The organism is Campylobacter sp. IFREMER_LSEM_CL908 (assembly GCF_025771545.1).
In the GTDB taxonomy this organism is placed as follows: Bacteria; Campylobacterota; Campylobacteria; order Campylobacterales; family Campylobacteraceae; genus Campylobacter_D; species Campylobacter_D lari_D.
In genome coordinates, this window is record NZ_JAKMQK010000013.1 from 1 (window position 1) to 56394 (window position 56394).

At 30.7% G+C, this 56394-nt stretch carries 65 protein-coding genes, 2 tRNA genes and 1 pseudogene (1 of these 68 only partly in view); 47 read left to right on the forward strand and 21 right to left on the reverse strand.

Annotated features, from left to right (window positions below; translation table 11 throughout):
* The 12 genes from rpsE to map all read left to right on the forward strand — a co-directional run.
* Positions 1-318: 30S ribosomal protein S5 (gene rpsE, locus L8U04_RS06260; RefSeq protein ID WP_263668235.1), on the forward strand; the 318-nt coding region annotated here is incomplete at its 5' end.
* A 3-nt stretch (positions 319-321) separates the two neighbouring features.
* Positions 322-714: a 50S ribosomal protein L15 gene (gene rplO, locus L8U04_RS06265; RefSeq protein WP_039617163.1), complete on the forward strand. Its 393-nt coding sequence runs from the start codon at positions 322-324 to the stop codon at positions 712-714.
* Positions 714-1976 (forward strand): preprotein translocase subunit SecY, encoded by a 1263-nt coding sequence (gene secY, locus L8U04_RS06270; RefSeq protein WP_263709644.1) that lies wholly within the window; start codon positions 714-716, stop codon positions 1974-1976. The genes rplO and secY overlap by 1 nt, the downstream gene beginning before the upstream one ends.
* A gap of 41 nt (positions 1977-2017) precedes the next feature.
* Positions 2018-2758, forward strand: coding sequence for a glutamate racemase (murI, locus tag L8U04_RS06275; RefSeq protein WP_263673281.1), 741 nt, complete (start codon positions 2018-2020; stop codon positions 2756-2758).
* 114 nt (positions 2759-2872) lie between these two features.
* Positions 2873-3904: a type II asparaginase gene (locus L8U04_RS06280; RefSeq protein WP_257928322.1), complete on the forward strand. Its 1032-nt coding sequence runs from the start codon at positions 2873-2875 to the stop codon at positions 3902-3904.
* 85 nt (positions 3905-3989) lie between these two features.
* Positions 3990-4637, forward strand: coding sequence for a ferritin family protein (locus L8U04_RS06285; protein ID WP_220567003.1), 648 nt, complete (start codon positions 3990-3992; stop codon positions 4635-4637).
* Between the two features lie 54 nt (positions 4638-4691).
* Positions 4692-5165, forward strand: coding sequence for a DNA-deoxyinosine glycosylase (locus tag L8U04_RS06290; protein WP_263661430.1), 474 nt, complete (start codon positions 4692-4694; stop codon positions 5163-5165).
* Positions 5165-5716: a ribonuclease HII gene (locus L8U04_RS06295; RefSeq protein ID WP_263660379.1), complete on the forward strand. Its 552-nt coding sequence runs from the start codon at positions 5165-5167 to the stop codon at positions 5714-5716. The genes L8U04_RS06290 and L8U04_RS06295 overlap by 1 nt, the downstream gene beginning before the upstream one ends.
* A gap of 160 nt (positions 5717-5876) precedes the next feature.
* Positions 5877-6905: a tRNA-dihydrouridine synthase gene (locus L8U04_RS06300; RefSeq protein ID WP_220567006.1), complete on the forward strand. Its 1029-nt coding sequence runs from the start codon at positions 5877-5879 to the stop codon at positions 6903-6905.
* 98 nt (positions 6906-7003) lie between these two features.
* Positions 7004-8287, forward strand: coding sequence for an aromatic amino acid transport family protein (locus tag L8U04_RS06305; RefSeq protein WP_133319191.1), 1284 nt, complete (start codon positions 7004-7006; stop codon positions 8285-8287).
* 11 nt (positions 8288-8298) lie between these two features.
* Positions 8299-9666: an L-serine ammonia-lyase gene (locus L8U04_RS06310; RefSeq protein ID WP_220567007.1), complete on the forward strand. Its 1368-nt coding sequence runs from the start codon at positions 8299-8301 to the stop codon at positions 9664-9666.
* A gap of 89 nt (positions 9667-9755) precedes the next feature.
* On the forward strand, positions 9756-10511 hold the full coding sequence (gene map / locus L8U04_RS06315) for a type I methionyl aminopeptidase (protein ID WP_263709645.1): 756 nt from the start codon (positions 9756-9758) through the stop codon (positions 10509-10511).
* Between the two features lie 16 nt (positions 10512-10527).
* Here map and L8U04_RS08370 read toward each other — a convergent pair whose 3' ends face one another.
* The 4 genes and pseudogenes from L8U04_RS08370 to L8U04_RS06330 form a co-directional block, all read right to left on the reverse strand.
* Positions 10528-11175 (reverse strand): methyl-accepting chemotaxis protein, encoded by a 648-nt coding sequence (locus tag L8U04_RS08370; RefSeq protein ID WP_393921357.1) that lies wholly within the window; start codon positions 11173-11175, stop codon positions 10528-10530.
* Between the two features lie 480 nt (positions 11176-11655).
* A pseudogene (locus L8U04_RS08375) lies at positions 11656-12330 on the reverse strand (DAHL domain-containing protein); the annotation flags it as partial.
* Entirely contained in the window at positions 12314-13237 is a 924-nt protein-coding gene (locus tag L8U04_RS06325) for a cytochrome-c peroxidase (RefSeq protein WP_263659248.1), read from the reverse strand. The gene L8U04_RS06325 and the pseudogene L8U04_RS08375, both read right to left, overlap by 17 nt.
* 54 nt (positions 13238-13291) lie before the next feature.
* Complete coding sequence (locus tag L8U04_RS06330) at positions 13292-14581, reverse strand: MFS transporter (RefSeq protein WP_133319144.1); 1290 nt, start codon at positions 14579-14581, stop codon at positions 13292-13294.
* 135 nt (positions 14582-14716) lie between these two features.
* On the opposite strand from L8U04_RS06330, the gene infA reads away from it, so the two are divergent.
* From infA to flgE, 17 genes are all read left to right on the forward strand, one after another.
* Entirely contained in the window at positions 14717-14935 is a 219-nt protein-coding gene (gene infA / locus L8U04_RS06335) for a translation initiation factor IF-1 (protein ID WP_012660842.1), read from the forward strand.
* A 173-nt stretch (positions 14936-15108) separates the two neighbouring features.
* Positions 15109-15222 (forward strand): 50S ribosomal protein L36, encoded by a 114-nt coding sequence (gene rpmJ / locus L8U04_RS06340; protein WP_002781429.1) that lies wholly within the window; start codon positions 15109-15111, stop codon positions 15220-15222.
* Positions 15223-15225: 3 nt separating this feature from the next.
* The gene (rpsM, locus tag L8U04_RS06345; protein ID WP_012660843.1) at positions 15226-15591 is read left to right on the forward strand and encodes a 30S ribosomal protein S13; all 366 of its coding nucleotides are present in this window, start codon (positions 15226-15228) and stop codon (positions 15589-15591) included.
* A gap of 9 nt (positions 15592-15600) precedes the next feature.
* Positions 15601-15993 (forward strand): 30S ribosomal protein S11, encoded by a 393-nt coding sequence (gene rpsK / locus L8U04_RS06350; protein ID WP_133319145.1) that lies wholly within the window; start codon positions 15601-15603, stop codon positions 15991-15993.
* 30 nt (positions 15994-16023) lie between these two features.
* Positions 16024-16650: a 30S ribosomal protein S4 gene (gene rpsD / locus L8U04_RS06355; RefSeq protein ID WP_263659172.1), complete on the forward strand. Its 627-nt coding sequence runs from the start codon at positions 16024-16026 to the stop codon at positions 16648-16650.
* Between the two features lie 14 nt (positions 16651-16664).
* Positions 16665-17678, forward strand: a complete 1014-nt coding sequence (locus L8U04_RS06360; RefSeq protein WP_039627711.1) for a DNA-directed RNA polymerase subunit alpha — start codon at positions 16665-16667, stop codon at positions 17676-17678.
* A gap of 3 nt (positions 17679-17681) precedes the next feature.
* Positions 17682-18035: a 50S ribosomal protein L17 gene (gene rplQ / locus L8U04_RS06365; protein WP_012660847.1), complete on the forward strand. Its 354-nt coding sequence runs from the start codon at positions 17682-17684 to the stop codon at positions 18033-18035.
* A gap of 116 nt (positions 18036-18151) precedes the next feature.
* Positions 18152-19051: an ATP phosphoribosyltransferase gene (gene hisG, locus L8U04_RS06370; protein WP_133319147.1), complete on the forward strand. Its 900-nt coding sequence runs from the start codon at positions 18152-18154 to the stop codon at positions 19049-19051.
* A gap of 9 nt (positions 19052-19060) precedes the next feature.
* Positions 19061-20341 carry a histidinol dehydrogenase gene (gene hisD / locus L8U04_RS06375; RefSeq protein ID WP_263709647.1) on the forward strand — a complete coding sequence of 427 codons (1281 nt, stop codon included), beginning with the start codon at positions 19061-19063 and terminating at the stop codon, positions 20339-20341.
* Positions 20338-21405, forward strand: coding sequence for a bifunctional histidinol-phosphatase/imidazoleglycerol-phosphate dehydratase HisB (hisB, locus tag L8U04_RS06380; protein WP_133319149.1), 1068 nt, complete (start codon positions 20338-20340; stop codon positions 21403-21405). The genes hisD and hisB overlap by 4 nt, the downstream gene beginning before the upstream one ends.
* Before the next feature lie 66 nt (positions 21406-21471).
* Complete coding sequence (locus tag L8U04_RS06385) at positions 21472-22170, forward strand: hypothetical protein (RefSeq protein WP_263709648.1); 699 nt, start codon at positions 21472-21474, stop codon at positions 22168-22170.
* Between the two features lie 21 nt (positions 22171-22191).
* Positions 22192-22773 carry an imidazole glycerol phosphate synthase subunit HisH gene (hisH, locus tag L8U04_RS06390; RefSeq protein ID WP_263709649.1) on the forward strand — a complete coding sequence of 194 codons (582 nt, stop codon included), beginning with the start codon at positions 22192-22194 and terminating at the stop codon, positions 22771-22773.
* Between the two features lie 6 nt (positions 22774-22779).
* On the forward strand, positions 22780-23514 hold the full coding sequence (hisA, locus tag L8U04_RS06395) for a 1-(5-phosphoribosyl)-5-[(5-phosphoribosylamino)methylideneamino]imidazole-4-carboxamide isomerase (RefSeq protein ID WP_263709650.1): 735 nt from the start codon (positions 22780-22782) through the stop codon (positions 23512-23514).
* Positions 23496-24263, forward strand: coding sequence for an imidazole glycerol phosphate synthase subunit HisF (hisF, locus tag L8U04_RS06400; RefSeq protein ID WP_263709651.1), 768 nt, complete (start codon positions 23496-23498; stop codon positions 24261-24263). The genes hisA and hisF overlap by 19 nt, the downstream gene beginning before the upstream one ends.
* Positions 24264-24274: 11 nt before the next feature.
* Complete coding sequence (gene hisIE / locus L8U04_RS06405) at positions 24275-24901, forward strand: bifunctional phosphoribosyl-AMP cyclohydrolase/phosphoribosyl-ATP diphosphatase HisIE (RefSeq protein WP_133319155.1); 627 nt, start codon at positions 24275-24277, stop codon at positions 24899-24901.
* Positions 24902-25236: 335 nt separating this feature from the next.
* A complete protein-coding gene (locus L8U04_RS06410) occupies positions 25237-25842 on the forward strand; it encodes an NYN domain-containing protein (protein ID WP_318529584.1) in 606 nt (201 codons plus the stop codon).
* Positions 25843-25977: 135 nt separating this feature from the next.
* A complete protein-coding gene (gene flgE / locus L8U04_RS06415) occupies positions 25978-28440 on the forward strand; it encodes a flagellar hook protein FlgE (RefSeq protein ID WP_263709652.1) in 2463 nt (820 codons plus the stop codon).
* 167 nt (positions 28441-28607) lie between these two features.
* Here flgE and L8U04_RS06420 read toward each other — a convergent pair whose 3' ends face one another.
* Entirely contained in the window at positions 28608-29189 is a 582-nt protein-coding gene (locus L8U04_RS06420) for a zeta toxin family protein (protein ID WP_263665357.1), read from the reverse strand.
* 133 nt (positions 29190-29322) lie between these two features.
* Positions 29323-30564: a multidrug effflux MFS transporter gene (locus tag L8U04_RS06425; protein WP_220567024.1), complete on the reverse strand. Its 1242-nt coding sequence runs from the start codon at positions 30562-30564 to the stop codon at positions 29323-29325.
* A gap of 122 nt (positions 30565-30686) precedes the next feature.
* Between L8U04_RS06425 and L8U04_RS06430 the strand changes: the two genes are divergently transcribed.
* The 12 genes from L8U04_RS06430 to L8U04_RS06485 are packed head-to-tail and all read left to right on the forward strand — an operon-like array spanning position 30687 to position 40688.
* A complete protein-coding gene (locus tag L8U04_RS06430) occupies positions 30687-30956 on the forward strand; it encodes an iron-sulfur cluster biogenesis protein NfuA (protein WP_039619526.1) in 270 nt (89 codons plus the stop codon).
* Positions 30943-31482 carry a histidine kinase gene (locus tag L8U04_RS06435; protein ID WP_133319159.1) on the forward strand — a complete coding sequence of 180 codons (540 nt, stop codon included), beginning with the start codon at positions 30943-30945 and terminating at the stop codon, positions 31480-31482. Before L8U04_RS06430 ends, L8U04_RS06435 begins: the two co-directional genes overlap by 14 nt.
* Positions 31466-32749, forward strand: a complete 1284-nt coding sequence (locus L8U04_RS06440) for a UDP-N-acetylmuramoyl-L-alanyl-D-glutamate--2,6-diaminopimelate ligase (protein WP_133319160.1) — start codon at positions 31466-31468, stop codon at positions 32747-32749. Before L8U04_RS06435 ends, L8U04_RS06440 begins: the two co-directional genes overlap by 17 nt.
* Complete coding sequence (locus tag L8U04_RS06445) at positions 32750-33055, forward strand: YbaB/EbfC family nucleoid-associated protein (RefSeq protein WP_039667857.1); 306 nt, start codon at positions 32750-32752, stop codon at positions 33053-33055.
* Positions 33052-34131 (forward strand): PDZ domain-containing protein, encoded by a 1080-nt coding sequence (locus L8U04_RS06450; RefSeq protein ID WP_263662673.1) that lies wholly within the window; start codon positions 33052-33054, stop codon positions 34129-34131. The genes L8U04_RS06445 and L8U04_RS06450 overlap by 4 nt, the downstream gene beginning before the upstream one ends.
* Positions 34131-34976: a polyprenyl synthetase family protein gene (locus tag L8U04_RS06455; RefSeq protein ID WP_263709671.1), complete on the forward strand. Its 846-nt coding sequence runs from the start codon at positions 34131-34133 to the stop codon at positions 34974-34976. Before L8U04_RS06450 ends, L8U04_RS06455 begins: the two co-directional genes overlap by 1 nt.
* Before the next feature lie 3 nt (positions 34977-34979).
* A complete protein-coding gene (gene tkt / locus L8U04_RS06460) occupies positions 34980-36884 on the forward strand; it encodes a transketolase (protein WP_263709654.1) in 1905 nt (634 codons plus the stop codon).
* Between the two features lies 1 nt (position 36885).
* Positions 36886-37986, forward strand: a complete 1101-nt coding sequence (locus L8U04_RS06465; protein WP_393921358.1) for an MlaE family lipid ABC transporter permease subunit — start codon at positions 36886-36888, stop codon at positions 37984-37986.
* The gene (locus L8U04_RS06470) at positions 37983-38705 is read left to right on the forward strand and encodes an ABC transporter ATP-binding protein (RefSeq protein ID WP_263661850.1); all 723 of its coding nucleotides are present in this window, start codon (positions 37983-37985) and stop codon (positions 38703-38705) included. Before L8U04_RS06465 ends, L8U04_RS06470 begins: the two co-directional genes overlap by 4 nt.
* Entirely contained in the window at positions 38705-39532 is an 828-nt protein-coding gene (locus L8U04_RS06475) for an MlaD family protein (RefSeq protein WP_263688201.1), read from the forward strand. Before L8U04_RS06470 ends, L8U04_RS06475 begins: the two co-directional genes overlap by 1 nt.
* 1 nt (position 39533) lies before the next feature.
* Positions 39534-40124 (forward strand): hypothetical protein, encoded by a 591-nt coding sequence (locus L8U04_RS06480; protein WP_263709657.1) that lies wholly within the window; start codon positions 39534-39536, stop codon positions 40122-40124.
* A 42-nt stretch (positions 40125-40166) separates the two neighbouring features.
* Positions 40167-40688 carry a flagellar FLiS export co-chaperone gene (locus L8U04_RS06485; protein WP_133319168.1) on the forward strand — a complete coding sequence of 174 codons (522 nt, stop codon included), beginning with the start codon at positions 40167-40169 and terminating at the stop codon, positions 40686-40688.
* A 28-nt stretch (positions 40689-40716) separates the two neighbouring features.
* On the opposite strand, the gene L8U04_RS06490 is transcribed toward L8U04_RS06485, so the two are convergent.
* Complete coding sequence (locus L8U04_RS06490; RefSeq protein ID WP_263671443.1) at positions 40717-41256, reverse strand: superoxide dismutase family protein; 540 nt, start codon at positions 41254-41256, stop codon at positions 40717-40719.
* A 109-nt stretch (positions 41257-41365) separates the two neighbouring features.
* Between L8U04_RS06490 and L8U04_RS06495 the strand changes: the two genes are divergently transcribed.
* Positions 41366-42247: a helix-turn-helix domain-containing protein gene (locus L8U04_RS06495; RefSeq protein ID WP_133319170.1), complete on the forward strand. Its 882-nt coding sequence runs from the start codon at positions 41366-41368 to the stop codon at positions 42245-42247.
* A 66-nt stretch (positions 42248-42313) separates the two neighbouring features.
* Positions 42314-43150, forward strand: a complete 837-nt coding sequence (locus L8U04_RS06500; protein WP_263709660.1) for an ATP-binding protein — start codon at positions 42314-42316, stop codon at positions 43148-43150.
* Positions 43151-43170: 20 nt separating this feature from the next.
* On the opposite strand, the gene L8U04_RS06505 is transcribed toward L8U04_RS06500, so the two are convergent.
* The 6 genes from L8U04_RS06505 to L8U04_RS06530 form a co-directional block, all read right to left on the reverse strand.
* Positions 43171-43425: a zf-TFIIB domain-containing protein gene (locus tag L8U04_RS06505; RefSeq protein ID WP_133319172.1), complete on the reverse strand. Its 255-nt coding sequence runs from the start codon at positions 43423-43425 to the stop codon at positions 43171-43173.
* Positions 43426-43474: 49 nt separating this feature from the next.
* The gene (gene ung, locus L8U04_RS06510) at positions 43475-44164 is read right to left on the reverse strand and encodes a uracil-DNA glycosylase (RefSeq protein WP_263662667.1); all 690 of its coding nucleotides are present in this window, start codon (positions 44162-44164) and stop codon (positions 43475-43477) included.
* Positions 44165-44172: 8 nt separating this feature from the next.
* Complete coding sequence (locus L8U04_RS06515; RefSeq protein ID WP_263664483.1) at positions 44173-45480, reverse strand: sensor histidine kinase; 1308 nt, start codon at positions 45478-45480, stop codon at positions 44173-44175.
* The gene (locus L8U04_RS06520; protein ID WP_263661454.1) at positions 45470-46156 is read right to left on the reverse strand and encodes a response regulator transcription factor; all 687 of its coding nucleotides are present in this window, start codon (positions 46154-46156) and stop codon (positions 45470-45472) included. The genes L8U04_RS06515 and L8U04_RS06520 overlap by 11 nt, the downstream gene beginning before the upstream one ends.
* Position 46157: 1 nt before the next feature.
* On the reverse strand, positions 46158-46583 hold the full coding sequence (locus L8U04_RS06525) for a DUF1104 domain-containing protein (RefSeq protein WP_258108242.1): 426 nt from the start codon (positions 46581-46583) through the stop codon (positions 46158-46160).
* Between the two features lie 62 nt (positions 46584-46645).
* Complete coding sequence (locus tag L8U04_RS06530) at positions 46646-47398, reverse strand: SIMPL domain-containing protein (protein WP_263681029.1); 753 nt, start codon at positions 47396-47398, stop codon at positions 46646-46648.
* 89 nt (positions 47399-47487) lie between these two features.
* Here L8U04_RS06530 and mutY point away from each other — a divergent pair, with 89 nt between their 5' ends.
* Both mutY and L8U04_RS06540 read left to right on the forward strand, forming a co-directional pair.
* Positions 47488-48516, forward strand: a complete 1029-nt coding sequence (gene mutY / locus L8U04_RS06535; protein WP_263661846.1) for an A/G-specific adenine glycosylase — start codon at positions 47488-47490, stop codon at positions 48514-48516.
* A complete protein-coding gene (locus L8U04_RS06540) occupies positions 48506-49357 on the forward strand; it encodes a radical SAM/SPASM domain-containing protein (protein WP_263709661.1) in 852 nt (283 codons plus the stop codon). The genes mutY and L8U04_RS06540 overlap by 11 nt, the downstream gene beginning before the upstream one ends.
* On the opposite strand, the gene L8U04_RS06545 is transcribed toward L8U04_RS06540, so the two are convergent.
* Genes L8U04_RS06545 through L8U04_RS06560 form a run of 4 tightly spaced genes read right to left on the reverse strand, consistent with a single transcriptional unit; the run spans position 49347 to position 52871 of the window.
* Complete coding sequence (locus L8U04_RS06545; RefSeq protein WP_263709662.1) at positions 49347-50024, reverse strand: class I SAM-dependent methyltransferase; 678 nt, start codon at positions 50022-50024, stop codon at positions 49347-49349. The two genes, L8U04_RS06540 and L8U04_RS06545, sit on opposite strands and share 11 nt — an antisense overlap.
* A 1-nt stretch (position 50025) precedes the next feature.
* Positions 50026-50901, reverse strand: a complete 876-nt coding sequence (locus L8U04_RS06550; RefSeq protein WP_263709664.1) for a CsgG/HfaB family protein — start codon at positions 50899-50901, stop codon at positions 50026-50028.
* Positions 50895-51515 (reverse strand): penicillin-binding protein activator LpoB, encoded by a 621-nt coding sequence (lpoB, locus tag L8U04_RS06555; RefSeq protein WP_133319180.1) that lies wholly within the window; start codon positions 51513-51515, stop codon positions 50895-50897. The genes L8U04_RS06550 and lpoB overlap by 7 nt, the downstream gene beginning before the upstream one ends.
* Positions 51516-51524: 9 nt before the next feature.
* A complete protein-coding gene (locus L8U04_RS06560) occupies positions 51525-52871 on the reverse strand; it encodes a hypothetical protein (RefSeq protein ID WP_263659144.1) in 1347 nt (448 codons plus the stop codon).
* Positions 52872-52924: 53 nt separating this feature from the next.
* Here L8U04_RS06560 and L8U04_RS06565 point away from each other — a divergent pair.
* Positions 52925-53012 (forward strand) — tRNA-Ser (locus L8U04_RS06565).
* On the opposite strand, the gene L8U04_RS06570 is transcribed toward L8U04_RS06565, so the two are convergent.
* A complete protein-coding gene (locus L8U04_RS06570; protein ID WP_263709666.1) occupies positions 53013-53663 on the reverse strand; it encodes a putative metalloprotease CJM1_0395 family protein in 651 nt (216 codons plus the stop codon).
* 126 nt (positions 53664-53789) lie between these two features.
* Here L8U04_RS06570 and L8U04_RS06575 point away from each other — a divergent pair.
* Positions 53790-53866 (forward strand) — tRNA-Met (locus tag L8U04_RS06575).
* Positions 53867-54102: 236 nt separating this feature from the next.
* Here the strand turns inward: L8U04_RS06575 and L8U04_RS06580 are convergent.
* The 3 genes from L8U04_RS06580 to L8U04_RS06590 all read right to left on the reverse strand — a co-directional run.
* A complete protein-coding gene (locus L8U04_RS06580; RefSeq protein WP_133319183.1) occupies positions 54103-54744 on the reverse strand; it encodes a potassium channel family protein in 642 nt (213 codons plus the stop codon).
* Entirely contained in the window at positions 54741-56084 is a 1344-nt protein-coding gene (locus L8U04_RS06585; protein ID WP_133319184.1) for a TrkH family potassium uptake protein, read from the reverse strand. The genes L8U04_RS06580 and L8U04_RS06585 overlap by 4 nt, the downstream gene beginning before the upstream one ends.
* Before the next feature lie 93 nt (positions 56085-56177).
* Positions 56178-56394, reverse strand: the end of a protein-coding gene (locus tag L8U04_RS06590) for an anaerobic C4-dicarboxylate transporter (protein ID WP_133319185.1). The gene runs 1118 nt beyond the window's last position; the window shows 217 of its 1335 coding nt (coding positions 1119-1335); its start codon lies beyond the right edge, outside the window; its stop codon occupies positions 56178-56180.

Here is a 56394-nt window from a genome sequence, read left to right on the forward strand (position 1 = left end):
TTAGTTGGTGTGGGCTATGGAAAAGCTAAAGAAGTTCCAGATGCTATCAGAAAAGCAGTTGATGATGCTTTTAAAAACATTGTTGAAGTTAAAACAAAAGGTTCAACTATCCCTCATGATGTAGAAGTAAAATACAACGCAAGTAGAATTTTACTTAAACCAGCAAGTGAAGGTACAGGGGTTATTGCAGGTGGTTCAACACGTCCTATCGTGGAACTTGCAGGTATTAAAGACATTTTAACTAAGTCTTTAGGTTCAAATAATTCAGCAAATGTTGTGCGTGCTACTATCAAAGCACTTACAATGCTTAAAGGATAATCAATGAATTTAACAAAAGCACCAGGTTCAACACATAAAACCAAAAGAATAGGCCGTGGTCAAGGTAGTGGTATGGGTAAAACTTCTACTAAAGGTGGAAAAGGCCAAACTGCTAGAAAAGGTTATAACGAAAAAAGAGGTTTTGAAGGGGGTCAACAACCACTTCAAAGACGCTTACCAAAAGTAGGCTTTACTTCTAAATTTGAAAAACCTTATGTGATTAATGTTGAAAAAATCACAGCAATCAAAGAGCTTAGCGAAATTACATTTGAAACAATCAATAGCATTCATAAGCTTTCAAAAAATGTAAATAAAGTTAAGCTTATTGGAGCAAGTGCTAAAGATCTTGCTAGTAAAATTAAAGACGAGAAGATCACTTTTAGCGGACAAAAATAATGAATAAAGCATTGACAAATAAAATTCTCATAACATTAGCTTTTTTATTTGCTTATAGAATATTAGCTTATGTTCCAGTTCCGGGGGTTAATGTCAGTGTTATTAAGGAATTTTTTGATTCTAATGCATCTAATGCATTAGGCTTGTTTAATATGTTTAGTGGGGGTGCTGCTGAAAGACTTAGCATCATCTCTCTAGGCATTATGCCTTATATTACTGCTTCGATTATTATGGAACTTTTAGCGGCAACTTTTCCTAACATAGGAAAGATGAAAAAAGAACGCGATGGTATGCAAAAATATATGCAAATTATCCGTTATACTACTATAGCTATCACTTTGATACAAAGTATAGGCGTTTCTATAGGCTTGCAAAGTCTTCATGGAAAAGCAGGTCAGTCAGCTATTATGATTGATATGAATACTTTTATTGCACTTTCTGCTATTTCTATGCTTGCAGGTACCATGCTTTTAATGTGGATAGGTGAGCAAATCACTCAACGCGGTATAGGAAATGGTATTTCTTTGATCATCTTTGGCGGTATTGTTTCTACAATTCCAGGTGCAATTAGCGGAACAGTAAATTTGGTAAATACAGGTGAGATGAATTTCTTGACTATCATTGCTATTTTAGTTGTAATTTTACTTACTATTTGGGCTATTATAGTAGTAGAGCTTGGAGAAAGAAGAATTCCTATTTCTTACTCAAGAAAAGTAATCATGCAAAATCAAAACAAACGCATTATGAATTACATACCTATTAAAATAAATTTAAGTGGAGTAATTCCTCCTATTTTTGCAAGTGCGATTTTGATGTTTCCAAGCACTATTTTGCAAACAAGTACGAATGAGTATGTGTTAAAAATTTATGACTTTTTAAATCCAAATGGATTTTTCTTTCATTTTTTAACATTCTTACTTGTTATTTTCTTTGCGTATTTTTATGCATCAATTGTATTTAATGCAAAAGATATAGCTGAAAATCTTAAAAGACAAGGCGGTTTCATACCAGGTATTAGACCAGGTGAAGGAACTGCAAATTATCTTAATGAAGTAGCATCAAGACTTACCTTGTCAGGTTCTATTTATTTAGGGCTTGTAGCTACATTACCATGGCTTATTGTGAAGTTGTTTGGTGTGCCTTTTTATTTTGGTGGAACTTCTGTTTTGATCGTAGTTCAAGTAGCGCTTGATACAATGAGAAAAATCGAAGCTCAAATTTATATGAATAAATACCAAACCTTAAGTGCAGTAGGCTTATAAGAAAGTAGATTTTCTACTTTCTTCTCTTTTTAAGGATTTTGATGAGACTAGGCGTTTTTGATAGCGGTGTAGGTGGGCTTAGTGTTTTAAAATCTTTACTTCAAGCAAAACTTTTTAAAGAATATATTTACTATGGGGATACCGCAAGGGTACCTTATGGGGTTAAAGATAAAGAAACTATCATTAAATTTTCCCTAGAAGCTTTAGAGTTTTTCAAAGAAAAAAAAGTCGATATGCTTATTATTGCGTGTAATACAGTTAGCGCGCATGCTTTAGAATTTCTAAAAGTAAATGCACCATTTCCGGTTCTTGGAGTTATAGAAGCAGGGGTTTTAGCAGTTAAAAACTCTTTAGAAGATAAAAACTCCAATATATTAGTCATTGCAACACAAGCTACCGTGGATTCTCACGCTTATAAGCAAGCTTTAATCAAAGAAGGTTTTTTAAAAGTGGAAGAAAAAGCAACTGGGCTTTTTGTACCTATGGTTGAAGAAGGGATTTTTCAAGGAGATTTTTTAAAAGCTGCTTTTGAGTATTATTTTAATAAGCTTAAATTTCATCCTAATGCTCTAATCTTAGCATGTACGCATTTTCCTTTAATCGCCCATTCTTTGGAAGAGTATTTTGGTAAAAATACAAAACTTATTCATTCAGGCGAGGCTATAGCTTTGCAATTGCAACAAGAATTTAACTTAACATCAATCCAAGAAGAAGCTAACATTCAATTTTATGCTTCAAGCGATGTGGAAAAACTAAAAAAAATTGCAAATTTATGGCTTTAATTAATGAATATTTACTAAAGTATTTTTTATATTAATAATTTATTTTTATTTAAACATAGTTGCATTATAATTTTTATCATTTCTAATGAAAGGACTAACATGAAAAAAATGTTAATGTGCGCAGCTATGGCACTAAGTTTAGGAGCAGGAATTTTGGAAGCAAAACCAAAAGTTGCAATTTTAGCTACAGGTGGAACTATTGCAGGCTCGATTGATAGTTCGGTAGCTACAACAGGTTATACAGCAGGTGTTTTAGGGGTTGATGCTTTGATTAAAGCAGTGCCTCAAATTCAAGATTTAGCAGTAATTAGCGGGGATCAAATTGCAAATATTGATAGTAAAGATATGACAAATGAAATTTGGCTAAAACTTGCTAAAGAAGTCAATAGGCTTTTAAAATCTGATGTAGATGGAGTTGTGATTACTCATGGTACTGATACCATGGAAGAAACTGCATATTTCCTAAATTTAACCGTAAAAAGCGATAAACCTGTTGTTTTAGTTGGTGCAATGCGCCCATCAACTGCAATTAGTGCAGATGGTCCTAAAAATCTTTACAATGCTGTAGCGTTAGCAGCAGATCCACAAGCAAAAAATAAAGGTGTAATGGTGGCTATGAATGATAGAATTCAAAGCGCTAGAGGCGTTATGAAAACTCATAGTTTAAATGTAAATGCATTTAGTTCACCGGATATGGGTGATATGGGTTATATAGTAGATGGAAAAGCATTCTTCTACAATACTAATACAAAATTACACACTAAAAAATCTCCATTTGATGTTAGCAAGCTAAAAGAATTACCAAAAGTAGATATTCTTTATAGTTATGCAAATGATGGTAGCGGTGTTGCAGCAAAAGCTTTGTTTGAAAATGGAACTAAAGGTATAGTTGTAGCTGGAACAGGTGCTGGCAGTATTCATGATTATCAAAAAGATGTATTAAAAGAATTGCTTAAAAAAGGTCTTAATGTAGCGGTAAGTTCACGCGTAGTAGCTGGTAGAGTTGCAGTAAGTGATGCTGATGCAAAACTTGGTTTTATTGATACAGGTGATATGAGTCCTCAAAAAGCTAGAGTATTATTAATGCTTGCTTTAACTAAAACAAGTGATCCTAAGAAAATTCAAGAATATTTCTTAAAATACTAAAATCTTTTAGCACCCAAATGCTACAATAACATTTGGGTGAGTTTTTCAATCAAAATCTTACTTAAATTAATCACAAGGATATTAAATGAGACAATATGAAAGCTATAAATGCCAAAAATGCGGCAATGAAGTAGAAGTGCAAAATGTAGGTGGTGGAAAGCTTAGTTGCTGTGGTCAAGAAATGGAGTGCATTACTAAAGATTTAACAGCCATAAATTTGATGAAAGCTTTCGCAGGTGAATCTATGGCAAGAAACAAATATGATTTATTTGCAGATATTGCTCAAGAAGAAGGTTGGCATGCTATTGCAAAGCATTTTAGAGAAGCTGCAGAAAATGAAAAATGGCATGCAAGAGCTGAGTTTAAAGCTTATCATGAATTAGTAGATGGTAAAGCTTTAGAAGAAACTGCTAAAAATTTAATCTGTGCAGCAGAGGGTGAAAATTACGAGCATACTACCATGTATCCAAATTTTGCACAAATTGCAGAAGATGAAGGCAAGAAAAACATAGCAAGATTATTTACTGCTATTGGTAAAGTAGAAATTGAGCATGAAAGAGAATATTTAGCACTTAAAAAAATGCTTGAAGAAGAAGATTTCTTTAATTCAGAGGTAGAAGAATTATGGGTTTGTGAAGTTTGTGGGCATATACACCGTGGTAAAAAAGCACCAAATGCCTGTCCTTTGTGTAAAGCTCCAAAAGAATACTTCAAACGAGAATTTTTAGGATAATTTTAAAAATCTTGATAAAAATGATAAAATATTTTATTTTTATCAAGGCCTAATATGCAAATTCTAACTCATCCTTTTGAACCTTTTTTTGATGAAAACTCAAAAGTTTTGATACTAGGTTCTTTTCCATCTATTAAATCAAGAGAAGAAAATTTTTATTATCAACATAGTAAAAATCGTTTTTGGCGTATTTTTGAAATATTATTTGAGTGTGAGTTAAAAACAGTGCAAGAGCAAAAGGCTTTTTTAAAAGCAAATCATATAGCACTTTGGGATGTTATAGCAAGTTGTAAGATAAAAAATTCAGATGATAAAACTATTTCTTATGCCAAAGCAAATGATATAAGTATTATTTTAGATAAGGCAAATATAGAAAAAATTTGTGTATTAGGTAAAGTTGCAAGTAAATATTTTGCTAAATTTTATCCTGAGCAAGAATTTTTTGAACTTCCTTCAAGCTCACCTGCCAATATAAATTATTCTTTAGAAAATTTAGTAGAAAAATATACTATTATAAAGGAAAAATAATGGCTTTAGTTGGAGTAGATGAGGCTGGGCGTGGAGCTTTAGCTGGAGATATGCACTTGGCAGCTTGCAAGCTTTTAAAAAATATTGATGGTTTAGCTGATTCTAAAAAATTAAGTGCAAAAAAAAGAGAAGAATTATATGAGCAAATTCTTTCTAATTCAAATTTTTTAATCCTTGCTTTTTCACCTTTGCAAATTGATATTTTAGGACTTAGTCAGTGTTTAAATTTGGGCTTAAAGATAATAAAAAAACATTTTAACCAAGATGAGATTTTATATGATGGAAATTTAAATTATGGTGTTTTGGGTATTAATACTATGATTAAAGCTGATATGAAAGTGCAAGAAGTTTCAGCCGCTAGTATATTAGCTAAGGTAAGTCGTGATCAAAAAATGTGTTATTTTTCTAAATTATATAATAATTATGATTTTGATAAACACAAAGGTTATGGTACAAAAGCTCATATAGAAAAGATTAAAGTATTTGGTTATTCACCTTTGCATCGCAAAAGCTTTATGTTAAAGTGTTTTGAGAAAAGCTTATTTGATTAGATTGTGTTTTGTAGTTTTAATAATGAAAAAATATAATTAAAAACTATTTTTTTAATAATAATCTATTAAAAATTATAATATTGGTCTAAAATACTCTATGTTTTAAGAAAAATTAATTTTTTTCTATTATAGTAATATAAAAAATATTTTAAGGGGTATTATGTCTTTACTTTTGAGTGAGCTAAAGATTGGAAATTTTTATGTAAAAAATCGCATCGTAATGCCTCCTATGGATATGTATGAAACACAAGTTTTAGATGGTAAGATTAATCAATTTCACTTGATACATTATGGAGCTAGAGCTTTGGGTGGTGTTGGGCTTATCATAGTTCAAGCTTGTGCGATTAATGAAAATGCAAAAATTGCTGATAATGATATAGGCCTTTGGGGAGATTTTCAAATTCGAGGACATAAGGAGCTTGTCGATCTTTGTCATCATTTTGGTGCTAAAGTTGCTATCCAACTAAATCATAGTGGTCGTAAAAATTCATGCAAACAAGCTATATCAAAAGCCCCAAGTAATATCGCTTTTAGTGAAAAATTTTCTAAACTTCATGTTTTAAGTAAAGATGAAATTTTACAAATAGAGCAAGAATTTATCCAAAGTGCTAAAAGAGCTAAAGAAGCAGGCTATGATGCGATAGAACTTCATAGTGCTCATGGGTATTTGCTTAGTTCATTTTTATCTCCTTTATCAAATCAAAGAGATGATGAATATGGTGGTAGTTTTGAAAATAGAGCGCGTCTTTTGTGTGATATCATTAAGCGTATAAAAAAAGAAGTTGATATTACTTTATTTGTAAGAATTTCAGCTACAGAGTGGCAAGAGGGTGGTTGGAATTTGGAAGATAGTAAAAAACTTGCCTTGATTTTAGAAAATTTAGGCGTTGATATGTTAGATATTTCAGCAGGTGGAAATATCAACAAACCTTCTTTAGTGCCAAATATAGCACCACTTTACCAAGCTCCTTATGCTAAGGCTTTAAAAGAAGTTGTTAAAATTCCTATATCTTGCGTGGGTCTTATAAATAGTGCTAGCGAAGGTGAGGCTTTGCTTTTGGGTGAGGTGTGTGATTTAGTTTGTTATGGTAGAAAATTATTAAGAAATCCAAATTTTGCAAATGAAGCCGCAGTTGCTTTAAATGAAAGGGAAAAAATCACGCCAAACTACTCAAGAGCATATTTGTAAAATAATACAAAAAGTTTTTAGGTAAAAGCTTTTTTTATTATTTTTTACAAGGAGAAAATGTGGATAATCTTAAGTGGAATTCTTTTGATACGCGTTGGATGCTTTCTCTTTTTGGGACTGCAGTTGGTGCGGGGATTTTATTTTTACCTATTAAAGCAGGTGTTGGTGGTTTTTGGCCAGTTGTTGTAATGGCTTTGATTATTTTTCCAATGGTGTATTTAAGCCATAGAGCCTTAAGTCGTTTTGTATGTCAAGCAAATGGTAATGATAAAGATATTACTCATGCGGCTGAAGAGTATTTTGGTAGAAAAGTAAGTATTTTTATTTCTGTGCTTTATTTCTTTGCAATTTTCCCAATTTGTTTAGCATATTGTGTAGGTATAACTAATACTTTTGAGAGTTTTATTTATAATCAATTCTTACCACTTTTAGATCCAAATGGTTCTTTCGCAAACGCAATTAGTGCTATGTATCAAACAAGTGTAAATGAGCAAGGAAAAACTATAGCTAATTTACTTCCTTTTTATAGAGCGCTTTTTGCTTTTGTTTTAGTAAGTATTTTTATGCTTATTATGCTTTTTAGTGAAGAATTAATTACCAAAGTATGTGAGTGGCTTGTATATCCTTTATGTGCTATTTTATTTTTATTTTCTTTATATCTTATCCCGCAATGGTCGTTTGAAAGTTTTAGTGCTATTCCTGGAACAAAAGAATTTATTACTATAGTATGGCTAACTTTACCGGTTTTAGTGTTTTCATTTAATCACTCACCAGCGATTTCTACTTTTTCTTTAAGTGTAAAAAGACAATATCCTGAAAATTCAGTACAAAAAGCAAATCAAGTGTTATTTAGAACTTCTGTAATGTTACTTGCTTTTGTAATGTTTTTTGTGGTATCTTGTGTGCTTTCTTTAACTCCTGCAGAACTTGCTGAAGCTAGAGCACAAAACATACCTGTACTTTCTTATTTTGCTAATAAACTTGATAATCCATTTATTTCTTATGGTGGTCCACTAATCGCATTTTTAGCAATTTCTAGTTCATTCTTTGGGCATTATTTTGGTGCTAGGGAAGGTGCTTATGGTATAGTTAGAAAATGTTGTAAATTAGCAGGTAATGATAATCCGGATTTGAAAAAAATCGCAGTTTATTCAACTTTGGTAATGTATATTGTTATGTTAATTACTGCTTATGTAAATCCAAGTATTTTAGGTTTTATTGAAAGCTTAGGTGGTCCAATCATTGCCGCAATCTTATTTTTAATGCCTATGATTGCAATTTACACTGTATCTAAAATGAAAAAATTCCAAAACAAAGCTTTAGATGCATTTGTGTTTATCACAGGTATTTTGACAATCATCACTGTAATTTATACTTTTTAAGGTGCTGATGAATGAGTAGTAATTTAAGTATATTTAAAGTTGGTGTTGGTCCTTCATCTTCTCATACTTTAGGACCAATGCTAGCAGGGAATATGTTTTGTGAAAAAATCAAAGATAAAATCACGCAAATTACAAAAATTCAAATCAAACTTTATGGCTCTTTATCGCTTACTGGTAAAGGCCATTTAAGTGATAAAGCTATTATATGGGGGTTGAGTGGCTTAAGAGCAAAAGAATTAAATGTTGCTTTGCAAGATCGTGTGTTTAATAAAATTTTGCAAGATAAAATTTTGGTTTTAGATGCTCAAAAAGAATTAAATTTTGATTATGATAAAGATTTGATTTTTGAAAAAGACTTTTTACCTTTGCATGAAAATGGATTGAAAATAAGTGCTTATAATGAAAATGGAGAAATCATTGCTGAAGAAATTTATTATTCAGTAGGTGGTGGTTTTGTTATGAGTGAAGCTGAACTTCAAAAACACAAAGACGGAGCTTGTGAGCAAAAACATACCAAATTAGAACTTGATATTAATAACGCAAGTGATGCTTTAAAAATTTGCGAAGAAAATTCATGGGATCTAGCAAAACTCTCTTATGAATATGAGCTTCAATTTCACACTAAAGAAGAAATTAGAGCTTATTGTTTAGAAATTTGGGAAGTAATGCAAGAAGTTTATTATAATGGTATTCATCCAAGCTCAGATTTTCTTCCAGGGAATTTACATTTAAAACGCCGTGCCAAAGGACTTAATGAGCGTTTGGCTATGACAAGTGATCCTTTAGGAATTATTGATTTTATTTCTTTATATGCTATTGCTATTGCAGAGGAAAATGCAAGTGGAGCTAGAGTGGTAACTGCACCAACTAATGGTGCATGTGCTGTTGTACCTGCTGTAATGCTTTATCTTAAAAATCATACTATTGGTTTTAACGATGAAAAAGCCATTAATTTTTTACTTACTGCTATGTTAATAGGTTCTTTTTATAAGAAAAATGCAAGTATAAGTGGTGCTGAAGCTGGCTGTCAAGCTGAAATTGGTAGTGCAAGTTCTATGGCAGCAGGAGCTATGGCTACTGTAATGGGTTTTGATGCAAAGATAGCTTGTAATGCTGCTGAAATTGCAATGGAGCATCATTTAGGTTTAACTTGTGATCCAGTAAGTGGTTTAGTGCAAATTCCTTGTATAGAAAGAAATGCCTTTGGAGCGATTAAAGCAATTTCAGCTGCTAGAATGGCAATGAGTAGAAAATCAACTCCAAAAGTAAGTCTTGATGAGGTTATAAAAACTATGTATGAAACCGGCAAAGACATGAATTCAAAATACAAAGAAACTTCTTTAGGTGGCCTAGCTACTAATCTTACAAGTGTATGTTAAAACCTTAAGTTTTAAAACTTAAGGTTTTTCCTTAAAGCTTTTAAAAGCGCATAAATGCTAAATTTTTAAAAATTTTAAGGAAAATATAAATGATAGAAATCAAAAAACTAGCAGAAATAGAAAAACTACGCAAGGCAAATGAACTTGTAGCTAGAACGCTTGACTATCTAGAGGGCATTATAGTTCCGGGTATGAGTTTAAAAGAAATTGACATTAAAGCAGAAGAATTTATACTTGATCATGGTGCAAAACCATCTTTTAAAGGCTTATATGGTTTTCCAGGCAGTATTTGTATCTCGCTTAATCAAGCTTGCATTCATGGTGTAGGGGATGAGCGTATTTTAAAAGAAGGCGATATTTTAGGGCTTGATGTGGGTACTTGCATAGATGGATATTATGGAGATGCAGCAAGGACTATACCTATAGGTCAAATTTCAGCCACTGATGAGGCTTTGATTGCTTGTGCTAAAGATGCTTTGTATTATGCTATAGATATTATCAAAGAAGGTATGCGTTTTAAAGAGCTTTCATATGAGCTTGGCGAGTTTATCGCTAAAAGAGGATTTGTACCTTTGAAAGGTTATTGTGGTCATGGTATAGGTAAAAAGCCACACGGTGAGCCTGAAATTCCAAATTATTTAGAACCAGGTGCTAGTGCAAAAAGTGGACCTAAAATCAAAAATGGCATGGTATTTTGCATAGAGCCTATGGTATGTCAAAAAGATGGCACACCGGTACATTTAAAAGGTAATTGGGAAGCAGGAAGCAAAGATGGATTAAATGCTGCTCATTATGAGCATTGTGTTGCAATTATAAATGGCAAAGCAGATATTTTATCTAAGTAAGAAAGTTTAAACTTTCTTACTCAAATGTTTTTAGTTTTTCTGAAAGTTTAGAGGCATTTTCTAAAACATCTTGTGAAATTTGTGTTAGCTCGAGTGAATAGTTTTTAACACAATTTGCAAGTTCAGTCACTTTTTCTACATTTTGTTCTAACTCATTCATTTTAGCTTTTGACTCATCACTTTTTTCTTCCATAATTTTAGTAGAATGGATACTTGTTTTTAATTTTTCTATAGAAGCACCGACTTCACCTTGTAAGATATTAGCTTTGTTGGAAGTATCACTCATAGATTGATGAATTCCATCCATCAAGCTTTTGTTGTCATTGATTTGTTGTACTATAGTTCTTACAGTAGTTTCTATAGCGACTAAAGATTTTGTAGTTTTATCAGCTAAGTTTCTAACTTCATCAGCAACAACAGCAAAGCCTCTACCATGTTCTCCTGCACGAGCCGCTTCAATAGCTGCATTTAAAGCTAGCAAGTTAGTTTGATCGGCTATATCTTTAATAGCTGCTGTAACTTCTACAATACTATCAGCACTTTGTACTAGTATATCCATAGCACTTAAAACACTTTGTTCTTTTTCTCCACTTAGTAATATAAGCTCTACTAGCTCTTTAAGCGTTTTTTCAACTTCTCCCATAACTTCTTGCATATCATGCATATCTTTTATAGTATTTTTAGCTAGATTTTGAGTTAAGTCTATATGACTTTCTAAAACAGAACTTATTTCATGGACATTAGAAATTTGCTCATGTTGTAAAAGTGAACTTTGCTGTAAAATTTCAGCATTTTGGGAAAGTTTTTGTGAGCTTTTGTGGCTTGAATTTGCAGTTTGTATGGCTTCTAAAACTGAATTTTGCACTATCTGTATGAAAGAATTAATATAGCCAGCACTTGTAGCTAATTCACTTTTTTTATCAATGTCTAATCTTGCACTTAAATTCGCATGTTCTCCCGCTAGATTTGCACTTAGTTTTTCAAGTAAAGATATAGGTATGATTACTTTTTTTAATGTTAAAAGTATGAAAAAAATCAATACAACTAAGGTAAATAGGAAAATTCCTATAGCTGTATAAAGATTATATTTATTTTGTAGATTGATATTTTTAGCAATTAAATTTTGGTGTGCTAGAATTTGTTTTTGCAGTTCTTGATCAAGAAAACTTTGAGAATTATCTTTTAATATTTTAATTTGACTTAATATCATCTTACAATGTGTATTAAAAAGCTCAAATAACTCTTGTGGTAATTGAGAATCTTTTGCGTTTAAATTTGTGACAAGATTTTGTAATCTATTTTGTGCTAAAGGTTCTAATATATCCATAGTTCCTATAATGCTTAAAATATTTCCTATATATTCTATTTGTTTAGCCTCTTGAGTAGTGAGTGCTAATTGATTTGTTTGTTTGATGATTTCTTGTTGAATTTCATAAAGATAAAGCTTTGAATTTATAGCAATAGAATTGGCTGATTTAAAATGTTGTAGTTGTGTATTTTTTTTCTGAAAAATTGCTTCTAGCTTTTTAGTATCTATTTCATTGGCTTTTAAAATAGCTAAAGTATTTTCAAAATCTCTTACTAGTTTGACGCTAATGTCATAGTTTTGTAGATTTAGTTTATTTTTAAAAATTTCATCTATTTTAGTATCTAGAATTTCTAATTTTTGAAAAGAATCCATAATAAGTGAATTTCTTTTGGTGGTATTGTAAGTATTAAAAATAAATAAAGTCAAAGTTAAAAGCAATACCAAAACCACTATGGATAAAGTGATGAATTGTTTTAAAAAAGAGAAAGTTTTTTTATTTGAGTGGATCATGGTATTCTCCTGTTAAAGAATTTAAAAATGCAACTATATCATCAACTACATCTTGCTCTAAAAATTTACCAAGCTGATAATACGCCATAAATTGTACGCAAGCATCAAGTGTTGGCATAGAACCATCATGAAAATAAGGAGCAGTTTTGGCTATGTTTCTAAGACTTGGCACTTTTACTACAAATTGATCGTGAGGATCTTGAGTGATCTCATAGCGTCCTTTCCAATTTGTTCCATTATCATAAGGAACAAATACTCCCATTTTTTGATACATATTTCCACCTATATTTTGTCCTTGATGGCATGCTATACAACCATTTGATAAAAAGGCATTATAGCCTCTTTTTGCTTGTTCGCTTATAGCGTTTTTATCTCCCTTTAAGTAGCGGTCAAATGGGGAATTTGGCGTAAGTAAGGTTTTTTGAAATTCAGCTAAAGCATCTGCTATATTATCAAAGGTAACTTCTCCGTAAAGTCTTTTAAATTCTTTTTCATAAATTGCGTTAGTTTTTACTATTTGCACCACTTCATCTGCATCTTTTAACCCCATTTCTTTAGGGTTTAACAAAGGATGTTTGGCTTGTTCTTGTAAATCTTTTGCATTGCCTCTCCAAAATTGTGCTAGGCTAAAAACGGCATTAAAATTTGTAGGAGTATGGAATGGCTCATCTATTATGCCATTAATACCTGTTGAAAAAGTTTTATTATCTACTCCAAAATTTGCAATATCATGACAACTATTGCAAGATACTTTTTTATCTTTTGATAAACTTGTATCCATATAGAGTTTTTTTCCTAAAATAGCTTTTTCTTTATTATAAGGAATGCCTTCTGGTATAGGTGTAATCATTTCAAATGCTAAAAGTGGTAACAAAGAAAGTATTAAAACAATAAAAATTTTCATAATCATTTTCCTTTAATTTTATAAATTTTTAATTAATAATTTTTTTTAATTATAACATTAAAATCTTAACCTCTTATAAGTAAATATGGTAGTTATCAGTGTTATCAGGGATAAAAACAAAATATAAATAAAAATTCCATACACGAAAGGATTTTCAGGTTTTATAGCCAAAGAATGTAATGCAAATACAAGTTGAGGAGTGAAACCACCCGCTATTGCATAAGCTATATTATAAGAAAAAGAAATTCCACTAAAACGAATACTTGGCTTAAAAATTTTACACATTAAAATAGGTGCTAAAGCATTAATACCACCAAAAAAACACGCTATAAAATAAAAATATATACTCAAATGCAAAATTTGAGCATAGAAAAAATAAAAATAAAAAAAGCACGATAAACTAAATCCTATGGTAAAAATTAAAGCGGTAGCTAAAAAACCAAATTTATCAACCCAAATTCCAGCAAGTAAAGTTCCACAAGATAAAATTACTATTGCAAACATTTGGATTAAAATCGCATCTGTTTTATCAAGAATCAAAACTTCTGATATAAAATTGGGCATAAGTAAAATAAGTATTATCACGCAGGCTGTGAGCATCCAAGTTAAAAGCATAGAAGCAATGATGTCTAAATAAATATTTTTTTCTTTAAAAAGTGTTTTTAAAGGAAATTTTTCTAAATCATTTTCTTGTCGCATTTTTTGAAAAACAGGTGTTTCTTCTAAAAATTTTCTAAGATATATAGAAATGATACCAAAAAATCCACCTATAGCAAATGGAATACGCCAAGCATATTCATAAATTGCTTCTTGATCAAAGTAATGATTAATCGCTAAGGCAACAATACAACCTAAAAGAATTCCAAAAGCCATAGAAGCATTAATAGCGCTAATATAAAAACTATCTCTTCCATCGGGCGCATGTTCTTTTACAAATACCCAAGCACCAGGGAGTTCCCCGCCTATAGCTATACCTTGAGCTATTCTAACAAGTAGTAAAAAAATAGGAGCAAAATATCCTATAGTTTCAAAAGTAGGTATAAAAGCTAGAGAGAAAGTTGGAAGCACCATGAGTAATATACTAAGCATAAACATCTTTTTGCGACCCATTTTATCTCCAAAATGTGCCATAATTATACCACCGATTGGTCTAGCTAAATATCCTGCTGCGAAAGCCCCATAAGTGTTTAAAAGTTTCCAAAAATCACTTAAATCACTAGGAAAAAAATTTCTTGAAATATAATTAGCAAAAAATACAAAAATAACAAAATCATAAAATTCTAAAGCTCCACCCAAAGAAGATAAGGAAAGAGTTTTAAAATCACCTCTTTTTAAAGTTTTTGACATCTATAAATACTTTCTTTTTGTAGTAATTTTGTAATTATAGTAAAAATATTATAGTTTGTAAAAAAATATTAAAAATTTAAAAAGAAAAATTGTGATAAAATAATAGCTTTGTATTTTATAGAAAGGAGAGAAATATTGGCAAAAGATGATATTATCGAAATCGATGGTAATGTAATCGAAGCTTTACCTAATGCGACTTTTAAAGTCGAATTAGATAATAAACATGTGATACTTTGTCATATTGCAGGTAAAATGCGTATGCATTATATTAGAATTATGCCTGGCGATAGAGTTAAAGTAGAGCTAACGCCTTATAGTCTTGATAAGGGTCGTATTACATTTAGATACAAATAAGTCTAAGTTGTTTAAAAGCAAAAGTAAAGTATAATTAGCACTTTTGCAGAAATTGCAATAAAACTGTATGAAGAAGTATTTTCAAAATCACCACTTATTTTGAAAATAGTTGGTTGCTCTAAAAACCTGGTGCAGTTGTAAAAAAGTGGAATTTACAATAACAGGAGTAAAGCATGAAAGTTAGACCATCTGTTAAAAAGATGTGTGACAAATGCAAAGTAGTTCGTCGTAAAGGCGTAGTTCGCATTATTTGCGAAAATCCAAAACACAAACAAAGACAAGGATAATTTATGGCTCGTATTGCAGGTGTAGATTTACCAAAGAAAAAAAGAATTGAATATGGTTTGACTTATATTTATGGTATAGGTTTGCATACTTCAAGAAAAATCTTAGATAAAACCGGAATTTCTTATGATAAAAGAGTTCATGAGTTAAGTGAGGACGAAGCAGCGGCTATCCGTAAAGAAATTCAAGAAAACTATATGGTTGAGGGTGATCTTAGAAAACAAGTTGCTATGGATATCAAAGCATTAATGGATCTAGGAAGCTTTAGAGGCTTAAGACATAGAAAAGGCTTACCGGTTCGTGGTCAAAAAACAAAAACAAATGCCAGAACTAGAAAAGGTAAGAGAAAAACCGTTGGTGCAAAATCATAAGGATAGAAAATGGCAAAAAGAAAAGTTGTTAAGAAAAAAATAGTTAAAAAAAATATAGCTAAAGGTATAGTTTATATCAGTGCAACATTTAATAATACTATGGTTACTGTAACTGATGAAATGGGAAATGCTATTGCATGGAGTAGTGCAGGTGGTTTAGGATTTAAAGGTTCTAAAAAATCAACTCCTTATGCGGCACAACAAGCAGTAGAAGATGCTTTAAATAAAGCAAAAGAACATGGTATTAAAGAAGTAGGCATTAAAGTACAAGGGCCAGGAAGTGGTCGTGAAACAGCAGTTAAAAGTGTAGGTGCTATGGAAGGTATCAAAGTAACTTTCTTAAAAGATATTACCCCATTAGCTCATAATGGTTGTAGACCACCAAAACGTCGTCGTGTCTAAGAATAAGATATAAGATTTAGGAGAATTATAATGGCAAGATATAGAGGACCAGTAGAAAAATTAGAAAGACGACTTGGCGTAAGCTTGGCAATGAAAGGCGAAAGAAGATTAGCAGGTAAAAGTGCTTTAGATAAACGCCCTTACGCACCAGGTCAGCATGGACAAAGAAAAGCTAAAATTAGTGAATATGGACTTCAATTAAGAGAAAAACAAAAAGCTAAATTTATGTATGGTGTTAGTGAAAAACAATTTAGAAGATTATTTAGTGAAGCTGCTAGAAAAGATGGCAATACCGGTGCGCTTTTAATCCAGCTTTTAGAACAAAGACTTGATAATGTTGTTTATAGAATGGGTTTTGCTACAACACGCCGTTTTGCTAGACAACTTGTAACTCATGGACACATTTTAGTAAATGGTAAAAGAGTAGATATTCCTAGTTATAGAGTAGAGGCAGGTCAAAAAGTTGAAGTGATTGAAAAAAGCAAAAACAATCCTCAAATTTCAAGAGCGATCGAACTTACTGCTCAAACTGGTATAGTTGCTTGGGTTGATGTAGAAAAAGATAAAAGATTTGGAATTTTTACAAGAAAACCTGAAAGAGAAGAAGTTATCATTCCAGTTGAGGAAAGATATATCGTTGAGTTGTACTCTAAATAATAAAGGTTTTTGATATGAGACATATTACAACTTCTGCTTATACACCAACAGAGTTTAGTATTGAAAATATCAGTGATACAGTAGCAAAAGTAAGTGCATGGCCTTTTGAAATTGGTTATGCTATTACTTTGGCGCATCCTTTGCGTCGTTTGCTTTATTCAAGCACAGTAGGTTTTGCTCCAACAGGAGTTAAAATCAAAGGCGTAGCACATGAATTTGATAGTATGCGTGGTATGCTTGAAGATGTAGCATTGTTTATTATCAATCTAAAAAAATTAAGATTTAAACTAAAAACAGATTCTGAAAAAGAAATCGTAACTTTTAGTTTTAAAGGACCAAAAGAAATTTGCGGAAAAGACTTAGACAATGAAGTTGTTGAAGTTGTGAATGCAGATAGCTATCTTGCAACGATTAATGAAGATGCAGATTTAGAATTTACTTTAATCATTGAAAAAGGTATAGGTTATGTGCCTTCTGAAGAAATTCAAAATTTCTTAGATCCTGAATTTATAGCACTTGATGCGTTCTTTACTCCGGTAAAACATGCGGTTTATGATATAGAAAAAGTGCTTTTTGAAGATAATCCAGATTATGAAAAAGTTGTTTTTACAATCACAACTGATGGTCAAATTTCACCAAGTGACGCTTTTAAAAATGCTTTAGAAGCAATGTATAAACAATTATCAGTGTTTGATAAAATCACTAATGCACAAAGCGTTGTAAGAAGTCAAACACCAAATAATGAAGTAGAACATGTAAAATTACTTCAAAATATAACTGAGTTAAATTTAAGTGCAAGAAGTTTTAACTGCTTAGAAAAAGCAAATGTAGTTTATATTGGTGAACTTGCTTTAATGAGTGTTAGCGAACTTGCAGATTTAAAAAATCTTGGTAAAAAATCTTTAGATGAGATTAAAAGTGTAATGGAATCTATAGGTTTCCCTATAGGAAATTCAAAACTCAGTGATAGTGCAAAAGAAACGCTAAAGAAAAAAATTACAGAATTAAAAGCACAAAATGAAGGATAATCAATGAGACATAGACATGGATATAGAAAGTTAGGTCGCACTTCTACTCATCGTGCAGCCTTATTAAAAAACCTTACCATTGCTATTATTAAAGCAGGTAAAATAGAAACAACATTACCTAAAGCAAAAGAATTAAGAGGTTATGTTGAAAGATTGATCACTCGTGCAAGAAAAGGTGATTTCAATGCTCACAGAGCAGTTTTTGCTAGCTTGCAAGATAAAGAAGCTACAAATAAACTTGTAACAGAAATTGCACCTAAATTCGCAGATAGAAATGGTGGTTATACAAGAATTATCAAAACAAGAATCCGCCGTGGCGATGCTGCAGAAATGGCTTTCATCGAATTCGTAGCTTAATTTTTAGCCTTTTAAAGGCTAAAAACTTCTTATTTTTATTTATTTACTTACTATTTTTTGTATTTTTATCCATTTTTTGCTACTATTAATCTTTTTAACTACAAAAAAGGAAAAAAATGCAAGAAAATTCAAGATTACGCATAGCTATACAAAAATCAGGTCGTTTAAGTAAAGATTCTATTGCCTTGCTTGAGTCTATAGGCGTAAAACTTCGCATACACGATCAAAGTTTAATTGCTTTTTCTACAAATTTACCTATTGATTTACTTAGAGTAAGAGATGATGATATACCAGGGTTAATTTTTGATGGAGTAGTAGATCTTGGCATAGTTGGAGAAAATGTTTTAGAAGAAAATGAGTTAGAAAGAAAATCAAAAAACGAAAATGCAGATTTTATAATGCTTAAAAAGCTTGATTTTGGTGGGTGCCGCTTGTCTTTAGCATTACCAGAAAATAGTGAGTATAAAGGTATAGAAAGTTTTAAAAATTTACGCATAGCAACTTCTTATCCACAGCTTTTAAAGCGTTTTATGGAAGAAAATAACATCCCTTATAAAACTTGTATGCTAACAGGCTCAGTTGAAGTAGCACCAAGTGCAAATTTAGCTGATGGAATTTGTGATTTAGTTTCAAGTGGTGCTACTTTAAAAGCAAACGGACTTAAAGAAGTTATGGTAATTTATAAGTCAAAAGCTTGCATTATCCAAAGAAAAGAAAGTTTAGCTTCACACAAACAAGAATTAATCGATAAATTACTCATTAGAATTCATGGAGTTATGCAAGCAAGAGAGTCAAAATACATCATGTTGCATGCTCCTATTGAAAAGCTAGAAAAAATCACAGCCTTGTTACCAGGTGTTGAAAAACCTACGATTTTACCTTTAGAAAATGATAAAGCTAGAGTGGCATTACATATGGTAAGTCAAGAAAATTTATTTTGGGAAACTATGGAAGCTTTGAAAAAAGAAGGTGCAAGTGCGATTTTAGTTTTACCTATTGAAAAAATGCTCTCTTAAAGGATAAAAATGCAAATACTTGATTTTGAAAAATTAAACCAAAACGAACAAGAATTAGCACTCAAGCGTCCTGCTATGAGTGCTAATGCGCAGGTTAAAACCATAGTAGAACAAATTATTGAAGATGTTAAAATAAATGGCGATGAAGCTTTAAAACAAATGGCTATAAAATTTGATAAAGTAGAGTTAAATTCCATCAAACTAAGTGATGAAGAGCTTAGTAATTTAGCAGAGCAAATTGATGATGAGTTAAAACAAGCTATCAAAATAGCTTATGAAAATATCTATAAATTCCACAAAGCTCAAGAAAGTCAAACCATAGAGGTTCAAACCTTTGAAGGGGTAACTTGCAAGGTGCTAACAAGAGCCATTGAAAAAGTAGGGCTTTATATACCAGGAGGCTTAGCACCACTTTTTTCAACCGCACTTATGCTAGCTATCCCTGCTAAAATTGCAAAATGTAAATTCATAGCCTTAGCTTCCCCAGCGCCATTACATCCTGCCATTGCTTTTGTGGCAAAACTTTGCGAAGTTGATGCAGTGTATCAAATAGGTGGAGCAGGAGCCATAGCAGCGCTTGCTTATGGAACGCAAAGTGTGCAAAAAGTGGATAAAATTTTTGGCCCAGGAAATGCCTTTGTAACTGAAGCCAAAAAGCAAGTTAATAATCATGGAGTAGCTATTGATATGCAAGCAGGGCCTTCTGAAGTGTTAGTTTTAGCAGATGAGTTTGCTAATGCTAAATTTATAGCCTCAGATTTACTCTCGCAAGCTGAACATGGAGCAGATTCTCAAGCGATTTTAGTTTGCACAAGTGAAAAATTAGCCAAAGAAGTAGATAATGAAGTTGCTTTACAGCTTGAAAAACTCTCGCGTAAAGAAATTGCTTCAAAATCTTTAGCACACTCTAAAATCATTCTTGCAAAAGATATAAAACATGCCATAAGTATTTCAAATGACTATGCACCTGAGCATTTGATCATTCATACACAAAATCCATCTAGCTTGCTTGATGATATTATGCATGCAGGTTCAATATTTTTAGGTGAGTATTCTCCAGAATCCATGGGAGATTATGCAAGTGGGACAAATCATGTATTACCAACTTATGGTTTTACTAAGTCTTATTCTTCATTAGGGCTTGCTGATTTTATGAAAAGAATGAGTGTACAAGAACTTAGCAAAGAAGGCTTTAAAAAGCTTGGTCCTGTGGTGGAAATTTTAGCAGCAGCTGAAGGGCTTGATGGGCATAAAAATGCCGTGAGTTTAAGATTAGAAAGTCTAAAATGAGTGCAAAAATTTTATTTATTGATAGAGATGGCACGCTCATTGATGAGCCAAAAGATGATTTTCAAATCGATTCTTTAGAAAAACTTGAGTTTGAAAAAGGTGCCATCAATGCACTTTTAAAGTTAAAAAATTTTGGTTTTAAATTTGTTATGGTGAGTAATCAAGACGGCCTAGGCACAAATTCTTTTCCTAGGGAAAATTTTGACAAGGCTCATGAAAAAATGCTAAGTGTTTTTCAAAGTTGTGGCATAGAATTTGAAGATATTTTTATATGTCCGCATTTTGAGCATGAAAATTGCGCCTGCAGGAAGCCAAAAACTGCCATGCTTGAAAACTATATCAAAAATAAACTTTATGATAAAACCAAAAGTTTTGTTATAGGCGATAGAGACAGCGATATGCTTTTGGCGCAAAATCTTGGAATTCAAGGTTTAAAATATGACAAAAACGATTTTAACTGGGAACAAATCGCTGATTTTATTTTACAAAATTACCGCAGTGCCTGTATAGAGCGTAATACCAAAGAAACCCAAATTCAAGTTAAAATGGCTTTTAATGAAAAAGCAAAAGCTAATATAAAAACAAATATCGCATTTTTTGATCATATGTTAGAGCAAATTGCTACGCATGCAAATATATCTTTAGAGATAAAATGCAAAGGAGATTTAGAAGTTGATGAACATCATAGCGTAGAAGATGTCGCACTTGCTTTGGGCGAGGCTATTAAAAATGCACTAGATCAAAAAATAGGTATTGCAAGATATGGCTTTGTTTTACCTATGGATGAGTGCTTGGCAAGTTGCGCGATTGACTTTTGTAATAGACCGCATTTAGTTTATAAGGCTAAGTTTAAAAAAGAAAAGCTTGGAGAATTAAGCACAGAAATGATAGAGCATTTTTTCTACTCACTAAGCTATGCTATGGGTGCGAGTTTGCATTTAAAAGTTAAAGGCAAAAACGATCATCACAAAGCCGAAGGACTTTTTAAAGCCTTTGCAAGAGCTTTAAAAATGGCTATAAAAATAGAAAATGAAAACCTAGCAAGCTCTAAAGGAGTGATATGAAAATTTTTTTTATAATGCAAGTGTTTGTAAAATATGATCACTTATTATGTTATATGAGACTTAACAATGAAACAAAAAGATAATGTTATAGAAGCTTTTAAAAATAATAATAACTTTGCAACTTTAAGCCAGCTTTATATGCTGACAAATGTTAGTAAATGGGAAACAAAAACACCTTTTGCAAGTATTAGAAGAATATTACAAACAAATAAAGAATTTTATAAAATCACAGCAGGACTTTGGGGTTTAACAGAGAAAAAGCATGAGATTGAAAAAAAATTAAATTTGATAAATAACGAATGTCAGTTTAGTCATTCTTATTATCAAGGGCTTATTGTCTCAATTGGAAATTTAAGAGGCTTTCAAACTTTTGTTCCTAGTCAAGATAAGAATAAATATTTTATGGATACTAGGTTAGGCGACTTGGCTACTTTAGATTCTCTTTATAGTTTTACATATGATGAATTGACACAAAAAGCTAAATTTAGCGATTGTATTTGGTTTAATGAACGAAAAATGCCTCATGCTTTTTATGAGGTAGAGCATTCTACTAATATAAAAAATTCTATTAACCGTTTTTATGAGCTTCAGGATTTTAGAGCAAAATTTTTTATTGTTGCGCATAAAAATAGATATAGAGAATTTCAAAATATAATTTCGAATTCTATTTATGAAAAAATAAAAGATATTGTATATTTTGCAGATTATGAGAGTATTGCTAAGCAATATGAGAAAGAGAGTGTAAAATATGAAATGGGAATTTAATTTTTCAAGAAAGTGTTTATCATGAAACTAGCTATTATAGATACAGGTTGTGCGAATTTAGCTTCACTTGCTTTTGCACTCGAGCGTTTAGGACAAAAAAGTATTATCACGCATGATTTAAAAGAACTCTCACAAGCAGATAAGCTTTTACTTCCTGGGGTTGGCACAGCAGCTAAAGCAATGGCTAATCTACAAGCACTTAATTTAGAAAATTTTATCCAAACTACCACAAAACCACTTTTAGGCATTTGTCTTGGTATGCAAATTTTGGGTAAATTTTCAGAAGAATTACACCAAAAAACACTTGGTATTATGTCTTTTGAAACACAAAAATTCCAAGAAAAAACAAATTTTACTTTCCCACATATGGGGTGGAATCAAGTCTTTAGCTCTCATGAGCTTTTTAAAGGCTTAGATGGAGCTTATTTTTATTTTGTGCATAGTTATTGTGTGAGTTTAAATGAATACACCATCGCAGAGTGTGAGTATTCTACCAAATTTAGTGCAAGTTTAAATAAAGACAATTTTTATGGTGTGCAGTTTCATCCTGAAAGAAGCGGCGAAGCGGGTGAAGTATTATTAAAAAATTTCATAAATATGTAGGTAAAAATGCAAACTCAAATCATTCCGGCATTAGACTTAATAGATGGCAAAGTAGTAAGGCTTTATAAAGGAGATTATGCTAAAAAGCAAGAATACAGCTTTGATCCTTTAGTTAAATTTCAAGAGTATGAGGCTCAAGGTGTTGCTTGGCTTCATTTGGTGGATTTAAGCGGTGCAAAAGATCCTAGTAAGAGACAACTAAAACTCATAGAAAACCTAGCTTCTAAGATTAGAGTAAATCTTCAAGTAGGTGGAGGAATTCGCACTAAAGACGAGGTTAAAGCTTTGTTTGATAGTGGTGTTAAACGCGTAGTTATAGGCTCTTTAGCGGTTAAAAATAAGCCCCTTACACAAGAGCTTTTAAATGAATTTGGCGTTGAAAATATAGTCTTAGCACTTGATAGTATTTGCGTTAAAGATGAGTTTTTTGTGGCTGTTGATGCATGGAGTAAAACAAGCGATGAGAGTTTGTTTGAGCTTTTAAATTTTTATAAAGATGTAAAGCATATTTTATGCACAGATATTTCTAAAGATGGCACGATGAGTGGAGCAAACATCACTTTATACAAAGCTTTGCATGAGAAATTTCCACATTTGCAAACCCAAGCAAGCGGAGGTGTGGCGAGCTTAGAAGATTTTAAAAAGCTAAATGGCATAGTAAGTGGTATCATCGTAGGCAAAGCCTTGCTTGATAAAGAATTTAGCATAAAGGAGGCTCAAGAATGCTTACAAAACGCATAATCGCATGTTTAGATGTAAAAGATGGTAGAGTAGTTAAAGGGGTGCAGTTTAAAAATCATGAAGATATGGGAGATGTTATAGAACTTGCTAAATTTTACTCACAAAATGGCATTGATGAGCTTGTATTTTATGATATTACAGCTTCAGCCAAGAATGAGCGTATCAATAGAGCTTGGGTAAGCAAAGTAGCACAAAATATCTCTATACCATTTTGCGTCGCAGGGGGTATAAAAAGCGAAGATGACGCAAAAGAGCTTTTAGCAAATGGTGCTGATAAAATTTCTATTAATTCCCCTGCTTTAAATGATCCTGATTTAATCTCACGCCTTGCAAAAAGCTTTGGAGTTCAATGTGTAGTCGTAGGCATAGATACTTTTAAAGATGAAAACAACGAGCTTTTAGTATATAAATATACCGGAGATGAGAACAAATCTCATCATAGTGGTAAAAAAACACTAGAGTGGGTAAAGCAAGCATGCGAGCTAGGAGCTGGCGAAATCGTACTAAATATGATGAATCAAGATGGCATGAGAAAGGGTTATGATCTAGATCAACTTGCTAAAGTTAGACAAATTTGTCCTGTGCCTTTAGTAGCAAGCGGTGGCGCAGGAGCTAAAGAGCATTTTTTAGACGCTTTTAAACTTGGTGTTGATGGAGCTTTAGCAGCTTCAGTGTTTCATAAAAAACTTATAGATATTAAAGAATTAAAACTATTTTTAAAAGATCAAGGCATACAAATTCGTATTTAAAAGGAAAAACTATGGGTATAAATGAAGAAGAATTTATAAAAAGCATAAATTGGCAAAAGGTAAATAACCTTATCCCTGTGATAATCCAAGATTATCATTCTTGTGAAGTTTTAATGCAAGGTTTTATGAATGAACAAGCTCTAAGAGAGAGTTTTAAGCACCAAAAGGTTGTATTTTACTCACGCACTAAAGAGCGTTTGTGGATGAAAGGTGAGCAAAGCGGGAATTTCTTGCATATCATAGATATGGGACTTGATTGTGATAGAGATTGTATTTTAATCCTTGTAAAAGCTCAAGGCGCTACTTGTCATACAGGCGATACTTCTTGTTTTGAAACGCTTTCTAAAAAAGCTGATTTTGTATTTTTATCGCGTCTTGAAAGACTTATCAACTCACGCAAAAATACTTGCGCAAGCTCTTCTTACACGGCTGAACTTTTTTCAAAAGGCACTAAACGCATAGCACAAAAAGTAGGTGAAGAAGGCGTTGAAACCGCTTTGGCTGCTACTATTAAAGATAAAGATGAGTTGATAAATGAAGCAGCTGATTTACTTTATCATTTAGAAGTGTTATTAGCTGATGCGGATTTGAGTTTAAATGATGTGATTGCTAAATTAAAAGAAAGAAATAAAAGTTAAGCGTGATTTCTCACGCTTAATTAAGCAATATTTTTGAAAAGATTCACTGACTATATCGAGTAATTTTAAAAAAACTTTACAAAATTTTTACAAATGTCTTTTTGAAAAGTTATAGCAATTTTAATTTATTATGTTATAATAAATCATCATTGCATAGCGAGAAGTCGTCTAGCCGTTTATTTTTAGATTGACATCTCGTTATGTATAGTAGGACTTTTATGAATAATTTTAGTGAAGATATAAATTTTTCTGTTATACAGCCTAGAAAAACTGCTGTTTTGGTAGATTTATCCTTTTTTATAGAAAGATATAACACTTTAAAACATATCAAAGATATGACTCCTGAAGAATTAGCTAAAAGATTAAAAGATTATGTGTTTGAGTCTGTTAAAAGAAATAGAGATTATTTATATAGAGTTTATGTTTATGACTGCGAACCATTAAATAAAAATGTTCCAATACCGCCCATAGAAAAAACAGATAAATCATTAAATCTTGGAAAAACCGATACTTTTAAATTTAGAACTAGATTATTAGATTGTTTAAGACAGCAACCATATTTTGCTGTAAGATTGGGCGAGATTGATGAAAATAACTTCCAATGGAAAATCAAAAATTATGATAAATTTAAACAACTTTTATATAAAGAGATAGAAATCGATAGTTTAACTGAGGATGATTTTGTTTTAGATATTAGGCAAAAAGGTGTTGATATGAAAATAGGACTAGATATTGCTACTTTATCTATAAAAAAGCAAATTGAAAAAATCATTCTTATCACTGCAGATAGCGATTTTATACCGGCTATAAAACACGCAAGAAAAGAAGGGGTTATTGTTCAGTTAGATCCTATGAGAGTTCCAAATTCTCAAATCAAAAAAGGTTTATTAGAGCATATAGATATTCTTTCATCAGTCTTTAAAAATACTAGCAATTCTTAATTACACAATTCACATTATAAATTTATACAAGTTTTAGAAATATTTACATTTTTGGAACACTTATTGCTTTGTCTTGGCTAAGCAATAGTAGATTGTGAAGTAATCACAAAGCAATATTTTTTAAAGGATTTAATTATGATGAGATCTCTTTGGGCTGGGGTTTCAGGACTCCAAGCACACCAATACGCAATGGATGTAGAAGGTAATAACATAGCCAATGTTAATACATTTGGTTTTAAATATTCTCGTGCGGATTTCTCAACGCTTATGAGTCAAACTTCTAAGATAGCTACAGCTCCAGATGGCAACCTAGGTGGTAAAAACCCTATGCAAGTTGGACTTGGTGCAGGTGTAAATTCTACTACTAGAATTCACTCTCAAGGTAATATCCAAACTACAGATAAAAACACCGATATGGCTATCAATGGTGATGGATTTTTCATCGTTTCAAATGATGGTGGCACTACGCAGTTTTTTACCCGTGCAGGGGACTTTAAAACAGACGCAGTAGGAAATTTCGTAGATAATAACGGCTACACCGTTCAAGGCTGGAATTATAATCAAGAAACGGGTCAAATAGACTCTTCAACTTCAGTGCAAGATATAGTTATCCCACCTGGTATGAGTATGCCTGCTAGAGCAAGTACTTCAGTAAGCCTTACAGCAAATTTAGATAGTGGTAATACTTTAGGTATGAATGCTTCTGCTAAGCGTCCTATCTATGCTCTTGATTCTTTACATGGTGGTAGGTTAGATACAGGAACAACCATAGATGAAAATGATACTGGCCATACTGAGTTTTATACTACTTCTAAAAGTGGAGCCCAAGTAACTGAAAAAGGTGTAGATATGGGCGTGGTGTTTAACGCTCAAGGTGAGGGTTTAAACCTAAGAAGTGGGCAAGGTATGTGGGTAAGTTTTGCAGATGCCAAACATACTTCAAATATAAAAATGGATCCTGATCTACCACAAGATCCTACTAAATGGCAGCAAAATTCTAACTATACATTTTGGGGTTTTAAACAACCAGATGGAACAATGGTAAATGCAGTTTTAGATATTAACATCAATGGTGTAAATATAAGAGCTGAAGGTGTAGGGCAAGAAACTTTTATCAACGCTATCAATGCTAAGACAGCTGAAACTGGTGTAGTGGCTTCAGTGGTAAATGGTCAAATCACTTTTACTAATGATAATAGCACGGGAACTACGGCAAAATCTAAAAACTTAGATATCACTATAAATGCTGCAACTACGGCAGGTGGACAAGTTACTATACCACGACTTCCAGAAGAAGGAGTTAATGTAGCGCAAGATAATATACAAGTTCGAGGAACACCTAGAAGAGCTTGGTTAGGAACTACAGATGGGCAACCAGGTGGTGATGCTAAAACTACAGTTCAAGTTATTACAGCACATGAATATATTTATAGTCCAAATAATGTAGATATAGGTCCAAATCCTGTTCCTGGAGCTAATAATCAGCAAAATGCTAATATGCCAAATCCTACAGGACAAAGAACCTTTCATACTACTGAAGATTTAAGAGAGCTTTTACAAAGAGATGCTAGATATGCAGTAGATTATGATGGTAGCGGAAGTATAGTTAATTGGCAAAATGGTGGCGTTGGAGCTGATGCTAATCCTGGTGTAGAAGTAGTAGTAGAAAGTGATGGTAGATTTAAAATAACTAATCCTAAGAGTGAAAATTCAAAAGACATGACTTTTAAAGTTACAGGTTTTTCAGATGAGGTAAATAAAATCGCTACCAATGATAAATTCACAGCGATGTTTAGTGCTTTAGATGGAAATTTCAACGCAGGTAATAATGAAAAATATTCTCAAGACATGTACTTGTCAGCTCATACTGCTAGTATAGAAATCTTTGACTCATTAGGAACTAGACATGAGCTAACTGTGCAATTTACTAAGCAAACTAAAACAGCAGATGGTGGAGCTGAATGGTCTATCATCATCTCAGTGCCTGAACCTGCAGAGATTAATTTTAGTGGTGATGGAGCTCCTGGAAATATAGTAGTAGGAAATTTAAGATTTGGTAATGATGGCTCACTTCAAAGCTATACACCAAATGTATTAAATTTCACCGGAAATAACGGCTCAAAACCTGATCAAGTTATAAAACTTGACTTTGGAACAACAGGTGGTTTTGATGGTTTAACAAGCTATGATAAAGACTCAGCTACTACTAAACAAGAAACAGATGGTTACACAGGGGGTAATCTAAAGCCAGATGCATTAAGAACTGATGAGAATGGTTATATCTATGGAGAATTTACAAATGGTAAAACTCTAGCGCTAGCTAAGGTTGCTCTAGCTACTTTCCCAAATAATATGGGTCTTGAAGAAATGGGTAATAACCTTTATAAAGCGACAGCAAACTCAGGAACAGCTACCATAGGTCATGCGGGCGAAGGCGGTAGAGGGGGCTTAAAAGGCTCAGCCATAGAAATGTCGAATGTGGATTTAAGTCGTGCATTAACAGAGCTTATCGTAATCCAAAGGGGTTATCAAGCAAACTCAAAAACGATTACCACAAGTGATCAGCTTTTAAATACTTTGCTTCAATTAAAACAATAATCTTAACCCAAGGTTTTTAAAACCTTGGGATCAAGCTTTACAAGGTTATCGAGGTAGCCTTGTAATACTTGATAGCCTTGAAGCCTTCAATCTATTGCTAACTCACTTCTTTCTTGCCTTAAGGAGTGAGTAGCATGATTTGCATATCGACAAGTTAAAATAAAAATTTATAAACTTTGGTTTTTAAAATTTATCATTAATGGTTCTAGCCATTTGGTAGTTTCAAATACTTCTAGCCTGTTGTTTTTAAATTCTAAGAGTTTTTTATAATTTTGAGTATTGTCAAAAATAGTAATGCGATTACAGAATTTGGCAACGGTGTTAAAATTTTGTAAAGACTCGTAGTATCTTTTTTCTATAAGCTCTTCTTTTATATCATGCCCGCCTTTAGCTACGCGAATTTTAACTCTTTGTTTTGCTGTGTTTGGAGAGTCTAGTCCGATGTAGTAAAGATTTATAGTGTAAGAATTTTTTTGTAGCTTTTTGAATAAAGATAAAATGCTAGTGCCGCAAAGTGTGGTTTCTTGGTTAAAATCATAAGCTTTTTTAATATAGTTTTCACGCATTTTAATGGCTATCCTTGAAGCTCTAAATTGATCTTCTTGATTTTTCCAATCACCAAAGCTACTTACGATTTCATCGATGTTGATTCTAAGTCCAAAGTCTTTGTTTTTTTCAAGTTCATTATAATATAAGGTAGTTTTTCCACATCCTTCGGCTCCTGCAAAAATAGTAGCTATTTTTTTCATTAATAAAGCCTTTATTTTATTGATTGATGAGAAATTTTAACATAAATTGTTTATAAGTGTTTTGAAAATAAATATAAAGTTTTTTGAAAAAGGTTCGATATAGTCAGTGAATCTTTTCAAAAATATTGCTTAATTAAGCGTGAGAAATCACGCTTAACTTCTTTTTGATTTTATTTAACTTTCTTTTATTAATCAAACTTAGATAAGAAATCAAAGATAAAAATGTGCAAGTTCCTAAAATAAGTGATAAAAATATAGGTGTATTAGCATTTAAAAGACTTACTAAAAATGCCATTACTCCTGCCATAGCAAATTGTGCTGCACCTAAGAGTGCTGAAGCACTGCCTGCATTTTGTTTTGATCTTGCCATAGCTAAGGTTGTGGTATTTGGCAGGATAAAACCCAAACTTGCTATGATAAAACACAAAGGAATTTCAAAAGCCCAAAAACCTAGCTCAAAAGTTGCACCCAAGATGAGTAAAAAAGTTAAAAAAGTAATTACCATAAGCGCTCTAGGGAGTATATAATAAGGAGAAAACCTAAGGACTAATCTTGCATTGATATTTGCACATATAACAAAGCTTAGAGCATGAGCTCCAAAAAGGGCTGCGTATTGTTGCTCGCTTAATCCAAAAACGCGTGTAAAAACAAAAGATGAGCCGGTTAAATAAGCAAAAAAACCTGCAAATATTAAATTTCCACAAAGCAAATATACTACAAAACGGCGATCTTTTAAAACTTTTTTGTAACTTTTTGTAACCTCTTTGTGATTGAATTTTTTTCCTTTGGTGTTGTGATTGCTTTCTTTTAGAACAAAAATAACAAGCAAAAATAAAATAAAGCCTAAGATAAACAATGTTAAAAATATACTACGCCAAGAAAAAAATTCAAGTAAAATTCCACCAAAAGTAGGAGAAAGCATAGGGGCTAAAGAAGTAAAAACCATCATTAAAGCATAAACTCCTGCTGCTTCTTTAAGCTCAAAAACATCATTTACTATAGCTCTTGCTACGACTACACCCACGCAACCCCCTAAAGCTTCAAAAAAACGCAAAGCTATAAAAGCATGAATGGAATCAACTAAAACACAAGCAATACTTGAAGAAATAAAAATAAAAAGTCCTATGTATAAAGGTTTTTTTCTGCCATATACATCACTTAATGGTCCATATAAAAGCTGACCTAAAGAAAAGGCGATGAAAAAACTTGCAAGAGAAAGTTGAGTGTAAAAAGAATTTGTTTGAAAGCTTTTTTCTACTTCATTTAAAGCAGGTAAATACATATCAGTTGAAAGTGGTGCTATGGCAGATAAAAAGCCTAGTATGATAATGAGTTTGAGTTTTTCAAAACCTTTTATTTGGGTGTGTTTTTGCATAAAATTTCCTAAAGTCTTTTTACCATTGTATAGCAAAAAGTCTAAAATAAACAATAATTTACATTTTTTAAAGGCAAATAAGATAAAATTAAACTAAAAATAATCAAGGAAAAATTATGAATATGCCTTTTAGTGATGAGGAATTAATCGAACCTGTAAAAGCCAGTCTAGCTAAAACTATGCATATTTTAGAAAATGATGGCGGAGGGCTTGATTTTTTGGGTGTGAAAAATGGTGTAGTTTATGTGAAACTAACCGGAGCTTGTCATGGCTGCCCAGCTAGTGGGACGACTTTAAAATATGGCTTGGAAAAACAACTTAAAATCGATATACATCCAGATATTACTATAGTAAATTTAGCAGGTGGGGAAAGCGAATTTGCAAAATTATAAAAAAATAGCCATAGAATGTTTTTACAAAAAAGATTTTAAAAATGCTAAGATGTATTTTTCTCTTGCTTATGAAAAGCGTAAAAATAAGAGACTTTTAACTTTTATTAATATTTGTGATTTGGCTTTAAAAAGCCCTGAAGAAGCTTTTGTTTTTTTTGAATTTTTTATGCAAAATTATAAAAATACTAAAGTAGATAAAGACTTAGAAAAACTCATTAATCTTAGCCAAAGTGTGCAGTTTGAAGAAGATAGCGAAGATTTTGAGGGCTTGAGTTATCAAGATTTTTTACTTAGCGAAGCAAAAGTTGGGTTTAAACAAGCCTTAGAAAATGTTATAATATCTAATAAACTTATTATTAACGATAAAGAAGATTTTGTGGATTTTTTAGAAAAGCTTTTAGAACATGGTTATAAAGATATGCTCGTAGCTTATATGGAAGATGTTTCAGCGCATTTTTATTCTAATTATAGATTTATTAAGCTTAGTGAGAAAATCAAGGAATTAAATTATGATAGTAAAGATTGAAAATACTTTCATTTGTGATAATTCTAATGAATGCGAAAAAGATTGTTTTTTCTTAAAAACTACTCAAAATGAAAAATTTCTTCATCAAGCTTTAGAAAAACAAGCAAAAGTTATTGGCATTGGCGAATGCAAGAAGCTTTTAAATATAGATGAAAGTATTAAAATCATAGGCATTACAGGCACAAATGGCAAGACAACTACCGCGGGAGCTATTTACTCTATCTTGCTTGATTTAGGTTATAAATGTGCTTTAATGGGAACTAGGGGTAGTTTTATAAATGATAAAAATATCACTCCAAAAGGCTTAACTACTGCTCCTATTTTACAAACCTTAGAGCTTTTATCTTTAGCAAGTAAGGAAAAATGTGAATTTTTGATTATGGAAGTAAGCTCGCATGCTTTGGTGCAAAATCGCATTGAAGGGCTTGAGTTTAAGGCTAAAATTTTTACTAACATCACTCAAGATCATTTAGATTTTCATGGGGATTTTCAAAACTACCAAGCAGCAAAAGAAAGTTTTTTTACCGATGAGTGTATGAAATTTATCAACAAAGATGCAAAAGCTATAAATTTTAATGTCAAAGGTGCTTTTACTTATGGAGTGGAAAATCCAAGTTATTACCACATTAAAGCTTATGCTTTAAAAAATGGCATTGAAGCTGTGGTAAATTTTGGTAAAGAAACTTTTATGATTGATTCTTCTTTGGTGGGGCTTTTTAATCTTTATAATCTTTTGGCTGCAAGCGCTTGTGTAAATGAACTTGTTAAGCCAAATTTAAAAGAACTTGAAAAGGCCATTAGTAATTTTGGTGGCATTGAGGGTAGAATGCAAGTGGTTGCAAAAGATGTGATTGTAGATTTTGCCCATACGCCCGATGGCATAGAAAAAGTTTTAGATGCTTTAAAATATCGTGATTTGATTGTAGTTTTTGGAGCAGGGGGAGATAGAGATAAAACTAAGCGTCCGTTAATGGCTAAAGTTGCCAAACACTATGCTAAAAAACTCATCATCACAAGTGATAATCCGCGTTCAGAAGAGCCAATGGATATAATTAATGATATTTTAAATGGTATAGAAAAAGATGAGAGTGTTTTTGTAGAATGTGATAGAAAAGAAGCAATCAAAAAAGCATTAGAGCTTAAAACAAAAGATGATTTTGTAGTGATTTTGGGTAAGGGCGATGAGACTTATCAAGAAATCAAGGGTGTAAAATATCCTTTTAATGATAAAGAAGTAGTATTAGAGATATTAAAAGAAGGAAAATAAATGTTTGAAAATATGGATTTTTCTAAAATGGGCGAGCTTTTAACTAAGGCTCAAGAAAAAGCAAATGAATTAGAGCAAGAAGCTTTAAAAAAAGAATTTAGTGCAAAAAGTGGTGGTGGTTTAGTAAAAGTTAGTGCTAATGGAAAAGGTGAAATCATCGATATAAACATTGATGATTCTTTGTTAGAAGATAAAGAGTCTATGCAAATTTTACTAATAGCAGCGATTAATGATGTGATGAAAATGGTAGAACAAAATAAAAAATCAATGGCTAGTAATTTATTTAGCGGAATGGGAATGCTATGAGAATTTTACTTTGTATTTTGGGTGTAGTTTGCACACTTTTTGCTGTGCCAAGACCGACTTTTAATGATTTTTTGGGTTGTTATGAAAAAAATAAAGCTAGTATGTTGATTTATGAGGGCTTACCTGCCTTTGCTTTAAATGAAAATACTTTAGCAGTAGTTAAAACTAAAAACGCGAAATTAAACAGCTATACTAAATATGATCCCTTTTTAAATTTGTATTTAGTAAAAACAGATTTTAGTTTAATTCCTGCACCTATGGGAAATGAAGAAGATTTAACACGCAATAGTTGGGTGGGAATTTTAGATAGCAATAAAAGCTATATAGGACATTTGAAGTATTTTGGGCAAAGTTTGACAGAGCGTGATCAACTTGACTTTGCTTCTAAAATCGGAGAACTTAACTCGCCGTGTTGTAAAATGCTTGGTATAAGTTTAGAAGATGGCAAACTTATAGGTAATCGTTATTTAAAACACTTTGCAAAATATCCTGATGCTTATTGGGGTGATATAGGTGTGGATTTTGATATGCGTGATGGCAAAATTTATGTTAAAAATGTGCGTAAAAATGGACAATTTTTACTTAATGATGAGCTTGTGAGTGTTGATGGACAAGCTTATGATGATTTAAGAAAACTAAATGAAAAAATTTTATTTGCTGATCGCGGTGCAACTTTATACTTTAATGTATTAAGAGACAATAAAGATGTTAATATCTCCACTATGGTTTTTGATAAAGACTTGGGTGCATTTGCTAAGCCTAAAAAAGTGGTTCAAGCTAAGCCAAGTTCTTTTTATAGTAATCTAGGATTACGCGTAGATATGAAAATGAATGTTACAGAAGTTACTCCAAATTCTAAAGCACAAATGGCTGGATTTTTAAAAGGGGATAAAATTTTAAGAATTAATAATCAAAAAATCAACAATTTTAATGAACTTCAAGCTGTTTTAGCTCAAGCTAATACTTTTGATATTCTAGTCTCAAGACAAGCAAGCAATATCCCTTCAGCGAAAAATAATGACTTTGAGCATTTTAATAAAGGATACTTTGACTTTTTTATAAGGCTAAATAAGTGATTTTAGAAAAATTCAAACAGCATTTAGAGCAAAATTTTCCTAAAACTCAAAGTTTTCATCCATTTTTTAATGAAGCATTAAAATGGATGTTAGAAGCTGGTGGGAAGCATTTTAGAGCCCAACTGCTTTTGGGTATAGTTAATGCTAAAAATCCTGCTTTGTTTGAAAAGGCTTTAAATGCAGCTTTGGCTTTGGAATTTATCCACACTTACTCTTTAATACATGATGATTTACCTGCTATGGATGATGCTTCTTTGCGTAGAGGAAAGCAAACTTTACACAAAAAATATGATGAAACTACGGCTATTTTAGTGGGCGATGCTTTAAATACTCAAGCTTTTTTACTTCTTTCTAAGCTTGATTTAAAAGAAAATGTTAGATTAAAACTCATAGAAACTCTAGCCTTTAATGCAGGGCTTGGTGGTATGATTATCGGGCAAGCTATTGATTGTTATTTTGAAGATATGCCTTTAAATTTAGAGCAAGTTGAGTTTTTGCACATTCATAAAACTGCAAGATTGATTGCAGCGGCTTTAAAAATGGGTTGTGAAATTTGTGAGTTAGATGAAAAAGAATGCGAGCAAATTTATGAAATAGGGCTTTTGATAGGATTGGTTTTTCAAATCAAAGATGATATTATCGATGCGACTTTAGATACTCAAGAAGCAGGAAAGCCAACTCATAATGATTTGCATAAAAATTCTTTTGTTAAACTTTTAGGTTTAGAAGGTGCTAAAAAGGCAAAAGATGATAAAATTACTTTATGTGAAGAAAAAATGAAAAATTTAGACTCTAAGCTTGCTAATGAGCTTCAAATTTTGATTGATAAATATTTAAAAGGTTAAACAATGTTACAAAAACAAGCCAACACTATAAGATTTTTATGTGCGGATATGGTGCAAAAAGCAAATTCAGGCCACCCAGGTGCTCCAATGGGTTTAGCAGATATTATAAGTGTTTTAAGTACTCATTTAGTGTATAATCCAAAAGATCCTACATGGTTAAACCGCGATAGATTAGTCTTTTCAGGTGGTCATGCTAGTGCTTTGCTTTATAGCTTTTTACATTTGAGCGGTTATGATGTAAGTTTAGAAGATTTAAAAAATTTCCGTCAATTACACTCTAAAACCCCAGGTCATCCTGAAATTTTCACTCCAGGTGTTGAAATTGCCACAGGACCTTTAGGACAAGGCATTGCAAATGCGGTTGGTTTTGCTATGGCAGCCAAAAAAGCAAGTTTGCTTTTGGGCGAAGAGATTATCAATCATAAAGTATATTGTTTATGCGGTGATGGAGATTTACAAGAAGGAATTTCTTATGAGGCTTGTTCTTTAGCAGGTGTGCATAATCTTGATAATTTAATCATCATTTATGATAGCAATAATATTTCAATTGAAGGTGATGTGGTTATTGCTTTTAATGAAAATGTAAAAGAGCGTTTTAGAGCGCAAAATTTTGAAGTACTTGAGATAGATGGGCATGATTTTGAGCAAATTGATTTAGCATTAAAAACTGCTAAAGAAAGCAAAAAGCCTTGTTTGATTATCGCTCATACTACTATAGCTAAAGGAGCTTTAGATCTTGAGGGAAGTCATCATTCTCACGGAGCACCTTTGGGCGAAGAGCTTATAAAAAAGGCAAAAGAAGCTTTAGGTTTTGATCCACAAAAAACCTTTGAAATCCCAGAAGAAGTTAAAATTCGCTTTAGCGGGGCAATAGAACTTGGGGATTTAGCACAAGCTAAATGGAATCAAAAAGTGCAAAATTTAAATGCAGAGAAGCAAGCATTGCTAAAAGAGCTTTTAGAGCCTGATTTTTCAAAAATACAATTTCCTGATTTTAAAGGACAAGATTTAGCTACTAGAGATAGCAATGGTGTGATTTTAAATGCTATTGCTAAAGCCTTACCGGGATTTTTAGGTGGTAGTGCAGATTTAGGTCCATCAAATAAAACTGAACTCAAAGATATGGGCGATTTTCCAAATGGAAAAAATATCCACTATGGTATAAGAGAGCATGCAATGGCTGCTATATCAAATGCTTTTGCAAGATATGGTTTGTTTTTGCCTTATTGTGCTACCTTTTTTATATTTAGTGAGTATTTAAAACCTGCTGCAAGAATAGCAGCTTTGATGAGGGCTAAACACTTTTTCATCTTTACTCACGATAGTATAGGTGTAGGTGAAGATGGTCCAACACACCAACCTATAGAGCAGCTTAGCACTTTTAGAGCTATGCCAAATTCATTGACATTTAGAGTAGCTGATGGGGTTGAAAATGTAAAAGCATGGCAGATTGCACTTAAAACTAATATGCCAAGTGTTTTTGTTTTATCGCGTCAAAAGTTAAGTGCTTTAAGTGAGCCTGTTTTTGGAGATGTTGAAAATGGGGCTTATTTATTAGAAGAAAACACAAATGCGAAATTTACACTTTTAGCAAGTGGTAGTGAAGTGTCATTATGTGTAAAAACAGCTAAGATTTTAAAAGAAAAAGGTGTGATTGCTAATGTGGTTTCTATGCCTTGTTATGAGTTATTTATTGCTCAAGAAAAATCTTATAAAGAAAGAATTTTACAAGGTAAGGTTGTAGGTGTTGAAGCTGCAAATTCAAACGAGCTTTATAGAATTTGTGATGAGCTTTATGGTATAGAAAGTTTTGGTGAGAGTGGTAAAGATAAAGATGTATTTGAGCATTTTGGATTTAGTGAGGAGAAATTAAGCTCATATATTTTAAGTCTATGTAATGAAAAATAAAATAATCAAAGATGTTAAAAATCAAGAATGCATTTTTAGCGTCTTTGGTATATGGGATAAAACAAGCGTAGGAAAATTGGAAAAATTAGATTTTCCTACTCAAAAAAATATTATTTTTGATTTTGCAAATTTAGATTTTATAGATACTGCCGGAATTAGGTATTTTCTAGCTTTAGAAAATGAATTTAAGCAAAAAGGTTTTGAGCTTAGTAGGATAAATCTTAAAAGTGAGCATGCTAAGCTTTTTGAACTTTGTCAAAAACACTACAAAAGCTTTTGTGATTCTTATGAAGATAAAAAAACAATCAAAGATTTTTTTGAAAATTTAGGAAAGAAAGTTGCAAATTCTTTTACAATTTTAGTGCAGTTTTTAAATTTCATAGGACTTATTATTTATACTTGTTTTAAAACACTTTTAAACCCTAAAAAACTTCGCTTTAAGGCATTTTTATATCATGTAGAAAATAGTGCTATTAATGCTTTACCTATTATTATGCTAACTTCATTGCTTGTGGGTGTGGTGCTTGCTTATCAAGCTGCGTATCAACTTGCACAATTTGGAGCTAATATTTATATTGTTGATTTAATGGGAATTTCTGCCACTAGAGAGCTTGCACCATTAATTAGTGCTATTGTTATTGCAGGCAGGAGTGCAAGTTCTTATACAGCTCAAATTGGAGTAATGAAACTTACTGATGAAATTGATGCGATGAAAACTATGGGTTTTAAAGAAAGTGAATTTATCATTTTACCTAGAGTTTTGGCTTTAGCACTTGCTATGCCTTTAGTGGTAATAGTAGCTGATATTTTAAGTATTATAGGTGGAATTGTAGTTGCTTGGTTTAGTTTAGAAATTAGTGCGAGTGAGTTTATGAGTCGTTTTAAAGAAGCAGTGGAGTTAAAACATATTATCATAGGACTTATAAAAGCACCTATTTTTGGATTTTTGATTGCTTCTATTGCTTGTTTTAGAGGATTTTTTGTACAAAAAACTACCGAAAGCATAGGTGTTTATACGACAAAAAGTGTGGTAAATGCTATTTTTTGGGTAATAGCTTTTGATGCGATTTTCTCTGTATTTTTGACAAAGGCTGGATTTTGATTATAAAGGCTAAAAATATCAGCACTTATTTTGGAAGTAAATGTGTGCATGAAGATATTAGTTTTGAAGTGCAAGATAATGAAATTTTTGGCATTTTAGGTGGTAGTGGTAGTGGTAAATCTGTGCTTTTAAGACAAATGTTAATGCTTGAGCATTTTGATAAGGGAGAGTATGAAATTTTAGGTAAGAGATTAAAAAATATAAGCGATGAAGATGCTTTGTTTTTGCAAAAACAATGGGGTGTTGTTTTTCAATATGGAGCATTATTTAGCTTTTTTAATATACTTGAAAACATTAGCATACCTTTGGTTGAATACACAAAACTTAGTAAAAACGACATTAAAGAAATAGCTATGATGAAGCTTAAAATGGTAGGGCTTGATGAGAGCGTGGCAAAGCTTTATCCTAGTGAGTTAAGTGGGGGTATGAAAAAAAGAGTGGCCATAGCTAGAGCTTTGGCACTTGATTCTAAATTACTTTTTTTAGATGAGCCAACTTCTGGGCTTGATCCTTATAGCTCAAGAGAATTTGATGAGTTACTTTTGAGTTTAAAACAAAGCTTTAAATTATGTGTAGTCTTAATTACTCATGATAAAGAGAGTATGAAAAATGTTTTAAACCGCTTTTTGATTATAGAAGAAAAAAAAGTTGGTTTTTTGGGAAATGTCGAGGCTTTGCAAGAGCAAAATCCAAGACTTTATGAGAGGTTTATGCGATAATGGAAAACAAAGCAAATTATATTTTGATTGGAATTTTTGTTTGTGTGTTATTTTTTATCAGTTTGTTTTTTATAGTGTGGTATGGAAATTTAAAAGATGAAAAATCATTTAAATATTATGAAATTTATATGGAAGAATCAGTTGCAGGACTTAGTGTAAAAGCTCCAGTTAAATTTTTAGGAGTAGATGTTGGAAGTGTTGAAAATATCAGTATAGATAGCTCAAGTAAGCAACTAAGAGTAAAAATTTTAGTTAAGCTTGATTCTAGTTTGGTTGTTAAAACAGATACTTATGCAAGTTTGCAAATTCAAGGCATAACAGGATTTAAATTTATTCAGCTTGCAGGAGGTAGTGAGGAAGCTAGTGTTTTGAGAGCAGGTGATGATGTTTATCCTATTATAAAATCAAAAGAAAGTTTTTTTGCAAGCATAGATAAGCAAACTTCAAATTTATTAGAACTAATCACAAGTTCAAAAATAAAATTAGAAAAACTCTTAAGTGATAAAAATTTAAAAAACATAGAGCAAATTTTGCAAAATTCATCAGAATTTTCTGCACATTTAAATGCTAATGTACCAGCATTCTTAGCAAATTTAAATAAAACAAGCTCTAAACTTGGTAAAAGTGCAGATGAATTTTCAAATTTTTTAAACAATGCTAATGACCAACTTAATGAGCTTAATAAAAGTAGAATGCTTTTAAATGAAAATTTAGATATTTTAAGAGTTTTGTTTTTAGACTTTACGCAATTACTAAATATTTTAAAGCAAAATCCTTCAGATATAATTTATAAAGATAAGGCTACTCAATATGCTCCAGGAGAATAAAATGAGATATTTATATATTAGTTTAATAGCTATTTTTTTTAGTGCTTGCTCTTTGATTAATCCAAGTCAAACTTTACCTGCAAATAAATATTTTAGTATTAATTTAGAAAAGCTAGAGCAAAGTCAAAATAAAAAAAATGCAACTATTATAGTTTCCTTACCTAAAGGCTTAGCTTATACTAATGAAATTTTTTATAAAAAAGATTATACTATCAATACCTATGCTTATCATTTTTGGAAAGAAAATCCTGCTTTAATGATAAAATCTTTTTTGGAATTTCATTTGCAAGATTTAGGGGTATTTAAAGCAGTTTTAAATCAAGATAGTCTAGCCAGTGCTGATTATATTTTAGAAAGTAAAGTGGATATTTTAGAGCAAGATTTTAGTGATGAGTTGCATTCTAAAATAAAGTTTGGTATTAATTTAAATTTAGTGCAAATAAACACTAAAAAACTTATAGCGAGTAAGTACTTTTACTATGAAAAAGAATTAAATGATAATAATCCTCAAATTTTAATTCAAAACTATGATGAGATTTTTTTGCTTTTTGCTAAAGATTTTAGAGTTTGGATAGATCAAAATTTGGAATAAAAAATGCTTTTCTTGTTATAGCAATAACAAGGAAGGTGTATTATGAGAGATGAATTAGAAATCTTACAAAAACATTTAGGACAAGTAGGTTCAAGTATAGATGGTGCGAATTTAAAACATCAAACGCAAAAATTTAGTGAAGATATTACTGATGCTAATGACTTTATAGGTGCTTTGCAAATTTTAGATTCTTCATTGAAAAAAATTTCAAAACTTCTAGAAGATAAAAACTATGAAGATGTGCAAGATAAAGTTTTAATTGCTAGTGAAAGTTTGAAAATAGTAGATAATTGCTCATTTTTAGGTAATGCTTTATTTGATAATAATTATAATGTAAATGTTGGTTCAAAGGCATTTGCTTTTGAAATTTATAATCCTTTAAAAATTTTAGAAACTAGTGATTATGAAGGTATGAAAGCTTATATAGTCGATAAAAGAGAAGAAATAGCTTCTATGCTTAGCGAGCTTGCAGTGGCTATTGCTACTTATAGTCCTAGTCAAAGTTTTGGCGGATCAAGCCATGATTTTATGGGCGATTTTGATTTTACTAAGCTTTTTAAATAACACTAAAGGCTAAAAAGCCTTTAGATTTTTATTTTATAACGCCACATGCCATTCTAGCACCGCCACCGCCAAGTGCTGCAGGATGATCGCTGTGATTGTCTCCTCCAAAATGTATCATTAGAGCATGATTTTTAAGCTCATCAAGAGTTTTGATTTTTGGTGCTAATACAGGGTTAGTTGCTTTACCATCTTTTTCTACATAAAGTGGTGGTAAATCCCCTTTGTGACCTTTATCATCCCATGGGCTTGAGTGAGCATCTGTTTTTTCAGGATCCCAGTGTCCGCCTGCTTTCATACCTAAACCTTTATCAGTTGCTCCACAATCAGCATTTGCATGAACATGAAAGCCATGAATTCCACTTTCTAAACCTTTAAGATTTGGATAAAATGCTACCCCATAAGGAGTTTGTACTGCTACAACTTCGCCTGCATCTTTATTAGCTTTTTTATCAAGAATTTCCATTTTGATAACTAAATGATTTTTTTGTGCTTTTGGATTAAAATTTTCTAAATTTGCTCCAAATAAAAAGCTTGATGCTAGTAAAGAACCTAGAATGATTTTTTTCATTTTTTCTCCTTTTTTAATTGAAATTAATTATATTGTAACATAAATTCTTAATAAAAAATATTTTTTATTGTATTATATAAATAATCAAAAAACTTATAAAAAGGTATATATGTTAATTTTTCCAAAAGATCTTGAAAAAATCAGTCAAAATGTTTTGAAAAATACTTTTTTTTCTTTATGTTGGTATCAAAAAGATTTTTCAAATGATAAAAATCAAGAAGTTGTATTTAAAGATTATGCTTTAGTATTTATTTTAAAAGGTTCTAAAAGTATTTATACTATGGATAATCAGTTTAATGTAAAAAAAGATGAGCTTGTGTTTTTTACAAAAAATTCTTTTTCCATTAGAGATTATTTAAATGATGAAAATATATATGAATCTATTATTTTGTGTTTTAAGGAAAGTATTTTAATAGAACTTATTTTTAAATATCAAGAATTAATTTGTAAATTAGATTCTCCAAAATATGCTAAAAGTTTATTTAGCTTAAAAACTAATCTGATAACTAAAGGTATTTTCGAGTCTTTCTTACCTTGTATAAATGAATTTAATGAGAAAAATGAATATCTGCTTAGATTAAAATTTGAAGAATTATTTTTGTCTTTATTATATAGTGAAGATAATGCAGAGTTTTTAGCTTTTTTAAAAGCCATTTTAAGTGGTTTTAAATTAGAGCTTTATAAGATGTTTGCATATTGTCAAAATGACTTTGAAAGTGTAGCTTCTATGGCCAAATTTAGTAAAATGGATATAGCAAGTTTTAGTCGTAATTTTAAACAAAGTTTTGGTATTACTCCTAAAGAATGGCTTGATAATAAGCGTTTTGAAAGAGCTAAATTTTTACTTGAATTTTCTACGAAAAATATCACTCAAATTTGCTATGAACTTGGATTTAATTCTCCTGCTTGGTTTATAGCAAGATATAAAAAAAGATATGGCATTACCCCAAAACAAGAGCAAAAGTCAAAAAACTTATATTTTTTATCTTAAAAATGATAGATTTTATTTTGGTTTTTTATTAGAATTTGTTAATAAAATTTAAGAAAGGTAACAATTATGAAAAAAAGTATTTTAACTTTGGCCTTATTTGCATTTTGTAGCGCAAATGCTTTAGAGGTTCAAGAATTTAAAGGTTTTGCACATCCTGAAAGTGTATATGTAGATAAAAATGCAGTTTATGTATCTAATGTAGGAAAAGAGCTAACTCCATTAAATAAAGACAATGATGGTTTTATTTCAAAATTAGATAAAGATGGAAAAATTTTGGAATTAGAATTTATAAAAGGTCTTAATGCTCCAAAAGGTATGTCTAAAATAGGTAATGTTTTATATGTGGTTGATATTGATATTTTATATGGCTTTGATATAAAAAATAAAAAAGAAATTTTCAAACTTCCTATAAAAAATGCGGTATTTTTAAATGATATTGCTGTGTTAAATAATGACACATTATTAGTTAGTGACACAGGTACAGGATACATCCACAAAGTATTTTTAAAGGATAAAAAATATGAAAACTTTATCCATTTAGATTCAAAATATGGTGGCCCAAATGGATTGTTAATAGATAAAAATACTTTATTTGTAGCAGGTTATGATCCAAGTGATAAAGCAGGCGGGAAAATCATTAGTATTGATTTAAATTCAAAGAAAATTCAAGAATTAAACAAAAAAATAGAACAATTTGATGGCATTGTGTATGATAAAAATAAAAATCTTTTAGTGTCAAGTTGGGGTAAAAATCTTCAAGGATATATTTATACTCTAAAAGACAATAAAGAAATAAAACTTGATTTGGCTTCTATAAAAGGTCCTGCAGATATGTTTTTTGATGGTGAGTATTTATGGGTGCCAAAAATGGCAGAAAATACTTTAATTAAAGTAAAAATATAAAAACTTTTAAGCCTTTGGGCTTAAAAGTCAAATAATTCCCCAAGCCAACTTTCTTTTTTCTTGTATTTATAGCCGTTATTATGATGGTAGTTTGCTTGTTGGTTATAATTTTGTTGTTGAGGTTGTTGCGTACTTTGAGAAGAATTTCTTTCTATGATTTTATCAAGCTCACCACGATCAAGCCAAACACCACGGCATTTTGGACAATAATCAATTTCAACTCCATTTCTTTCGCTCATCAATAAGTCAGTATTTACACAAACTGGACAAGTCATTGTATTCCTTTTTTTGAAAATTTTTGAAAGTATATAAGTTTTAAGTAAATTAAGGGTTTAAATTCCAATCAATAAGACTTTTACCAAGTTTTGATAAAATTTCATTACTTTTTGAAAAATGCTTGCAACCTAAAAAAGCATTTCTCGCTAAAGGCGAAGGATGTGCTGCTTCTAGGATAAAGTGTTTTTGAGGGTTGATTAAATTTTTTTTATTTTTAGCATAATTTCCCCAAAGTAAAAATATCAATCCTTCTTTTTCATTGCTAAGTTTTGATATAACCGCATCGGTAAATTTTTGCCAACCAAAATGTGCATGTGAGGCAGGTTTATTTGCTTCTACACTTAAAATAGAATTTAAAAGTAAAATTCCTTGTTTAGCCCATTTACTTAAATCACCATGTTTTGCTATAGGAATGTTTAAATCATCTTGCAATTCTTTATAGATATTAAGCAAAGATGGGGGAATTTTAACACCTATTGGCACGCTAAAGCTCAAACCCATGGCTTGATGAGGGTTGTGGTAAGGATCTTGTCCTAAAAGTATGATTTTTAAATTTTGTAAAGGGGTTAGATTAAAAGCATTAAAGATTAAATTCGCGGGTGGATATATAGTTTTTCTTTCATTTAAAGCATTGATATAATGAGTTTTTATTTCTAAAAAATAAGGCTTTAAAAACTCTTCTTTTAAAAATTCTTTCCAAGCGTTATCTATTTTAATTTTTTCTAAGCAAATTTCCATTTTTATCCCTACCAAGAAAGTATAAATTCACTTCCTTTATCTTTTTTACTCAAAACTTTTATGTTGATATTGTTTTTATCGGCTATTTGTTTGACTAAATTTAAGCCTATGCCAAAACCACCTTGGTCTTGATTAAAGCGTTTGTAGCGTGTAAAAATTTGAGTAATTTCTTTAGCGCTCATACCTTGACCTTCATCTTTAATACTAAGTGTTTTTTCTTTTAAACAAATAAAGATTTTTTTATTAGTATTGGTGTATTTTATGGCATTGCTTAAAAGATTGTCAAGTAAAATTTGCATTTCTTCTTTATTTGCATAGAAATTTTGCTCTAAAAGCTCTTTTTCAATGATGAGATTTTTTTGAGAGATTAAAGTGTCAAAATATTCTAATCTTTGCTCTAAAAGTTCTTTTAAATTTATATCTTCTTTTGTATTTTCTTTTTGTAAGAAAAAATTTAAGGCTATGAGGTTTTGATAAATATGATTTAAATTTTTACTTGCTAGTTTGATATGATTTAGTTTTTTAGTGTTATTTGGATTTAAATTTGTATCATCAAATTTTTTAATACTAGCTAAAATCACGCTCAAAGGTGTGTTAATTTCATGCGTGGTATCTTTAATAAAATCATTGAGTGTTTTAAATTGTTCTTTGATATTTTTAAAAACAAGCAAGATGAGTATATAAGCAATTATAGCAAGTAGTAAAATACATATAAGTGTATAAAAAATAGTTTTTAATTTTAGTTTCCAAAGTTCATTAGCATAATCGTTAATATCTAAATTATTGTAATTATCTTTGCGGTATTGTTCTTTTTTAAAGCCAAGATCTTCCGTTTCTATAATGATATGGATATTTTTATGTCTCAAAAAATGAGAATGGTGTTTTGGCTTTCTTAAATTACTCGTATCTATATAAGTATTAAGATTTCTAATCCTTGAAAAATCTATGAATAATCTTTTGTTTTCGTTGTAAATAAAGTTGTTTTCTTTAAGCTGTGTTAATATTTTTAAAGCATCAAAAGTTAAATTACTAAAAATGATTTGATTGTTTGCAACAATAGCAAATTGAGTATTTATTTTTTTAGAAATATAAGAAAAATCATCTTTGTTTAATAAATTTTTATCGTGTCTTGCTTCGATGATATTTTGTAAAATATAATTATAGTGAGTGTATGAGTGTGTGATTTGATTTAATCGTATATAATTTGCTTCTTTTTGATAAAAAGTAATAAAAAAAATCGTTAAAAATACGCCACTTGTGATGATATAAAGGGCTAGGATTTTAAAAATGGTATTATTAAAGTTTTCACTTTTCATTTTCTAGCCTAATGGCATAGCCTATATTTCTTTGATTGATGATAAGGTCTTTACCAAGAATTTTTCTTAAATTTTTGATATACACTCTAAGGCTCATGATCACAGGCTCTTCATCTAAACTCCAAATTTCGTCAAAAATAGTTTCTATATTTACAAAATGAGGGCGTTTTTTTAAAAGTAAAGCTAGGAGTTCTTTTTCTTTATTAGTTAGGTTGATAATTTCTTCATTTTGATAAAGGGTTTTATTGATAGGATCAAAAGAAATATTTTTTGAAGAGCTAAGTAAGATTAAGTCTTCCTTTTGATGACTAAAATTTCTTTTAATGATATTTTTTACACGGATAATTAACTCATCAACATCAAAAGGCTTTTTAATATAATCATCACAACCTGATAAAAATCCTTGTTTTACATCATCAAGCATGGATAAAGAAGTTAAAAATATAGCAGGAGTGTTTTTAGCACTTTCTCTTAATTCCTTTAATACTTCAAAACCATTGCCTTTTGGAACTTTAACATCAAAAATCCAAAGATCAAAATTTTCTTCATAAGCTTTTTCTAGTGCCTCTTGTGCATCATATACACAAGAGACTTTAAAACCTTCATCGCTTAAGGCTTCATTGATGATTTCATTTAAGCTTAAATCATCTTCTAAGAGTAGAATTTTTGCTGCCATTTTATCTCATTGAGCAATTTCCATGATTTGCACCATGCCCTTGATGATTCATTTTATGGGCTTTGTGTTCATTTTTATTATAATGATGTAAATTTAAATCTCGTATTTCTTTGCCACTCATTTCATCGGTTAGTTTTTGCATATCTTCTTGAACGATAGCCTTTCTTTGACTTCTTTCTTGAGGAGAAAGTTTAGAGATGTTTTCGCGTAAGTTACTTTTAAATTGTTGATGAAAAACTTTTGCGTCTTTGTATTTCATCTCATTCATTCTCTTTTTCATTTCTATAATTAAGTCAGCTTGATCTTGTGCTTTTACGCTTTTTGCAAGATTTAAAATTTCATCATTGCTTTTTTTGGAAAAATCAGCACTAAATGCTAAAGAGGCTGCTAAAGAACCCATAATAAATAAACCTATAATTTTTTTCATTTTTTCTCCTTTAAATTAATGATGAGAAATTATAAAAACCCAAGATAAAGCCAAAATAAAATTTATTGACAAACAAAAAGCACATTAGCTTTTAAGCTTTGCTTCTCATTTTTAATAACAGGAAGCACTACACTATCTGCACTAACTGCTAAACTTGGAGAATTGTATTTGATATTACAACTATCAAAATGAACATTTTTTACTATGCAAGTTTTTGTTAAAGTTTTAGAATAATATTGAGCTTTTTCAAAAGCTTTTTTAAGCGCAAGATCGTATAAATCTTCTTTGTTTGCTTCTAAGGTTGCTTCGTCAAATCCTGCTTGCAAGGCTTTAGTATTAAAAGAAATTAAAGTATTAGTATTGCTGATATTTTCTATATCTTTTATAAGATTTTCATAGTCTTTATTTTTATTTTGTGGGATTTGACAAGTGAAATTAGAATACAATCTATACCCATTAAGTGTTTTTACTCCTTGATAATAATTATAACTTGGCTCTAAAGTATAACTTCCACCTTTACAATAGTCTTCTTTGGCAATACGATCTGAAATTTCTTTGAAAGTTTTAGCAATATGATTTTTTTCATCACTAGAGATGATAGTTTTTTTACTAAGTTCTTCGCTCGCGCTAAAATTTAAAACAGCATTAAAAACATTTGGCATGATTTCATTTGATACTTCTATATTTCTTGAAAATTCTACATTTTGTTTATTATGATTTTTTAAACCTAAAAATTCAGTATTAAAAACTACTCCTAGTACAAACAATACTAAACAAAGTAATCCTAATCCTAAACCTTTTAAAAAACTTTTCATTTTTACTCCTTTTTAAAAATATTTTTTTAATTTTAACATAAAGCTTTTAAGAATAGATTGTATAATTTTTAAAAACAAAGAAAGTTTTAATGCGAAAAATTCATGAAAGTATTTTAAAATGGTATAACGAGAATGGTAGAAAAAACCTTCCTTGGCGTATTTTGCATAAAGAATATAGAAAATATGGTAGCGAGGATGATTTAAAAAAGCTAAAAAATATTGATAATGCTTATGCTGTTTATATTAGCGAGATTATGTTACAACAAACTCAAGTAAAGAGTGTTTTGCAAAATTATTATTTTCAGTTTTTAGCTAAATTTCCTTCTTTAAAAGCACTTTCTATGGCAAGCGAAGATGAGGTTTTAAAAGCTTGGCAAGGACTTGGGTATTATACTAGAGCTAGGAATATACATAAATGTGCAAAAATTTGTGTGCAAGAATTTAATGCAAAATTACCATTTGACATTAAAGAGCTTCAAAAACTTCCTGGTATTGGAGAATATACAGCTGGTGCTATAGCTTGTTTTGGTTTTTTACAAGCTAAAGCTTTTGTGGATGCAAATATTAAAAGAGTTTTGAGTAGATTTTATAGTTTGCAAAATCCAAACTCTAAACTTTTAACGCAAAAAGCAAAAGAGTTTTTAAACTATGATAATGCATTTGATCATAATCAAGCTTTGTTGGATATAGGGGCTTTGATTTGTTTACCTAAAAATGCAAAATGCAAGCTTTGCCCCATAGAGAGTTTTTGTAGTGGAAAAAATGAATATGAAAAATTTCATGTATCTAAAAAAACTCAATATGAAAATATTATTTTAAATATACTCATAGTGCAAAAAAATGAGCAGTTTTTGCTTATCAAAAGCAAAGAAAAGCTATATTTTAATATGTATAATTTTTTAGAATACAATAAAGAAAAAAATGCAAAATTCATAGGTGAATTTAAACACTCTTACACCAAATATAAAATTAATGCCAAGGTGTATTTTTTAAAAGATGATGATTTTGAAGATTTCAAAGCAAAAACATTTTCTTATAAAGAATTAGAACATCTTGCACTTTCAAAACTTGCCCTAAAGGCGTTTGAACTTTTTAAAAAGAGTGATTATGCATTTTGAGAAAATTTATATAGAATTAAGTGATATTTGTGGATTAAAATGTGATTTTTGTCCTAGTCAAAAAGCGCAAAGAAAACAAATGAACCTTGAAAATTTTGAAAAAATTTGCAAAAGTGTGCATAGTCATGCCAAGCTTTTTACTTTTCATGTGCTTGGAGATCCTTTAAGGATTTTAAATTTAAAAGAGTATTTAAAAATAGCTTTTAAATTTAATATGCAAATAGAACTTACTACAAGCGGGTTTTATTTTGATGATGAGAAAATAAAACTTGTTTTAGATTCTAAAAACATACGACAAATCAATATTTCTTTGGGCGCCTTTTTATCTCAAAGTAGAATGAGTTTAAAAGAATACTTTGAGCCTGTTTTAAAACTTATTTTTTTGCACTTGGAAAATAAAAACAATTCTTTTATCAATTTAAGACTTTGGAATTTAGATAAAAATTTCAACCCACCTTTAGAAAATGAGAAAATTTATGATTTTTTAGAGCAAAATTTTAAAGTAAAAATTCAAAAGCAAAAAGCTAAAAATCGCCTAGAAAGGCATGTTATGTTACACCAAGCTAGGCTTTTTAAATGGCCTTCTTTAAAGGATGAGGTTATTAGGGAGAATGGGTGTTGTCATGCTTTAAATGGACAAATTGCTATTTTAAGCGATGGAACTTTAGTGCCTTGTTGTTTGGATACTAAAGGGGATATAAAACTTGGAAATTGTTTTGAAAAAGATTTTAGCGAGCTTTTAAATTCGTCTTTATATATAGAATTAAAAGAAGGCTTTAAGCAAGGAATTTTAAAAGCTGACCTTTGCAAAAGATGTGAGTTTTTGCAATTTAAAAACTGATTTTCCTTGCTCGGACAATTATGATTTCAGGAAATTCTTCATCTAAAAAAGGTTCTTCAAAAAATCCATCTATGATAAAACCATTTTTAAAACAAGTGTTGAAAATTTCTTCCAAAGAACGGTGGTAGTAGTGATGTTTTACAGGTTGTTTTTCAAATGCATACCCAAGATAATTATGCGGACTAAGATATTTTTTAGTTAATGTTACAAAACAAGGATGTTGAGTAGCAAAAACAAAAATTCCATTTTCTTTTAGTAGAAAATAAAGACTTTTAAATAAGGGCTGGATATTTTCCATATCCATGATAGCCATATTTGAAACAGCTTTGCTAAAGGTGTGTTTTTTAGCTAAATTTTGCAAAGTTAATTCATCGCTAGCGTCTATGGTTTGAAAATGAATTTTATGTAGAAAATTTTTCCATCTTTGTTTTGCTAATTTTATCATTTGATCACTATAATCAAAAGCATAAACATTTATGTTGTATTTTTTGCACATATAAGCGGAAAAATTTCCATTTCCACAAGCAATATCTAGAATATAATCATCATCTTGTATGTTTAACAATTCTTCAACTTTAGGACGCACAACTTTTTTATGAAATTCATTAGAATCATCTCCCATTTGTATATCCCAAAATTTTGCATTAATATCCCATGCTTTTTGCATTTTAAAAACCTAAATTAACTCCACCTTCATTGTTGATTTGATAGTTTGCATCCAAACCATGTTCTATTTCTTCTTCTTTGTCATTGTCTTTAGAATGTTTAAAAATATCTTCGGTAATTTTTGTAGCTATACCTCTAAGGGCTTTTTGTTTGCTTGATTTGCTTGTAGAACTCATTTTAAATTCTAGGGTATTGGAAGCTTTGATTTGAGTTGTAGCAAATTCTATCAAACGATAATCAATGTTAATATTATAAGTTTGAGTGTTAATTTCATTTTGTGTTTGTGTTATTTTAGGGTTTAAAATAAGTAAAAAATCAGCCCCTAAAACATTATAAAGCTTAACAAGTTCATCATCGCTTGCATTTTTTATAAGTAAAGATTTTTCTTGATTATAAAGATCAAGATTTGCTCTATCTAAAATTCTAAATTTTTTACTTTGGAGCAAAACGCTTAAAAGCTCTTGTTCAAATTTAGCCGAAAGTTCATCTTTAACTTTATTGATGATAATTAGCGAACTTTTATCTTCAAGATTTTTTTCACTATAAAGTTTTTTGTAAATCACAACTTTTGCATGGAATTCATTTTGATTTGTTTGAGTTAAAGATTTAATATCATAGCTATTAAAAACTCCATTGCTAACTAAGTCTATTTCTTCATCATAACCTATATTGAAATTTCCATTAAAGCTAAATTCGAATTTTTTAAGCTTAACTTGTTTTAAGCCCTCCATTTTCCCAAGAGCTTCATTGATGGCATTTTTTATTGCTTCACTTCTTGTATTTCCAAAACCCTCACCATAACTTTCTTTGTTTAAAGCGCTTTGTGCTTGACAAAAATAAACAAGAGTGAAAAAAAGAATTAGTAGTTTTTTTACCATGTTACACTCTTGCTTTTGCCTGTTTTATCAATAGTTTTTTCATCTTCCCAAAAAGCTAAACCGCTAGTTAAATCTGTAAGAATTAAATGGAAAAAATATTCAGTTTGGATTTTGCCATTATAAAGTTTAACGGTATCTTGTCTGATTTTACCAGAAAGTGAGAAATTTGGGGCCAAAAGTGTGCCTTTTTTAGCTATGGAATTTTGATTAAATTCTTCATTGTCTCTTAAATCTCTTACATCATGAGATAAACTATCTTTTGCTCCACCTGCTGCTACAGCGGTTGTTAATATAAATTTACCAGATTTTCTTAATGCTATGGTAATTTTCGAAGTGAGTTTATCTGTGTCTATTCTTTGCGGGGTGTCATTGATGATTTTTCCTATGGCAATAACTTTTCTATTAGAGCTATTTAAATTTGCAAAAGCAGGATCACTAAGCAAGCTTTGTATCATATCTTCAGCAGTTTTTTCAAAATCTTCTCTATCAAGTCCTAAAGTAAGTGCGTTTCCTTGAACTTTTTGCGAAGCTTTACCATCAGTATATTTTGGTTGTGAAGAACAAGCGCTGAAAATCAAAAGCGCAAAAACCATAAAAAATAAACTTTTTTTCATTTTATCTCCTTATTTTTCTTTAATTTTGTAAATAATATTTGAATTTGGCACAAAAGATCTTATAAGCACAATATAATTTTTATCTTTTTCCAGCTCATCTTCAAAGATTATTTTTTCTTTATCATTATAAATTTTAACTAAACCTTCATTTTTTAGCATTAAAATACTAGCACTTTTTGGTAAAGCTTGCCACATTCTAAGATCTGCTTTATTGATTAAAGCAGTGCTAACAGTGCTAATAAATGATAAAAAGCCACTAGAATCATTATTAGCTATGGCTAAATTAATTGAAGTTTTAAGAGCGCTTGAGGCTAGGGTTTTCATCACCATAGAGGGTAAAAGAGTTTTAAATTCACTTGCTATAATATCATCAAAATAAATTAAATTTTGTGTTTTTTCATCTTGACTTTGCAAGAATTTATAAGAAGCATTTCTTGATTTTAAATAAGCAAAAGCTACACTAATATTTGCAAGATTATCATTAAAAACAAATGGCAGGGTAAGATCAAATTCTTCTTTTGTAGCACTAAAACCATCTTCATAAATGATAAAAATATATTTTTGTTGAGGGAAGGATGTTTTTAAATGAGTGAATTTTTCAAATACTTGAAATTGTTTTTGAAGTTGTTTGTTTTTTACATCGCTTAATGCTACTTCTTTTAAAAGATCATAAGCTTTAATATAATCTTTATCAAAAAAGAAAAATAAAGCACTAAGATAACTAGCATAGATATTAGTATAATTTTTATTTGCGTTAAATGTGCTAAGAAGATTGTCATATTGTTTATAGATAGGGTTTAAATTTTGCTTAAAACTCGCATATGTTTTTTTATCTTTTTGAAGCTCTTTTTGGTATTCTTCTTGAGCTTTTTGTATATAATCATAAAAATATTCTTTCATTCTATCTTGTCTGTATAAAGCTCTGTTAAACTCTACTCTTGCATTTTTAAAATCTCCCAAGCTCATATAATTTAAACCTTTGTAGGTATTTAGCATAATCCTTTCGTAAAAATAACCTTGATAATCATTGATGGTGTCATTAAGTAAAATTTCGCTAAAATTTCTTGTGGCTTTCTGAAGCCCGTTTTGTAAATCTACATCATATTTGTAAGCCTCTTCTGCTTTATCAAAAAAAGCATTACTTTTTTCATAATCTTTACAAACTCTTGCTAAAGAGGCTAAATTTAACCCTGTGTATATAGTGTCTTTGTCTGCATTTTTTAAAGTTAAAGTATTTTCATCACATTGTTTGTTTATAAAGGCTTTTTCATAAGATAAATTAACATTAGCATGATTTGAACAAGCACTTAAAAAAAGTAAAATAAAAAGATAAAAACAAGAGTAAAAAAGCTTCATAAAATCCCTTTTTTAGTATAAATTTAAAAAAATAAGTTATAATTTTCATTTTTAGAGAGGTGTCCGAGTGGTCGAAGGAGCACGCCTGGAACGCGTGTGTGGGGTAACTCACCGAGGGTTCGAATCCCTTCCTCTCTGCCACTATGCACTTTTATTATACTGACTTCCTATGTAATCTTGTGATGAATTTTGTGTGTATGATTTTATGGCTTTAGAATTTGGATTTGCTTTTTTATCGTCTTCGTCTTTATTTTTATCATTTTGAGTCTTTGATTCTTCTGCTTTTATTTTAGCTTGCTCGGTGCGCGCATCATTTTGCATTTGCATTGCATTAGCTGCTACTTTATAATCTTGGGGACTAGGATCAGCTGGTGCCATAGCTGCAGCAATTACTTGCATAGCATTGGCTATAGTTTCTTCAGGAGTATTGCCTTTTTGCATTCTTATAGGCACTTCTCCTTCAACTGCATACATTTTATTATCAGGACCTCTTGTATAGCCAAAACTTGCAGCTCCTGCTAAGGCTCCACCTGCTGCTTGGTGGGCTGCTTCATGAGCCCTTACTTCTCTGTCGATTTTTTCAAGCTCTCGTACCTGTTTTATTTCTTCATTACTTAAGTCTTTACCATTAACTTTTTGAGTTTTTTCATCTTTTTCTTGATCGTTTTTATTTTCTTTTGTTTGCTGTGGGTTTTCTTTTTCAGAAATATTTTCTTTTGTTTGTTCTTTGTCTTTGTTTTGATAAGGATTTTGCGTATAAAAGGCACCGCCATAACTTGAGCTAATTTGCATTAAAATCCTTTTTAAATATAATTTCATATTTTTAGCACAAAAAAGTTAAAAAATATATAAAATTTATAAAATAAGTATTTTATAAAATGTTAAGCAAAATAAAGTATAATTTTAACTTCTTTTTATGTCAGGGTAGCTCAGCTGGCTAGAGCGCTGGTCTCATAAGCCGGAGGTCGGGAGTTCAAGTCTCCCCCTTGACACCACTTAAAATATCTCTTTAATGTTATATTTATTTTTATATTTTCTAAGTTAGCTTTCAAGAATGCTTATAAGTATAGTTTTTTGATTATATTTAATTTATTGTAATGTCCTTATTTTACAAGGACATTAAAAATTTAGTGACCTAGAATATGGATCGGGTCTGTGTAGCCGTGCGTTAGAATTTCTTTTCTAGATTTATCATATTGATAGTGCAAAGTAAAAGTAGCATTTAAAATCTTCAATAATCATATTGATTAAGTTCTTCTTGAGTGCCAAGTAGCATTAATATATCGTTTAAATAAGCGGTATTTTCTAGATTTGGCATAATGCTCCAAGTATCATGTTGTTTGTGTGCAATGACTTTTAAATTTTGTCCAATGGATTGCAAAGTTTTCCCCGCTAAATTCTCATCGATTAAAAGTTTTGCTACCTTTATGGTGTTGGCTGAAAGATCTATGATTTCAAAATTTGGATTAGTGATAAGAATTTTAGCCAAACGCTTTGCAGATTCTTTTTCAGGATAGATGACTTTATTAACTCCAAGTTTTGAAAGAATTTGTCCATGTGTAGAAGAATTTGCTTTAGCTATGATATTTTTTACCCCTATTTCTTTTAAGGCCATGAAGGTAAGTATGCTTGATTCTAGATTTTCACCTATACTAAGTATGACAACATCAGCATTTGAATAGCCCGCTTCTTTCAAAGCTATAGTGTGAGTAGAATCTAAGATATAAGCAAAATCTGCATGATCTTGCAACTCTTTAACAGCTTCTTCATCAATATCTGAAACAATAACTCTTTTGCCTTGGTCAATAAGTTCTTTTGCTAAAACAGAGCCAAATCTTCCAAGTCCTATAATACCATAAGTTTCTTTTTTCATAGTATGATTTTTCCTTTTGGGTAATTTAAATATTTTTCTTTTTCTTTAAAAAATATACTAAATAAAAACGCAAGCACACCCACTCTACCGCTAAGCATTAGTAAAATAACAATAAGTTTGCTTTCGGAGCTAAAAAGCGCACTAAGTGATAAGGTCCCACCATCGCCAACTGAAACACCTACTGTGGCAAATGCTGAACTTGTTTCAAAAAGCAAAGGTAAAAAACTTTTATCATCTTCAATCAAAGATAAAAGTAACACGCAGGTAATAATATAAACAATTGAACTTACTGCTATAATGAAAGCTTTATTAATAGTTTCGCTTGGAATTTCAAAGTTAAAAATTCTTGCATTACTATCTTTAATACTCCAATATGCATAAATTAATAATACTGCAATAGTAGTTACTTTAATGCCCCCTGCAGTTCCACCTGGTGCACCACCTACAATCATAAACAAAGATCCAAAAAATAAGCTTGCATCCTTAAAGGTGCTAAGATCAAGAGTATTAAATCCTGCAGTTCGGTAATTTACCGCTGTAAAATATGCACTCATAATTTTATCAAAAAGAGAAAATTCTCCTATGCTTTTTGGGTTATGATATTCAAATAAAAACACAATCAAACTTGCAAAAATGATTAGTATAATAGTGGAGATTAAAACAAGCTTTGTATGCAGACTTAGACTAGCAAAGCGTTTTTTTGAAAAAAAGTATAATTCTAGTAATACAAAATAGCCCAAACCGCCAATAATAATCAAAGAGGTAATGATAAAGTTAATCCAAAAATCATCCCTATAAGGCATTAAACCACTTTCAAATATGCTAAAACCTGCATTATTAAAAGCAGAAATGGAGTGAAAAATACTAGCCCATAGAGCATCAGTTAAATTCATATCTAATTTAAATCTTAAAAATAATAAAACAGCACCAACAATTTCAATAGCAAATACAAAAAATAAAACCTTTTTCAAAAATCCTACAAGCCCATCAGCACCAGGATAAATTAAGGATTCTCTTAAAAGATTTTTTTCTCCAAAACTCATCTTTTTCCGTACTAAAATATATAAAGCCATGGCTATACTCATATAACCTAAACCACCTATTTGGATAAGTAGTAAAATAACAAGCTGTCCATAAAAACTAAAATCTAATGAAGTATTTAGCACAATGAGTCCTGTCATACTTACAGCTGAAGCACTGGTAAAAAATGCATCTAAAAAAGATATTGGTTTAGTGTGCATAATGGGAAGCATAAGGATGAAAGTGCCAAAAAGAGCTATAAGTATATAACCTATAAATAAGATTCTTATATTATTTCTATCTAAAGATAATTTTGCCATTTTATTTCTTTAAAAATTAAAAAAATATTCTACTTAAAATTAGTTAATAAGTAAAAGAAGAAAACTTTCCGCTAAAAGCGGAAAGTAAGAGCATTAAAGCATTCCTACTGCTAAAAATCCTAATGAAACAGCAATAGCAATAGCTAATACACCCGGGATAAAGAATGCGTGATTAAATATAAATTTTCCAATTCTTGTTGTACCTGTATCATCCATTTGAACTGCACCTAATAAAGTAGGATAGGTTGGAAGTACAAAAAGTGCTGAAACAGCAGCAAAACAAGCAACTAGCATATAAGAATCTGCAGGA

Excerpts from the sequence above, each read along its gene's own strand:
- hisG (WP_133319147.1), top strand. The coding sequence starts at position 18,152 with ATGCAAGAAAATTCAAGATTACGCATAGCTATACAAAAATCAGGTCGT.
- L8U04_RS06520 (WP_263661454.1), bottom strand. The coding sequence starts at position 46,156 with ATGGCAGCAAAAATTCTACTCTTAGAAGATGATTTAAGCTTAAATGAA.
- hisH (WP_263709649.1), top strand. The coding sequence starts at position 22,192 with ATGAAACTAGCTATTATAGATACAGGTTGTGCGAATTTAGCTTCACTT.
- L8U04_RS06475 (WP_263688201.1), top strand. The coding sequence starts at position 38,705 with ATGGAAAACAAAGCAAATTATATTTTGATTGGAATTTTTGTTTGTGTG.
- L8U04_RS06295 (WP_263660379.1), top strand. The coding sequence starts at position 5,165 with ATGGCTTTAGTTGGAGTAGATGAGGCTGGGCGTGGAGCTTTAGCTGGA.
- tkt (WP_263709654.1), top strand. The coding sequence starts at position 34,980 with ATGTTACAAAAACAAGCCAACACTATAAGATTTTTATGTGCGGATATG.
- L8U04_RS06530 (WP_263681029.1), bottom strand. The coding sequence starts at position 47,398 with ATGAAAAGTTTTTTAAAAGGTTTAGGATTAGGATTACTTTGTTTAGTA.
- L8U04_RS06580 (WP_133319183.1), bottom strand. The coding sequence starts at position 54,744 with ATGAAAAAAGAAACTTATGGTATTATAGGACTTGGAAGATTTGGCTCT.
- L8U04_RS08370 (WP_393921357.1), bottom strand. The coding sequence starts at position 11,175 with ATGCATGATATGCAAGAAGTTATGGGAGAAGTTGAAAAAACGCTTAAA.
- L8U04_RS06480 (WP_263709657.1), top strand. The coding sequence starts at position 39,534 with ATGAGATATTTATATATTAGTTTAATAGCTATTTTTTTTAGTGCTTGC.
- L8U04_RS06425 (WP_220567024.1), bottom strand. The coding sequence starts at position 30,564 with ATGCAAAAACACACCCAAATAAAAGGTTTTGAAAAACTCAAACTCATT.
- L8U04_RS06310 (WP_220567007.1), top strand. The coding sequence starts at position 8,299 with ATGAGTAGTAATTTAAGTATATTTAAAGTTGGTGTTGGTCCTTCATCT.
- murI (WP_263673281.1), top strand. The coding sequence starts at position 2,018 with ATGAGACTAGGCGTTTTTGATAGCGGTGTAGGTGGGCTTAGTGTTTTA.
- L8U04_RS06490 (WP_263671443.1), bottom strand. The coding sequence starts at position 41,256 with ATGAAAAAAATCATTCTAGGTTCTTTACTAGCATCAAGCTTTTTATTT.
- ung (WP_263662667.1), bottom strand. The coding sequence starts at position 44,164 with ATGGAAATTTGCTTAGAAAAAATTAAAATAGATAACGCTTGGAAAGAA.
- L8U04_RS06540 (WP_263709661.1), top strand. The coding sequence starts at position 48,506 with ATGCATTTTGAGAAAATTTATATAGAATTAAGTGATATTTGTGGATTA.
- L8U04_RS06330 (WP_133319144.1), bottom strand. The coding sequence starts at position 14,581 with ATGTCAAAAACTTTAAAAAGAGGTGATTTTAAAACTCTTTCCTTATCT.
- L8U04_RS06290 (WP_263661430.1), top strand. The coding sequence starts at position 4,692 with ATGCAAATTCTAACTCATCCTTTTGAACCTTTTTTTGATGAAAACTCA.
- hisD (WP_263709647.1), top strand. The coding sequence starts at position 19,061 with ATGCAAATACTTGATTTTGAAAAATTAAACCAAAACGAACAAGAATTA.
- L8U04_RS06445 (WP_039667857.1), top strand. The coding sequence starts at position 32,750 with ATGTTTGAAAATATGGATTTTTCTAAAATGGGCGAGCTTTTAACTAAG.
- L8U04_RS06525 (WP_258108242.1), bottom strand. The coding sequence starts at position 46,583 with ATGAAAAAAATTATAGGTTTATTTATTATGGGTTCTTTAGCAGCCTCT.
- L8U04_RS06285 (WP_220567003.1), top strand. The coding sequence starts at position 3,990 with ATGAGACAATATGAAAGCTATAAATGCCAAAAATGCGGCAATGAAGTA.
- L8U04_RS06485 (WP_133319168.1), top strand. The coding sequence starts at position 40,167 with ATGAGAGATGAATTAGAAATCTTACAAAAACATTTAGGACAAGTAGGT.
- rplQ (WP_012660847.1), top strand. The coding sequence starts at position 17,682 with ATGAGACATAGACATGGATATAGAAAGTTAGGTCGCACTTCTACTCAT.
- L8U04_RS06570 (WP_263709666.1), bottom strand. The coding sequence starts at position 53,663 with ATGCAAATTAGCTCAAGTTATGGCGGTGCCTTTTATACGCAAAATCCT.
- hisA (WP_263709650.1), top strand. The coding sequence starts at position 22,780 with ATGCAAACTCAAATCATTCCGGCATTAGACTTAATAGATGGCAAAGTA.
- L8U04_RS06505 (WP_133319172.1), bottom strand. The coding sequence starts at position 43,425 with ATGACTTGTCCAGTTTGTGTAAATACTGACTTATTGATGAGCGAAAGA.
- L8U04_RS06430 (WP_039619526.1), top strand. The coding sequence starts at position 30,687 with ATGCCTTTTAGTGATGAGGAATTAATCGAACCTGTAAAAGCCAGTCTA.
- L8U04_RS06300 (WP_220567006.1), top strand. The coding sequence starts at position 5,877 with ATGTCTTTACTTTTGAGTGAGCTAAAGATTGGAAATTTTTATGTAAAA.
- rpsD (WP_263659172.1), top strand. The coding sequence starts at position 16,024 with ATGGCAAGATATAGAGGACCAGTAGAAAAATTAGAAAGACGACTTGGC.
- L8U04_RS06545 (WP_263709662.1), bottom strand. The coding sequence starts at position 50,024 with ATGCAAAAAGCATGGGATATTAATGCAAAATTTTGGGATATACAAATG.
- lpoB (WP_133319180.1), bottom strand. The coding sequence starts at position 51,515 with ATGAAAAAAAGTTTATTTTTTATGGTTTTTGCGCTTTTGATTTTCAGC.
- flgE (WP_263709652.1), top strand. The coding sequence starts at position 25,978 with ATGATGAGATCTCTTTGGGCTGGGGTTTCAGGACTCCAAGCACACCAA.
- L8U04_RS06495 (WP_133319170.1), top strand. The coding sequence starts at position 41,366 with ATGTTAATTTTTCCAAAAGATCTTGAAAAAATCAGTCAAAATGTTTTG.
- L8U04_RS06280 (WP_257928322.1), top strand. The coding sequence starts at position 2,873 with ATGTGCGCAGCTATGGCACTAAGTTTAGGAGCAGGAATTTTGGAAGCA.
- L8U04_RS06420 (WP_263665357.1), bottom strand. The coding sequence starts at position 29,189 with ATGAAAAAAATAGCTACTATTTTTGCAGGAGCCGAAGGATGTGGAAAA.
- hisF (WP_263709651.1), top strand. The coding sequence starts at position 23,496 with ATGCTTACAAAACGCATAATCGCATGTTTAGATGTAAAAGATGGTAGA.
- L8U04_RS06410 (WP_318529584.1), top strand. The coding sequence starts at position 25,237 with ATGACTCCTGAAGAATTAGCTAAAAGATTAAAAGATTATGTGTTTGAG.
- rplO (WP_039617163.1), top strand. The coding sequence starts at position 322 with ATGAATTTAACAAAAGCACCAGGTTCAACACATAAAACCAAAAGAATA.
- L8U04_RS06305 (WP_133319191.1), top strand. The coding sequence starts at position 7,004 with ATGCTTTCTCTTTTTGGGACTGCAGTTGGTGCGGGGATTTTATTTTTA.
- L8U04_RS06560 (WP_263659144.1), bottom strand. The coding sequence starts at position 52,871 with ATGAAGCTTTTTTACTCTTGTTTTTATCTTTTTATTTTACTTTTTTTA.
- hisB (WP_133319149.1), top strand. The coding sequence starts at position 20,338 with ATGAGTGCAAAAATTTTATTTATTGATAGAGATGGCACGCTCATTGAT.
- L8U04_RS06515 (WP_263664483.1), bottom strand. The coding sequence starts at position 45,480 with ATGAAAAGTGAAAACTTTAATAATACCATTTTTAAAATCCTAGCCCTT.
- hisIE (WP_133319155.1), top strand. The coding sequence starts at position 24,275 with ATGGGTATAAATGAAGAAGAATTTATAAAAAGCATAAATTGGCAAAAG.
- L8U04_RS06585 (WP_133319184.1), bottom strand. The coding sequence starts at position 56,084 with ATGGCAAAATTATCTTTAGATAGAAATAATATAAGAATCTTATTTATA.
- L8U04_RS06360 (WP_039627711.1), top strand. The coding sequence starts at position 16,665 with ATGAGACATATTACAACTTCTGCTTATACACCAACAGAGTTTAGTATT.
- L8U04_RS06450 (WP_263662673.1), top strand. The coding sequence starts at position 33,052 with ATGAGAATTTTACTTTGTATTTTGGGTGTAGTTTGCACACTTTTTGCT.
- L8U04_RS06550 (WP_263709664.1), bottom strand. The coding sequence starts at position 50,901 with ATGGTAAAAAAACTACTAATTCTTTTTTTCACTCTTGTTTATTTTTGT.
- mutY (WP_263661846.1), top strand. The coding sequence starts at position 47,488 with ATGCGAAAAATTCATGAAAGTATTTTAAAATGGTATAACGAGAATGGT.
- map (WP_263709645.1), top strand. The coding sequence starts at position 9,756 with ATGATAGAAATCAAAAAACTAGCAGAAATAGAAAAACTACGCAAGGCA.
- rpmJ (WP_002781429.1), top strand. The coding sequence starts at position 15,109 with ATGAAAGTTAGACCATCTGTTAAAAAGATGTGTGACAAATGCAAAGTA.
- rpsM (WP_012660843.1), top strand. The coding sequence starts at position 15,226 with ATGGCTCGTATTGCAGGTGTAGATTTACCAAAGAAAAAAAGAATTGAA.
- rpsK (WP_133319145.1), top strand. The coding sequence starts at position 15,601 with ATGGCAAAAAGAAAAGTTGTTAAGAAAAAAATAGTTAAAAAAAATATA.
- L8U04_RS06385 (WP_263709648.1), top strand. The coding sequence starts at position 21,472 with ATGAAACAAAAAGATAATGTTATAGAAGCTTTTAAAAATAATAATAAC.
- secY (WP_263709644.1), top strand. The coding sequence starts at position 714 with ATGAATAAAGCATTGACAAATAAAATTCTCATAACATTAGCTTTTTTA.
- L8U04_RS06500 (WP_263709660.1), top strand. The coding sequence starts at position 42,314 with ATGAAAAAAAGTATTTTAACTTTGGCCTTATTTGCATTTTGTAGCGCA.
- L8U04_RS06440 (WP_133319160.1), top strand. The coding sequence starts at position 31,466 with ATGATAGTAAAGATTGAAAATACTTTCATTTGTGATAATTCTAATGAA.